The sequence below is a fragment of the Ruegeria sp. SCP10 genome (assembly GCF_040329495.1).
Lineage (GTDB): Bacteria > Pseudomonadota > Alphaproteobacteria > Rhodobacterales > Rhodobacteraceae > Ruegeria.
Map to the genome: position 1 here is coordinate 401,785 of NZ_JBDZYF010000003.1, position 57,671 is coordinate 459,455.

52 protein-coding genes (2 of these 52 only partly in view) are annotated in these 57,671 nt (G+C 58.0%); 41 read left to right on the forward strand and 11 right to left on the reverse strand.

Translation table 11 applies throughout. The annotated features are described in order from the left end of the window. From ABLN87_RS10980 to ABLN87_RS11050, 15 genes are all read left to right on the forward strand, one after another. A protein-coding gene (locus ABLN87_RS10980) for a Gfo/Idh/MocA family protein (RefSeq protein ID WP_353010104.1) crosses the window boundary here: on the forward strand, window positions 1–50 show its 3' end. It extends 952 nt beyond the left edge of the window; 50 of the gene's 1,002 nt are visible here — the last part of the coding sequence; its start codon lies off the left edge, out of view; it ends in the stop codon at window positions 48–50. Further along, window positions 50–1,621 carry an acyl CoA:acetate/3-ketoacid CoA transferase gene (locus ABLN87_RS10985; RefSeq protein WP_353010106.1) on the forward strand — a complete coding sequence of 524 codons (1,572 nt, stop codon included), beginning with the start codon at window positions 50–52 and terminating at the stop codon, window positions 1,619–1,621. Before ABLN87_RS10980 ends, ABLN87_RS10985 begins: the two co-directional genes overlap by 1 nt. Continuing rightward, complete coding sequence (locus ABLN87_RS10990) at window positions 1,618–2,385, forward strand: enoyl-CoA hydratase/isomerase family protein (RefSeq protein ID WP_353010108.1); 768 nt, start codon at window positions 1,618–1,620, stop codon at window positions 2,383–2,385. Before ABLN87_RS10985 ends, ABLN87_RS10990 begins: the two co-directional genes overlap by 4 nt. A gap of 5 nt (window positions 2,386–2,390) precedes the next feature. Next, window positions 2,391–3,914, forward strand: coding sequence for an aldehyde dehydrogenase family protein (locus ABLN87_RS10995; RefSeq protein WP_353010111.1), 1,524 nt, complete (start codon window positions 2,391–2,393; stop codon window positions 3,912–3,914). 65 nt (window positions 3,915–3,979) lie between these two features. Further along, window positions 3,980–5,221: an ABC transporter substrate-binding protein gene (locus ABLN87_RS11000; RefSeq protein WP_353010272.1), complete on the forward strand. Its 1,242-nt coding sequence runs from the start codon at window positions 3,980–3,982 to the stop codon at window positions 5,219–5,221. A 98-nt stretch (window positions 5,222–5,319) separates the two neighbouring features. Continuing rightward, window positions 5,320–6,213 carry a carbohydrate ABC transporter permease gene (locus ABLN87_RS11005; protein WP_353010114.1) on the forward strand — a complete coding sequence of 298 codons (894 nt, stop codon included), beginning with the start codon at window positions 5,320–5,322 and terminating at the stop codon, window positions 6,211–6,213. After that, a complete protein-coding gene (locus tag ABLN87_RS11010) occupies window positions 6,213–7,094 on the forward strand; it encodes a carbohydrate ABC transporter permease (RefSeq protein ID WP_353010117.1) in 882 nt (293 codons plus the stop codon). Before ABLN87_RS11005 ends, ABLN87_RS11010 begins: the two co-directional genes overlap by 1 nt. Window positions 7,095–7,100: 6 nt before the next feature. Next, complete coding sequence (locus ABLN87_RS11015; protein WP_353010120.1) at window positions 7,101–8,213, forward strand: ABC transporter ATP-binding protein; 1,113 nt, start codon at window positions 7,101–7,103, stop codon at window positions 8,211–8,213. Next, window positions 8,210–9,700 carry a GMC family oxidoreductase gene (locus ABLN87_RS11020; RefSeq protein WP_353010123.1) on the forward strand — a complete coding sequence of 497 codons (1,491 nt, stop codon included), beginning with the start codon at window positions 8,210–8,212 and terminating at the stop codon, window positions 9,698–9,700. Before ABLN87_RS11015 ends, ABLN87_RS11020 begins: the two co-directional genes overlap by 4 nt. Further along, window positions 9,697–10,455 (forward strand): 3-ketoacyl-ACP reductase, encoded by a 759-nt coding sequence (locus ABLN87_RS11025; protein ID WP_353010125.1) that lies wholly within the window; start codon window positions 9,697–9,699, stop codon window positions 10,453–10,455. The genes ABLN87_RS11020 and ABLN87_RS11025 overlap by 4 nt, the downstream gene beginning before the upstream one ends. 17 nt (window positions 10,456–10,472) lie before the next feature. Continuing rightward, window positions 10,473–12,065 (forward strand): GMC family oxidoreductase, encoded by a 1,593-nt coding sequence (locus tag ABLN87_RS11030; RefSeq protein WP_353010126.1) that lies wholly within the window; start codon window positions 10,473–10,475, stop codon window positions 12,063–12,065. Continuing rightward, window positions 12,062–12,370: a Dabb family protein gene (locus ABLN87_RS11035; RefSeq protein ID WP_353010129.1), complete on the forward strand. Its 309-nt coding sequence runs from the start codon at window positions 12,062–12,064 to the stop codon at window positions 12,368–12,370. The genes ABLN87_RS11030 and ABLN87_RS11035 overlap by 4 nt, the downstream gene beginning before the upstream one ends. A gap of 4 nt (window positions 12,371–12,374) precedes the next feature. Beyond that, a complete protein-coding gene (locus ABLN87_RS11040; protein ID WP_353010132.1) occupies window positions 12,375–13,544 on the forward strand; it encodes a dihydrodipicolinate synthase family protein in 1,170 nt (389 codons plus the stop codon). A 5-nt stretch (window positions 13,545–13,549) separates the two neighbouring features. Next, window positions 13,550–14,557, forward strand: coding sequence for a LacI family DNA-binding transcriptional regulator (locus ABLN87_RS11045; RefSeq protein ID WP_353010135.1), 1,008 nt, complete (start codon window positions 13,550–13,552; stop codon window positions 14,555–14,557). A gap of 128 nt (window positions 14,558–14,685) precedes the next feature. Further along, window positions 14,686–16,704: a CocE/NonD family hydrolase gene (locus tag ABLN87_RS11050; RefSeq protein ID WP_353010136.1), complete on the forward strand. Its 2,019-nt coding sequence runs from the start codon at window positions 14,686–14,688 to the stop codon at window positions 16,702–16,704. 12 nt (window positions 16,705–16,716) lie between these two features. On the opposite strand, the gene ABLN87_RS11055 is transcribed toward ABLN87_RS11050, so the two are convergent. Both ABLN87_RS11055 and ABLN87_RS11060 read right to left on the reverse strand, forming a co-directional pair. Continuing rightward, complete coding sequence (locus ABLN87_RS11055) at window positions 16,717–17,100, reverse strand: carboxymuconolactone decarboxylase family protein (RefSeq protein ID WP_417750396.1); 384 nt, start codon at window positions 17,098–17,100, stop codon at window positions 16,717–16,719. 79 nt (window positions 17,101–17,179) lie between these two features. After that, window positions 17,180–18,268, reverse strand: a complete 1,089-nt coding sequence (locus ABLN87_RS11060; protein WP_353010140.1) for an aromatic ring-hydroxylating oxygenase subunit alpha — start codon at window positions 18,266–18,268, stop codon at window positions 17,180–17,182. A 154-nt stretch (window positions 18,269–18,422) separates the two neighbouring features. Here ABLN87_RS11060 and ABLN87_RS11065 point away from each other — a divergent pair, with 154 nt between their 5' ends. From ABLN87_RS11065 to ABLN87_RS11075, 3 genes are all read left to right on the forward strand, one after another. Beyond that, window positions 18,423–20,909 carry an FAD-dependent oxidoreductase gene (locus tag ABLN87_RS11065; RefSeq protein ID WP_353010142.1) on the forward strand — a complete coding sequence of 829 codons (2,487 nt, stop codon included), beginning with the start codon at window positions 18,423–18,425 and terminating at the stop codon, window positions 20,907–20,909. Window position 20,910: 1 nt separating this feature from the next. Then, window positions 20,911–22,014, forward strand: coding sequence for a mandelate racemase/muconate lactonizing enzyme family protein (locus ABLN87_RS11070; protein ID WP_353010144.1), 1,104 nt, complete (start codon window positions 20,911–20,913; stop codon window positions 22,012–22,014). Window positions 22,015–22,113: 99 nt separating this feature from the next. After that, the gene (locus ABLN87_RS11075; protein ID WP_353010147.1) at window positions 22,114–22,947 is read left to right on the forward strand and encodes an FAS1-like dehydratase domain-containing protein; all 834 of its coding nucleotides are present in this window, start codon (window positions 22,114–22,116) and stop codon (window positions 22,945–22,947) included. A gap of 20 nt (window positions 22,948–22,967) precedes the next feature. Here ABLN87_RS11075 and ABLN87_RS11080 read toward each other — a convergent pair whose 3' ends face one another. The 4 genes from ABLN87_RS11080 to ABLN87_RS11095 all read right to left on the reverse strand — a co-directional run bounded on the left by ABLN87_RS11080 (window position 22,968) and on the right by ABLN87_RS11095 (window position 26,325). After that, a complete protein-coding gene (locus tag ABLN87_RS11080) occupies window positions 22,968–23,528 on the reverse strand; it encodes a TetR/AcrR family transcriptional regulator (protein ID WP_353010148.1) in 561 nt (186 codons plus the stop codon). After that, a complete protein-coding gene (locus ABLN87_RS11085) occupies window positions 23,528–24,652 on the reverse strand; it encodes a flavin monoamine oxidase family protein (protein ID WP_353010150.1) in 1,125 nt (374 codons plus the stop codon). The genes ABLN87_RS11080 and ABLN87_RS11085 overlap by 1 nt, the downstream gene beginning before the upstream one ends. After that, window positions 24,630–25,298: a cupin domain-containing protein gene (locus ABLN87_RS11090; RefSeq protein WP_353010153.1), complete on the reverse strand. Its 669-nt coding sequence runs from the start codon at window positions 25,296–25,298 to the stop codon at window positions 24,630–24,632. Before ABLN87_RS11090 ends, ABLN87_RS11085 begins: the two co-directional genes overlap by 23 nt. A gap of 139 nt (window positions 25,299–25,437) precedes the next feature. Next, a complete protein-coding gene (locus tag ABLN87_RS11095) occupies window positions 25,438–26,325 on the reverse strand; it encodes a LysR family transcriptional regulator (protein ID WP_353010155.1) in 888 nt (295 codons plus the stop codon). Between the two features lie 104 nt (window positions 26,326–26,429). On the opposite strand from ABLN87_RS11095, the gene ABLN87_RS11100 reads away from it, so the two are divergent. The 8 genes from ABLN87_RS11100 to ABLN87_RS11135 all read left to right on the forward strand — a co-directional run bounded on the left by ABLN87_RS11100 (window position 26,430) and on the right by ABLN87_RS11135 (window position 34,971). After that, entirely contained in the window at window positions 26,430–27,053 is a 624-nt protein-coding gene (locus tag ABLN87_RS11100) for a glutathione S-transferase family protein (RefSeq protein ID WP_353010158.1), read from the forward strand. A 38-nt stretch (window positions 27,054–27,091) separates the two neighbouring features. After that, complete coding sequence (locus ABLN87_RS11105; protein ID WP_353010159.1) at window positions 27,092–28,054, forward strand: pyridoxamine 5'-phosphate oxidase family protein; 963 nt, start codon at window positions 27,092–27,094, stop codon at window positions 28,052–28,054. A 226-nt stretch (window positions 28,055–28,280) separates the two neighbouring features. After that, window positions 28,281–30,374 carry a hydantoinase/oxoprolinase family protein gene (locus ABLN87_RS11110; RefSeq protein ID WP_353010160.1) on the forward strand — a complete coding sequence of 698 codons (2,094 nt, stop codon included), beginning with the start codon at window positions 28,281–28,283 and terminating at the stop codon, window positions 30,372–30,374. Beyond that, the gene (locus ABLN87_RS11115; protein WP_353010161.1) at window positions 30,374–32,026 is read left to right on the forward strand and encodes a hydantoinase B/oxoprolinase family protein; all 1,653 of its coding nucleotides are present in this window, start codon (window positions 30,374–30,376) and stop codon (window positions 32,024–32,026) included. Before ABLN87_RS11110 ends, ABLN87_RS11115 begins: the two co-directional genes overlap by 1 nt. Next, window positions 32,023–33,090: a pyridoxal phosphate-dependent aminotransferase gene (locus tag ABLN87_RS11120; protein ID WP_353010164.1), complete on the forward strand. Its 1,068-nt coding sequence runs from the start codon at window positions 32,023–32,025 to the stop codon at window positions 33,088–33,090. The genes ABLN87_RS11115 and ABLN87_RS11120 overlap by 4 nt, the downstream gene beginning before the upstream one ends. Then, window positions 33,087–33,827 carry a maleate cis-trans isomerase family protein gene (locus tag ABLN87_RS11125; RefSeq protein WP_353010167.1) on the forward strand — a complete coding sequence of 247 codons (741 nt, stop codon included), beginning with the start codon at window positions 33,087–33,089 and terminating at the stop codon, window positions 33,825–33,827. Before ABLN87_RS11120 ends, ABLN87_RS11125 begins: the two co-directional genes overlap by 4 nt. A 134-nt stretch (window positions 33,828–33,961) precedes the next feature. Beyond that, window positions 33,962–34,381, forward strand: a complete 420-nt coding sequence (locus tag ABLN87_RS11130; protein ID WP_353010170.1) for a hypothetical protein — start codon at window positions 33,962–33,964, stop codon at window positions 34,379–34,381. A gap of 119 nt (window positions 34,382–34,500) precedes the next feature. Beyond that, window positions 34,501–34,971, forward strand: a complete 471-nt coding sequence (locus tag ABLN87_RS11135) for a Dps family protein (protein WP_353010172.1) — start codon at window positions 34,501–34,503, stop codon at window positions 34,969–34,971. 1 nt (window position 34,972) lies between these two features. On the opposite strand, the gene ABLN87_RS11140 is transcribed toward ABLN87_RS11135, so the two are convergent. Next, window positions 34,973–35,227, reverse strand: coding sequence for a DUF1289 domain-containing protein (locus ABLN87_RS11140; RefSeq protein ID WP_353010174.1), 255 nt, complete (start codon window positions 35,225–35,227; stop codon window positions 34,973–34,975). A 264-nt stretch (window positions 35,228–35,491) separates the two neighbouring features. Here ABLN87_RS11140 and ABLN87_RS11145 point away from each other — a divergent pair, with 264 nt between their 5' ends. Next, window positions 35,492–36,745 (forward strand): aminotransferase class V-fold PLP-dependent enzyme, encoded by a 1,254-nt coding sequence (locus ABLN87_RS11145; protein WP_353010176.1) that lies wholly within the window; start codon window positions 35,492–35,494, stop codon window positions 36,743–36,745. Between the two features lie 55 nt (window positions 36,746–36,800). Here the strand turns inward: ABLN87_RS11145 and ABLN87_RS11150 are convergent, their stop codons facing one another. The 3 genes from ABLN87_RS11150 to ABLN87_RS11160 all read right to left on the reverse strand — a co-directional run bounded on the left by ABLN87_RS11150 (window position 36,801) and on the right by ABLN87_RS11160 (window position 41,016). Then, a complete protein-coding gene (locus ABLN87_RS11150) occupies window positions 36,801–39,590 on the reverse strand; it encodes a bifunctional aconitate hydratase 2/2-methylisocitrate dehydratase (RefSeq protein ID WP_353010179.1) in 2,790 nt (929 codons plus the stop codon). A gap of 134 nt (window positions 39,591–39,724) precedes the next feature. Continuing rightward, window positions 39,725–40,468, reverse strand: a complete 744-nt coding sequence (locus tag ABLN87_RS11155; protein WP_353010181.1) for an FHA domain-containing protein — start codon at window positions 40,466–40,468, stop codon at window positions 39,725–39,727. Continuing rightward, the gene (locus ABLN87_RS11160; protein WP_353010184.1) at window positions 40,468–41,016 is read right to left on the reverse strand and encodes a hypothetical protein; all 549 of its coding nucleotides are present in this window, start codon (window positions 41,014–41,016) and stop codon (window positions 40,468–40,470) included. The genes ABLN87_RS11155 and ABLN87_RS11160 overlap by 1 nt, the downstream gene beginning before the upstream one ends. 162 nt (window positions 41,017–41,178) lie before the next feature. On the opposite strand from ABLN87_RS11160, the gene ABLN87_RS11165 reads away from it, so the two are divergent. The 13 genes from ABLN87_RS11165 to ABLN87_RS11225 all read left to right on the forward strand — a co-directional run bounded on the left by ABLN87_RS11165 (window position 41,179) and on the right by ABLN87_RS11225 (window position 55,354). Next, entirely contained in the window at window positions 41,179–41,883 is a 705-nt protein-coding gene (locus tag ABLN87_RS11165; protein ID WP_353010186.1) for a hypothetical protein, read from the forward strand. 58 nt (window positions 41,884–41,941) lie between these two features. After that, on the forward strand, window positions 41,942–42,409 hold the full coding sequence (locus tag ABLN87_RS11170; protein WP_353010189.1) for a hypothetical protein: 468 nt from the start codon (window positions 41,942–41,944) through the stop codon (window positions 42,407–42,409). Between the two features lie 76 nt (window positions 42,410–42,485). After that, window positions 42,486–44,003: an FHA domain-containing protein gene (locus ABLN87_RS11175; protein ID WP_353010191.1), complete on the forward strand. Its 1,518-nt coding sequence runs from the start codon at window positions 42,486–42,488 to the stop codon at window positions 44,001–44,003. A 32-nt stretch (window positions 44,004–44,035) separates the two neighbouring features. Then, window positions 44,036–44,656: an FHA domain-containing protein gene (locus tag ABLN87_RS11180; RefSeq protein ID WP_353010193.1), complete on the forward strand. Its 621-nt coding sequence runs from the start codon at window positions 44,036–44,038 to the stop codon at window positions 44,654–44,656. A 5-nt stretch (window positions 44,657–44,661) separates the two neighbouring features. Then, window positions 44,662–45,891: a PP2C family protein-serine/threonine phosphatase gene (locus ABLN87_RS11185; RefSeq protein ID WP_353010196.1), complete on the forward strand. Its 1,230-nt coding sequence runs from the start codon at window positions 44,662–44,664 to the stop codon at window positions 45,889–45,891. A 14-nt stretch (window positions 45,892–45,905) separates the two neighbouring features. Further along, window positions 45,906–46,994, forward strand: coding sequence for a serine/threonine protein kinase (locus tag ABLN87_RS11190; protein ID WP_353010198.1), 1,089 nt, complete (start codon window positions 45,906–45,908; stop codon window positions 46,992–46,994). Between the two features lie 53 nt (window positions 46,995–47,047). Continuing rightward, window positions 47,048–48,250, forward strand: coding sequence for a trypsin-like peptidase domain-containing protein (locus ABLN87_RS11195; protein ID WP_353010201.1), 1,203 nt, complete (start codon window positions 47,048–47,050; stop codon window positions 48,248–48,250). Continuing rightward, the gene (locus ABLN87_RS11200; protein ID WP_353010203.1) at window positions 48,231–48,962 is read left to right on the forward strand and encodes an ATP-binding cassette domain-containing protein; all 732 of its coding nucleotides are present in this window, start codon (window positions 48,231–48,233) and stop codon (window positions 48,960–48,962) included. The genes ABLN87_RS11195 and ABLN87_RS11200 overlap by 20 nt, the downstream gene beginning before the upstream one ends. Then, window positions 48,962–50,152, forward strand: coding sequence for an ABC transporter (locus ABLN87_RS11205; RefSeq protein WP_353010205.1), 1,191 nt, complete (start codon window positions 48,962–48,964; stop codon window positions 50,150–50,152). Before ABLN87_RS11200 ends, ABLN87_RS11205 begins: the two co-directional genes overlap by 1 nt. Further along, entirely contained in the window at window positions 50,145–51,776 is a 1,632-nt protein-coding gene (locus ABLN87_RS11210; protein ID WP_353010207.1) for a formylglycine-generating enzyme family protein, read from the forward strand. The genes ABLN87_RS11205 and ABLN87_RS11210 overlap by 8 nt, the downstream gene beginning before the upstream one ends. A gap of 17 nt (window positions 51,777–51,793) precedes the next feature. Continuing rightward, window positions 51,794–52,054, forward strand: a complete 261-nt coding sequence (locus ABLN87_RS11215; protein ID WP_170535048.1) for a hypothetical protein — start codon at window positions 51,794–51,796, stop codon at window positions 52,052–52,054. A gap of 8 nt (window positions 52,055–52,062) precedes the next feature. Continuing rightward, the gene (locus ABLN87_RS11220) at window positions 52,063–53,400 is read left to right on the forward strand and encodes a serine/threonine-protein kinase (RefSeq protein ID WP_353010209.1); all 1,338 of its coding nucleotides are present in this window, start codon (window positions 52,063–52,065) and stop codon (window positions 53,398–53,400) included. 13 nt (window positions 53,401–53,413) lie between these two features. Continuing rightward, window positions 53,414–55,354, forward strand: coding sequence for a vWA domain-containing protein (locus tag ABLN87_RS11225; protein ID WP_353010211.1), 1,941 nt, complete (start codon window positions 53,414–53,416; stop codon window positions 55,352–55,354). 56 nt (window positions 55,355–55,410) lie between these two features. Here ABLN87_RS11225 and ABLN87_RS11230 read toward each other — a convergent pair whose 3' ends face one another. After that, window positions 55,411–57,195, reverse strand: a complete 1,785-nt coding sequence (locus ABLN87_RS11230) for an ABC transporter ATP-binding protein (RefSeq protein ID WP_353010213.1) — start codon at window positions 57,193–57,195, stop codon at window positions 55,411–55,413. A 387-nt stretch (window positions 57,196–57,582) separates the two neighbouring features. Here ABLN87_RS11230 and ABLN87_RS11235 point away from each other — a divergent pair, with 387 nt between their 5' ends. Beyond that, window positions 57,583–57,671, forward strand: partial view of a glycosyltransferase family 25 protein gene (locus ABLN87_RS11235; RefSeq protein WP_353010215.1) — the start only. It continues 712 nt past the right edge of the window; only the first 89 of its 801 coding nucleotides appear in the window; its start codon is at window positions 57,583–57,585; the stop codon falls past the right edge of the window.

The window sequence follows — 57,671 nt, forward strand, 5'->3', positions numbered from 1 at the left end:
AGGCAGCGGCAACCGGGCAGCGCGTTGACATCGACTATGGTGGCTTCTGATGAGCAAGCTAGTTCCTGCCTCTGATGCCGTCTCCCGCATCCCGGATGAAGCGATTGTCACAGTCTCATCCTCATCGGCACTGGGGTGCCCCGATCTGGTTCTGAAAGCCATGGGCGAACGGTTCCAAGCCGAGGGGCACCCGCGCAATATCACAACGATGCACCCGATTGCTGCGGGGGACATGTATGGCGTCAAGGGTATGGAATATCTGGCGCACGACGGACTGCTGACCCGCGTGCTGGCCGGATCGTACCCCTCGGGACCGTCCAGCCTTGAGATGCCGGAAATCTGGAAGATGATCGTCGAAGATCGTGTGGCCGCCTACAACGTGCCGTCGGGGATCATGTTCGACATGCACCGCGAAGCCGCAGCGCGGCGTCCGGGTGTGCTGACTCAGGTCGGGCTCGATACGTTCGTGGACCCGACCCGTGAGGGTTGCGCGATGAATGAACGCGGTGCTGCCGCACCCATCGTGCAGCGCGCCGAATTTGGCGGCCAGACCTGGCTGCACTTCCCGAACATCATCCCGACTGTCTGCATCCTGCGCGCCACCACGGCGGATGAATTCGGCAACCTGACTTATGAGCATGAAGGGGCCTATCTGGGTGGGCTGGAACAGGCCATCTGCGTGCGCAACCATGGCGGTCTGGTGATCGCGCAGGTTCAGCGGGTGACTGCCGAGGGCAGCCTGCGTCCCCATGACGTGCGCGTGCCGGGCCATCTGGTGGATCTGATCGTCGAGGACCCGGATCAGAAACAGACCACAGAAACGCCCTATGACCCCGCCATCTCGGGCCAAATCATGCGCCCGTGGGACAGTTTCGCATTGGCCGAACACGGGGTCGAAAAGGTGATCGCCCGCCGCGCCGCGATGGAATTGCGCGCGGGGATGAGCGCCAATCTGGGCTTTGGCATCAGCGCCATGGTGCCCCGTATTCTGCTGGAGGAAGGACATCCCAAGGCAGTCACATGGGCCATCGAACAAGGGGCTGTTGGCGGAGTACCGCTGACCGGTTTCGCCTTTGGTTGTGCGTCTAACGCGCATGCCTACGTGCCTTCGCCGCAGCAGTTCATCTACTTTCAGGGAGGCGGGTTCGATATGTCCTTCCTCTCCTTCCTTGAGGTTGATGTCGAGGGCAATGTGAATGTCTCGAAACTGAGCAAGAAACCGTATCTGACCGCCGGGTGCGGCGGCTTTGTCGATATCACCGCAGGCGCGAAAAAGATCGTCTTTTCGGGCTGGTTCGAGGCTGGCGCCAAGATCGAACTGGGCCCGGATGGGATCAGCGTCGCGGCCCCCGGAAAGTTCACCAAGATGGTGGATCAGGTGGAACACGTCACCTTCTCGGGCCGCCGGGCGCGCGAGCTTGGGCAGGATGTGATCTACGTGACTGAGCGCTGTGTCATCCGCCTGACCGATCAGGGGCTGGTCGCGACCGAGATCATGCCGGGCATCAACACGCAGCGGGATATTGTGGCAGCCTCGGACGGGCGCGTGACGGTAGCCGAAAACGCGGCCCTGATGCCGAAGTCCCTGTTCACCGAAGGCCCGATGGGAATGGCAGTATGAGCGGGATTGGCTTTCATATCGACGGGGCCACCGCCATCCTGACGCTGGATAACCCGTCCAAGCTGAACGCGTTGACCATCGACATGCTGGATGCGCTTGAAGCGCATGTGCAGCAGATCGAGCGGGACAATGCGATCCGGTCTCTGGTGCTGACCGGGGCCGGAGAACAGGCGTTTTGCTGTGGCGCGGATATCGGTGCCTGGGGGGGGCTGAGCCCAGCAGAGTTTGCACGGCATTGGGTGCGGGACGGGCACCGGATTTTCGACCGCCTCGCACGGCTTGGCAAGCCAACGATTGCCGCGATCAACGGCCATGCATTCGGAGGCGGGCTGGAGCTGGCCAGTTGCTGTGATCTGCGTCTGATGGCGCCGCGCGCAACTCTGGCGTTGCCCGAGGCGCGGATCGGCATTGTTCCGGGTTGGTCGGGCACACAGCGCGTGGCGCGGCTGATCCCCGAAGGCGCGATCAAGGAAATGGCCTTGTTCGGTCGCCGTATTGGCGCAGACCGCGCGGTTGCTTTGGGCTATGCCGCCGAAGTTGCTGACGATGTCCTGACCCGCGCGCTTGAGATCGCCAGCGAGGCACAGGCTCTGTCCCCGCGCGCCACCGAGATCGCCAAGAACATGATCCACGCGGCGATCGGCGAAGATTCGGCAGCCGCGATCGAGGCGCTTGGCAGCGATGCTGCGGCGGCCTCAGCCGATCGGGACGAAGGTGTCGCAGCCTTCATGGAAAAACGTAACCCTCAGTTTTCAGGGCTTTGACGCATATGAAAGACCTCACGATCAACCCTGCGATCCCGATTACCCTGCCCGAGATGTTCGAAGGCCGTCATCTGATCAACGGCGCATGGCAAAGCAGCGCGTCTGGTGAAACGTTCGAACGCCGCTCGCCCTCGCACGGACATGTTGTCAGCCGGTCGGCGCTTGGTGGCGAGGCCGAGGCCGAAGCGGCCATCGCCGCAGCCCGAACCGCATTTGACAGCGGCATCTGGAGCCGCGCGTCGGGCAAAGACCGCGCGACAGTACTACTGAAAGTGGCTGATCTGATCGAACAAAACGTCGACCGCATCGCTGTGATCGAAACACTGGAAAGCGGCAAGCCGATCAGCCAGTCCAAAGGTGAGGTTGGGGGTGCCGCCGATCTGTGGCGCTATGCAGCGTCTTTGGCCCGCAGCACGCATGGCGACAGCCACAACACGCTGGGTGCTGACATGATGGGCTTGGTACTGAAAGAACCCATCGGTGTCGTGTCGATCATCACGCCCTGGAATTTCCCTTTCTGGATTCTCAGCCAGAAACTGCCATTTGCATTGGCGGCTGGTTGCACGGCAGTGGTGAAACCCTCCGAAATGACGCCTTCGACTACTCTGATGCTGGGCGAACTGTTGATTGAGGCTGGATTGCCCGCAGGTGTCTGCAACATTGTGCTGGGCTATGGCCAACCGGTCGGCGGTACACTGTCCAGCCACGAGGCCGTAGACATGGTCAGCTTCACTGGCTCAACCACCGTGGGCAAAACCATCAGCAAGACGGCATCGGACACGCTCAAGAAGGTTGCGCTTGAGCTGGGTGGCAAGAACCCACAGGTGATCTTTCCCGATGCCAACCTGGATTCAGCCGCAGATGCGGTGGTGTTTGGCGTCTATTTCAATGTCGGTCAGTGCTGCAACTCCAGCAGTCGTATCATCGTGCACGAGGATATCGCGCAAGCCTTTGCCGACAAGGTGATTGCGCTGTCGCGGAAGGTGAAATTTGGCGATCCGTTGGACCCGAGCACGCAGGTCGGGGCGATTGTCACGCCCGAACACAACGCCAAGATCGATTCTTATGTCAAAGAGGCTCGATCCGCAGGCGCAACAATTGCCTTGGGCGGCGATCCTTTGAACGTTGAGGGGTTGGGCAACCAATTCTATCAACCGACCATTATAACCAATGTTCAACCTGATATGCCCATCGCACGCGACGAAGTCTTTGGCCCCGTGCTGTCGGTACTGACGTTCAAAACGCTGGACGAAGCCATTGAGATCATGAATGATAGCGCTCTCGGTCTTTCGGCAGGGGTCTGGAGCGAGAATGTCCATACTTGCCTCGACTTTGCCCGTCGCGCCCAGGCGGGGACGGTCTGGACCAATACCTGGATGGATGGGTTCCCCGAGGTCGCCTTCGGTGGCTACAAACAATCCGGTCAGGGCAGGGAGATTGGGCAATATGGGTTCGAGGAGTTTTTCGAGGTTAAATCTGTGGTGATGCGCATTGGCGATAGCCGGGCACCCTGGGTGCCGCAGGATTGAAACACGCGCCACGCGGCGCAGGAATAACAAAGATCGCATTAAGGGAGGAAACGAAAATGCGTAACATGCTGAAAACAAAGTCGGTCATCGTGGCCGGGCTTCTGTGCACATCCAGTCTTGCACAGGCGGAAGAGGTTGAGGTTTTGCACTGGTGGACCTCGGGTGGTGAGGCCGCAGCGCTGAACGTCCTTAAGGATGACCTGTCCGGTCAGGGCGTCGGCTGGACCGACATGCCGGTTGCCGGTGGTGGCGGTGAGCAGGCGATGACCGTTCTGCGTGCCCGTGTCACAGCTGGTAACGCACCGACCGCCGTTCAGGGTCTGGGTTTTGACATTCAGGACTGGGCCGCACAGGGGGCCTTGGCCGATCTGAACGAAGTGGCCGCGCAGGAAGGTTGGGACGCGGTTGTGCCAGATGCGCTGAAGGCCTTCGCTAAGCATGACGGCAAATGGGTTTCGGCCCCTGTGAACGTGCATTCGACCAACTGGGTCTGGGCCAACAAGGCGGTTCTGGACGCAAACGGTATTGCTCAACCTACCAATTGGGAAGAGTTCGTAGCTGCTGTTGAAGCGCTGAAAGCGGCTGGTGTAACACCAATTGCCCATGGTGGTCAGGCCTGGCAAGACGCAACTGTGTTTGATGCCGTTGCCATGTCGACCTTGGGCCCGGACGGCTACAAGGCGGCTTTCATCGATCTGGATGAAGAAACGCTGGGCGGCGATGCCATGAAAGAGGCGTTCGACCGCATGGCCTTTATCCGCGACAACGTAGACGAGAACTTCTCGGGCCGTGACTGGAACTTGGCGACTGCAATGGTCATCAATGGTGAGGCCGGTTTCCAGATGATGGGCGACTGGGCCAAGGGTGAGTTTCTGAATGCGGGTAAGGTGCCCGGTCAGGACTTCCTGTGCTTCCGCTTCCCCGGAACGGCAGATCAGGTCACCTTCAATGCGGACCAATTCATGATGTTCGATCAGGGCGGTTCCGTTTCGGCAGAACAGGCGGCGCTGGCCAGCGCGATCCTGTCTCCGTCGTTCCAGTCGGCCTTCAACGTGGTGAAGGGCTCGGTTCCCGCGCGGACCGATGTCAGCGACGCTGACTTTGACGACTGCGGCAAGCAGGGCATGAAGGATCTGGCGGCGGCTGCATCATCGGGCAACCTGTTTGGATCGATGGCCCATGGCCACGCGGCTCCGGCTTCGGTCAAGAACGCAGTCTATGACGTGGTAACGGCGCATTTCAACGGCGAATATGACAGCGAAACCGCTGTTGTCGAACTGGTCGACGCCGTGTCCATCGCCAAGTGATCACCTGATCCTCCCGACGGGGCGGCAAACATGCCGCCCTGTCACCAGCGGGCATACCCCGCTCCTCAGACACTTCCCCACTTGCAGGAGGGCGCGCCATGGCTGGCTCAGCCGACGCGGATTTCAAAACACGCCTTCAGAACTGGATCCCCAAGCTGGTCCTGTCCCCATCGCTGGCGATGATGATGGTCTTTGTGTACGGGTTCATCCTGTTTTCGGTGTACCTGTCCTTTACCGATAGCCGCATTCTACCGAGCTTTGGCTGGGTCGGCTGGGAAAATTACGACAAGCTCTGGCGGCTCAGTCATTGGGAAACCTCACTGATCAATATGGGGATTTTCGCAGGTCTCTACATCGTGATCTGCACCTGTATCGGGCTGGGTCTGGCGATCTTCCTTGACCAGAAAATTAGGGGCGAAGGGCTTTTGCGCCCAATTTACCTCTACCCAATGGCGCTGAGTTTCATTGTCACCGGCACTGCGTGGAAATGGTTCCTCGACCCGGGTATCGGCCTTGAAAACGTCATGCATACTTGGGGTTGGACCAGTTTCGAGTTCGACTGGATCAAGAACCGCGACTACGCGATCTATACGGTTGTTCTGGCGGCCGTCTGGCAGACCAGTGGATTTGTCATGGCCATGTTCCTGGCGGGTCTGCGCGGGATCGATAACGAAATTCTACGGGCGGCGCAGATGGATGGAGCCTCGAACTGGAACCTCTATCGCCGGATCATCATCCCGCAGTTGCGCCCCGCCTTCCTGTCGGCCTTTGTGATCCTCAGCCACCTTGCGATCAAGACGTTTGACCTTGTGATTGCATTGACTGGCGGCGGACCGGGACGCGCGACCGAGTTGCCCGCGACCTTCATGTATTCCTACACGTTCACCCGGAACCAGATGGGGATCGGCGCGGCCTCGGCCACGATCATGTTGATGACCATCGCGGCGATCATGATCCCCTATCTATACGCTGAATTGCGGGAGAAACGCTGATGTCCCAGGCAACTCAGGATACTGCAATTCGTACTGGTCGGGTCACGCGTGCCTTGATCTATGTGGTGCTGATCCTCTTCTCGCTGTTCTACCTTCTGCCGCTTTACGTCATGCTGTCGAACTCGGTGAAACCGCTAGAGGAGATCACTGGCGGCGGCATGATGAACTTGCCGCAGGTCTTTACCTTGGAGCCGTGGATCAAGGCATGGTCTTCGGCCCAGATCGGGGTCGAGCCAACGGGGCTGCGGCCATATTTCTGGAATTCGATCAAGATGGTTGTCCCAGCCGTCATTGTTTCGACCATTCTGGGTGCGCTGAACGGCTATGTGCTGACCAAATGGCGTTTCAAGTACGATACCATCCTGTTTGGCCTGATGCTGTTTGCCTGTTTCATTCCGTTCCAGATCGTTCTGATCCCGATGGCGCGGATGCTGGGCCTGATGGGTTTGGCAGGCACCACCTGGGGCTTGGCCCTGGTGCATGTGGTCTATGGGATTGGGTTTACCACGCTCTATTTCCGCAACTACTATGCCGTCTTCCCGACCGAGCTGATCCGGGCGGCGCAGATCGACGGAGCCGGGTTCTTCCAGATCTTCTGGCGCATCCTGTTGCCCAGTTCCGGGCCGATCGCAGTGGTATCGATCATCTGGCAGTTCACCAATATCTGGAACGACTTTCTGTTTGGTGCCTCCTTCGCCGACGCCAATAGCCAGCCGATGACGGTAGCGCTGAACAATCTGGTGCAGTCATCAACCGGTGTGAAGGAATACAATGTTCATTTCGCAGGCGCCATTCTGGCCGCCATGCCAACTCTGCTCGTCTACATCGTGGCCGGTCGATACTTCGTCCGCGGCCTGATGGCGGGTTCCGTGAAAGGATAAGGCCTCATGGGTTTTCTGGACATAGACAACGCAACCAAATCCTATGGGGCGGTTGAGGTTCTGCACAAGGTCGACATCTCTGTGCAGGAGGGAGAGTTCCTGGTGCTTGTCGGCCCTTCGGGCTGTGGCAAGTCGACCCTGCTGAACATGATCGCGGGGCTGGAAGAGATCACCAGCGGCGAGATCCGTATCAAAGATCAGGTGATGAATGGGGTGCACCCGTCGAACCGTAACATCGCCATGGTATTCCAAAGCTATGCTTTGTATCCGAACATGACGGTCGGGCAGAACATCACCTTCGGGCTTGAGATGCACGGCGTTCCAAAGCCCGAACGCGACAAGGCAATGCACGAAGTCGCCACTCTACTGCAGATCGAGCAGTTGCTGGACCGCAAGCCCGGCCAATTGTCAGGCGGTCAGCGTCAGCGCGTTGCCATGGGGCGCGCGTTGGTGCGGGAACCGGATGTGTTCCTGTTTGACGAGCCTCTGTCCAACCTCGACGCCAAGCTGCGTGTCGATATGCGGACCGAGATCAAGAAGCTGCATCAGAATCTTGGCACGACCATCGTTTACGTGACCCATGACCAGATCGAGGCGATGACCCTGTCCAGCCGCATCGCCGTGATGAATGGCGGCTATGTGCAGCAACTCGGAACCCCGCAGGAAATCTACGACACCCCGGCCAATATCTTTGTGGCAACCTTCATGGGCTCACCCGCAATGAACGTGATGCCCGCGAAAGTGGCCATGCTGAACGGTCGTCCCCATGCCGAGGTTGCCACCCATGATGGATCAATGGCGCAACTGCCGTTCAGCCAAGACAATCTGGCCGCTTGGGATGGGCGCGATATCCTGTTGGGCATCCGACCGGAAACCATCACCGATATGGATGGTGCAGACCGGAAATCCTCGAACATTGCGCAGATGACCAACCGGATTGTTGTTACCGAACCCGCAGGCTCGGACACCTTTGTCTCGATGCAGTTGGGGGGCCGCGATGTTATCGCCCGGATGCGCTCGGACGCTGAGGTTGCGGCGGGACAGGATTTCGACTTTGCCGTCAATATGGAAAAGGCCGTGGCCTTTGACCCGGAAAGCGAGATGCGGATTGTTCCGTGACAAACCCGGATGTCATAATCATCGGATCTGGGATCGGTGGGGCAACGCTGGCCGCAGCACTTGCCCCCTCGGGCCGCCGTATTCTGATCCTTGAGCGGGGAGAGCATCTGCGCCCGTCGCCCGTGGATCGGGACCCCAAGGCAATCTTTGGGCATGGGCATTTCCGCCCCGATGAAACTTGGCTGGATGGCGAAGGGCAGCCTTTCAGCCCGGGCAACTATTACTGCGTTGGCGGCAACTCGAAATTCTACGGCGCCGCCCTGATCCGCTACCGAGCCGAGGATTTTGAACCGCGCCAGCATATGGGCGGTCGCTCTCCTGGCTGGCCTCTTCGCTACGGAGATCTGGAACCGGACTACACGGCGGCTGAACAGCTTTATGCAGTGCGCGGAACCGCCGATGAGGACCCGACCGAGCCGCCGCCTAGCGGCGCTTACCCGCATCCTCCCGTGGCCGATGAGCCTGACATCGCGGATCTGCGCGCGCGTTTGCGCGGGGCGGGGCTGTCGCCCGCATCTGTCCCTTTGGGGGTGGATATCGACCGCTGGCTTTCGGCCGGGCAAACCACGTGGGATGCGTTTCCGAACACCTGCGGTGGCAAAATGGACGCCGAAACCTGCGCTCTGGCGGACGCCCTGAAGCATGAGAATGTCGAACTATTGACCAACGCACCCGCCGAAAAACTGCTGAGCGACAAGGACGGGCACATCGCAGGTGTTGAGGTCAAGGGGCACGGTACCCTGCACGCGCCGATGATCGTGTTATCTGCCGGGGCGGTTCAGTCCGCCGCGCTGTTGTTGAAATCCGCCAATGACAATTGCCCCGCCGGATTGGCGAACCGATCCGATCAGGTTGGGCGCAACTTCATGAACCACAATTGCTCGGCGGTTCTGGCTTTGCATCCGCTGCGCCGCAACCGCGCGGTCTATCAGAAGACGTTGATGTTCAACGACTACTACAATGATGACGGGCAGGGCGGCGCGCCGTTGGGCAATATTCAGATGCTGGGCAAGATCACTGGTCCGATCCTGGCGTCTCAGACCAGGCTTCCCGGCCCAGTAGCTGCGCTGATCGCAAACCGCAGCTTCGATTTCTACGCCATGTCCGAAGACCTGCCCAACCCCGACAGCCGGGTGACGATCACGGGTGACCAGATCCGGTTGGACTGGAAACGCTCGAACTGGCAGGCGCATGAGGCACTGGTGGCCAAGCTGAAACAGCACCTGCGCCGGGCTGGGTTTCCGATTGTCCTGTCGCGGCCCTTCGACCGGCGCACGCCCTCGCACCAATGCGGGACAGCCCGGATGGGGCGCGATCCAACCAGCAGCGTGGTGGACCCGTACTGCCGCAGCCATGACCACCGGAACCTGTTCATCGTTGACGCCTCGGTCCTGCCGACCTCGGCTGCCGTCAATCCGGCCCTGACCATCGCGGCGCTGGCCTTGCGCGCCGGTCGCCACATCTTAGAGACGGAGTTTGCAGCATGACCGGAGTTGCTTTGGTCACAGGGGGCCAGCAAGGCATCGGCCTTGGCATCTCGCGCGCATTAATCGCGGCTGGGTACAAGGTGGCGCTGGCGTCACGGTCTGCCCCGGACAAACCAGTGGTCCGGAACGCTTTGTCCGAATTGGGGCCGGGCGCGATCTATGTGCAGCATGATGTGTCCCAGATCGATCACGTGCCCGTTTTGTTGGATCAGGTCGAGGCCCAGCTAGGCCCAATCACCGCGCTGATCAACAACGCGGGCGTCGGTGCGCCGGCACGTGGCGACATGCTGAACCTGAAACCCCAGAACTGGGATTTCGTGCAGAACATCAACCTTCGCGGTGCCTTCTTTCTGGCGCAAGAGGTCGCGCGACGGATGTTGGCGCAACCTCAGGACCGCTACCGCTCCATCACCTTTGTCACCTCGGTCAGCGCCACGATGGTGTCTATCGAGCGCGCAGAATACTGCGTGTCCAAAGCCGCCGCCGCGATGATGGCGCAGCTGTTTGCGGTGCGGATGGCCCCGCACGGGATCGGCGTGTTCGAACTCCGCCCCGGCATCATCGCCACGGAAATGACGGCTGGTGTGCGCGACAAATACACCGACCGGATCGAAGGCGGGCTGGTGCCCGCCGCGCGGTGGGGTGAGCCGCAGGATATCGGCTCGGTCATCCTCCCCATCGTGGAAGGCCAGATACAATTCGCCACCGGGGCCGCGATCCCCGTCGATGGCGGGCTTTCGATCTCGCGCCTGTAAGGAACTCAGAGGACAAGATGTCTGAAGGATATGATTTCATCGTGATCGGCGGCGGCTCGGCAGGTTCGCTCATTGCCGCGCGATTGTCCGAGGAACCCTCGGCCAAGGTCCTGCTGTTAGAGGCAGGATCCTCTGACCGCCATCCGTTTTTCCACCTGCCTGCGGGCTTTGCGAAGATGACCAAAGGCATTGGCAGCTGGGGCTGGTCGACGGTGCCGCAGAAGCACATGCAGGGGAAGGTATTCAACTACACCCAGGCCAAGGTGATCGGCGGCGGATCGGCCATCAATGCCCAGATCTACACACGCGGCGCTGCTCAGGATTATGACGACTGGAAGCAGATGGGGTGCGAGGGCTGGGGCTATGACGACGTTCTGCCCTATTTCAAGAAATCTGAGGATAACGACAGCTACGACAATGAGTTCCACGGCAAGGGCGGTCCGCTGGGCGTGTCGATGCCCGCCGCCCCTTTGCCGATTTGCGATGCCTATATCAGGGCCGCCGGGCAGATTGGCATCCCCGAAACGCGGGATGTGAACGGCGCGAAACAGGACGGGGCCGGGTATTACCAGCTGACCCAACGCAATGCGCGACGGTCCTCGGCAGCGATGGCGTTTCTGGCACCCAATCGGAACCGTCCGAACCTGACCGTGCGTATGGACGCTCAGGTCCGTCAGATCATGGTCGAGAAAGGACGGGCAACCGGCGTTGAGATGATGAGCGGCGAAAAGATCACAGCCGCGCGCGAGGTAATTTTGTCTTCCGGCGCCATCGGCTCACCCCGCCTGCTGCAACTGTCCGGGATCGGACCAGCGGATCATCTGGAAAGCCTCAGGATCAAGGCAGTCTATGACCAGCCACAGGTTGGGGAGAATCTGCAGGACCACCTCGACCTCTATTCAATTTGCGAGGTCACCGGCCCGCACACTTACGACCGCTTCGCCAAGCTGCACCTGTCGGCCTGGGCCGGGCTGCAATATCTGTTCACCCGCAAAGGGCCAGTGGCGTCCAGCCTGTTTGAAACCGGCGGCTTCTGGTACGCCGACCCCGACGCCCGTTCGCCCGACATTCAAATGCATCTGGGACTGGGAACCGGGATCGAAGCGGGGGTCGAAGCGATGCCCAATGGCGGCGTTACCCTGAACGCCTGTTTCCTGCGACCCCGGTCTCGGGGGACGGTGCGGTTACAAAGCGCCGATCCAGCGGCAATGCCGTTAATCGATCCGAACTATCTGGCCGATCCATATGACCGAGAGATGTCGATCCGGGGTTTGAAACTGGTGCAGAACATCCTCGCGCAGGATGCGTTGAAGCCATATGTTCTGGCTGAACGTCTGCCCGGTCCGACTGTAAAGACCGAGCAGGAGTATTTCGACTTCATCTGCGTGCATTCCAAAACCTCGCACCACTGCGCGGGTACCTGTCGCATGGGCAAGGATGACAAGGCTGTTCTGGACCCCCGCCTGCGCTTTAACGGGATCGAGGGTCTGCGCGTGGCCGACGCCTCAATCATGCCAACAGTTAATTCTTCGAACACCAACGCGCCCACGATCATGATCGGCGAGAAAGCCGCCGATATGATCAAGCAAGATCAAGGATTTACGCAATGATCCGTCATATCGTTCTGACGAAATTCCGCCCGGATGTGACCGAAGAGACGGTCGCCCAAATCTACAGCGGGCTGGCCAAGGTGGCTGAAACTCTGCCCGGTGCCAAAGGTTTCACCGGGGGTCGCAGTCAAAGCCCGGAACAGATCGAGCGCGGCTATATGCATGGGTTTGTGATCGATTTCGACGATTGGGACGCTTTGGCGACCTATCAGGCGAACGAGGATCACAAGGCTTGCGGTGCGCAATTGGTGGCAAATGCAGTGGGGGGCATCGACGGCATTCTGGTATTGGATCTGGAGGTCTGAGGCGATGACAATAATCTTGCCAAACCGCCACGGACAGTTGGAAGGTTACACACTGACCGGAACGCCTTTGGTCGCTCGCGCGCCACGGGTGGCTTTGACACGTACCGCTTTCGCGGCCGCCCATGTGGTTTCTGACCCGCTGGCCGAGCGGAACCCGTGGGATGGTCGACCAGCCGTGGACTGGGATGCGACCCTGAACTTCCGGCAGGGTCTGTGGGATCAGGGCCTTGGGCTGGCCGAGGCGATGGACACCGCCCAACGCGGCATGGGTGTCGATTGGGAAACAGCGCTGGAACTGATCCAGCGCACGATGGTGGCCGCCAAAGCGCACCCCCTGTCGCCACGCGTTGCCTGCGGGGCCGGGACGGATCATGTACCTCTTAGTGCCTTGAACACAGCCAGGGAAATCCTGTCGGCTTACGAGCATCAGGCCGAGGCCATAGAGGCCGCAGGTGGTCAACTGATCCTGATGGCCTCACGCGCCTTTCCGGCCATCAATGCCGAACCGGACACGTATCACGACGTTTATCGCGCGCTGATCGATGGGGCAGCGGAACCTGTGATCCTGCATTGGCTGGGCGACATGTTCGATCCGGCTTTGACTGGATATTGGGGGAGTACGGATGTGGATCAGGCCAGCGATTTTGTGCTGTCTTTGATCGCTGAAAACCCCGGCAAGGTCGATGGTATCAAAATTTCACTACTCGATCAGGCGCATGAAGAGGCGTTTCGGAAGCGCCTGCCGGACGGTGTGCGCCTCTATACCGGGGATGATTTCAACTATGCCGATCTGATTGCTGGGGATGGGAGCCGCTATTCTCATGCCCTGCTAGGTATTTTTGCAGCCATCGCCCCGGCGGCCGCTCAGGCGCTTGAGGCCCTGGCGCAGAATGATATGGATCGCTACCACGCGCTGTTTGTGCCGACTGTGCCGCTCAGCCGTGAAATCTTCCGCGCACCGACGCAGTTCTATAAGGCCGGGATTGCCTATCTGGCTTGGCTGAACGGCGCGCAGTCCCATTTCATTATGCCCGGCGGGTTCCAATCCAGCCGCGACATCTGCCATTACGCCGAAGTGTTCCGGCTTGCAGATCAGGCGGGTTTGCTCTCGGACCCGGATCGGGCTACAGCGCGGATGACAACATTGCTGAAGCTGCATGGGGTAGATCAATAGACTGAATGCGCAGACCGACGATCATAGATGTCGCCAACAAGGCGGGCGTGTCGAAATCCACGGTCAGCCTTGTGTTGCAGGGCAGCGCGCAGGTCAAAGCGGAAACCCGAACGCTAGTTCATGCAGCGATGAAAGAGATCGGTTATGTTTATAACCGATCCGCGGCCAATCTGAGGTCAACCGGGAACGCGCTGATCGGGCTGGTGATCAACGATCTGACCAACCCGTTCTTCACCGAATTCGCCACATCGCTGCAAATGGCTTTGGGGTCGCGGGGCTATGCGGTGGTGGTCGCCAACACCAATGAAGACCCCAATATTCAGGACCAGGTGGTCACCGCGATGTTGGAGCACGGTGTTTCAGCCCTGATCCTGTCCCCTGCTTACGGGGATGTCTCAAAAACACTTGAGGCTGTCGAGCGTGCTGGTATCCCGATGATGCAGGTCCTGCGTCAGGTCGAAAACGAGACGGGCAAACACCCCTTCATCGCCCCTGACTATCGCGCGGGGGGGCAGGCCGCTGCCCAGCACCTATTGAACGCCGGCGCACGCCGGGTTGCCTTTGTGGGCGGGCTCGAGGGGCGGCAGGTCACCCAGGAACGCTTCTCAGGCTATCTCGAGGTTATACAGGAAAGTGGTTTGGACCCGATTGTCATGACGGGCAAAACCAGTCGCGCGTTTGGGCACTCAGCAGCGATTGATCTGTTCAGGAACCACCCCGATTGCGATGCTGCACTGTGTTTCAACGATTTGGTGGCCTTCGGAATGATCAACGCCTGCCACGAGGCCCGCGTTGAGATCGGAAATTCCTTTCAGATCATCGGGTTCGACGACATTCGCGAGGCGTCAGAATGTTGGCCCGCGCTATCCTCGGTTCACTGCGGCGTTGAGGCCTTTGGGCGACAAGTGGCAGATACGATCTTGTGTTGGCTGCAAAAGGACGAGATGCCCGAGGTCGAAACCCGAACAGATGTCCGCCTGATACACCGACAAACGACAAAGGCGCTCGGCTGACAGCACAACGAAGGCGTTTGGCCAGAATCCGGCACAGGTTTTAGGATGACATGCCAACGTATATCGGATTGTAATGAATCAACTGCGGCTATGCTGCCTCTGTCATCCACGGATAGGCTGGTTCACACATGAAGATTGTCTCGCAATTCCCCAATTCTGTTGAAGAAATCTATCACGTCGAGATTCCAATGTCGGATGGCTGCCGACTGGGTGCGCGCATCTGGATGCCCAAAAGTGCCCCGTCACAGCCGGTGCCTGCGATCTTCGAGTTTCAGCCCTATCGCAAGAATGACATCATGGCCGAGCGGGATGTGACGCTTTATCCCTATCTCGCAGGGCACGGCTATGCAGTTGTCCGTGTCGATTTGCGCGGCAGCGGCGATTCCGAAGGCGTACTGACCGATGAATACACCCCTCAGGAGCTGCAAGACGGGTGCGAAGTGATCGCTTGGATCGCTGAACAAGACTGGTGCGATGGCAAGGTCGGGATCACCGGGAAATCGTGGTCCGGGTTCAATGGGTTGCAGATCGCAGCTCTGCAACCGCCTGCGTTGAAGGCCGTCATGACCCTGTGTTCAACCGATGATCGCTATGCCGATGATATCCACTACTCCGGGGGCTGCGTGCTGGGCGAGCAATTGACGTGGTCCTCGATAATGTTTGGCAAGAACACCATGCCGCCAGACCCGGCAAATGTGGGTGAACGCTGGCGCGAAATGTGGTTGGACCGCCTGCGTGGCTCGGGGCTTTGGCTAAAAACCTGGATGCAGCACCAAACCCGCGATGCGTTCTGGAAACACGGATCGGTGTGCGAGGATTTCTCACGCATCAAAATCCCAGTCTTTGCAGTCTCAGGCTGGGCGGACGGGTATTATCCTGCGGTGTTTCGCATGATGGAACATCTGCAAGGGCCGCGCAAAGGGCTGATCGGGCCCTGGGCACATCTGATGCCAAATGCCGGCTTGCCCGGTCCTCAGATGGGGTTCCTGCAAGAGGTTCTGCGTTGGTGGGATCATTGGCTGAAAGGGCATGACACCGGCATCATGGATGAGCCAATGCTGCGCCTTTACATGCAGCACAGCACCGAGCCGAAGGAAGCGATGACCCACCGCGACGGGCACTGGGTGGCAGAAAGCAACTGGCCATCGCCAGCCATAGGGTCATCTGACTGGTACCCAAGCGCCGAAGGTACCTTGGCGACCGATGCCCCCGGATCGGGAACAGTATCAGTGAACTCACCTGTCATGTCGGGTGGCTATGCTGGGTTCTGGTGCGCCTTTGCCAGCGATGGGGACTTGCCCGGCGATCAGCGGCGTGACGATGCGCTGTCGGCCTGCTTTGACAGCGCACCCCTCTCGGACTCATTCGACATTGTGGGCCAACCGGTGCTGCGACTGGCCTTTTCATCCGACAAGCCGGTTGCGCAAATCGCCGTGCGCCTGAACGAAGTTTTGCCCAGCGGGTCATCATCACGCGTGACCTATGCCGTATTGAACCTGACCCACCGCAATAGCCACGAAACTCCCGAGGCTTTGGTGCCAGGACAGAACTATGAAATCGAGGTTCCATTACGCGCCATCGCCCACCGGTTCGGCGTCGGCAATCGCATCCGTGTTGCGCTTTCCACCAGCTATTTCCCATTGATCTGGCCAACACCCGAAGCCGCGACCCTGACGCTCAATCTGGATCAGTGTTGTCTGACGCTGCCGGACCGGCAACCAAGTCCGCTAGATGAAACGCTTCACGCCTATCCAGGGCCCGAGCAAGCCGCACCGCTTGAAACAGTGACGTTGGCGGAAGGTGCAGGCGGCCGAAGCATCACTCATGATGTGGTCCGCGATATTGTGATCGTCGACACAAGACATGAGACGGGCCGTTACAGGATCGTGCAAAATGGCCTTGAGATCGAGGTGCAAGGCCGCGAAGTCTTTAGCGCTTCCGCTCAGAACCCGGCGGGCGCAGAAGGCAAGACGCGTTGGGTCTACCAGATGTCACGCGGCGATTGGTCGATCCGAACCGAAACCGAAGTTTGCATGACTGCTTCGCCGAAGAACTGGCAGATCACCGCAACCTTGCGCGCTTTTGAAGGCACCGAATCTGTCCATGAACAGCATTGGTTTGAAGAGCTGCCGCGCAATCTGAACTGAACTGGCAGCAGGTCAGAGAAGGCCGCGCTCGTCCAGAACCTTTCGAGCAACGCGGAAACACTCCAGCGATTGCGGCACGCCGCAATAAATGCCAATCACGTGGATGATGGCCTGGATCTCTTCTTTGGTGACACCATTGTTCAAAGCGCCTTTGCAGTGAATTTCCCACTCATGCATCTTTCCCAGCGCGCCGATCATCGACAGGTTCATCATCGAGCGGGTCTTGGCATCAATCGTGTCGTCACCCCAACCAAAACCCCAGCACCAGGCGGTCATTGCCTCTTGAAAAGGGCGGCTAAAATCATCGGCGGCGGCCAGGTTCTTTTCGACATAGTCGGCCCCCAGCGTCGCCTTGCGCTGCTGTAGCCCCTTTTCGAACAGATCGTTGTCCATCATTTCTCTCCTGTTTCAATACTTTGAAGGCCACGCGACCCTTTGCCTGCAACCAGATCACAATTCCAGATTTTCACATAGATCAATCGACCGCGTCGCGCATCCATTGCTGTAGCCGAGCGATCGAATGCTCGCTCATCACTCCGCCATCGGGGTCTAGAACCAGAGGCCCGGGAACATATCCCTTGGATTTCAGACCGCGATATACGGATTCGACCAGGCGGATATCTTCGGCCACGGTTGTCTCACGATCCTGAACCGCCAGCCCGCGGATCACATCGCTTTCATGTCTGCCCTCCGTGTACCAGCCTCGCCAGACCGTACAGGTATCAACGGATTCAGCGCGCCAGTGATAGGTGTTCAATACATTACCTGGATAACACTGGAACGAGAACATCGGCCACAGGAACCATGACTGGTAGTCGCCCGCATGTGGCACTGACATGTCGATGGGATAAGTCATCTTTTCTAGGCTCTGACACTCGGTTGTGTGGCGCAAAACATAGCCACCACCCATATCGGGCTGAATATTGTAGGTTTCGGGTTTCACTACGCCTTCTGCAAATGTCGGGTGGTTGGTCGGGCAGTGGTAGCATTCCGAGTAGTTCTCGACCGAGACTTTCCAATTGCAGTTCTCTGGGATTTCAACCCATTCCAACGGTGCCAACTCGTCAATCTGGGGAACAAATGCGGCAATCTCTTCCCGCACACCGGGATACCAGTCGTCCATTGGCGCGGCGTCTTTGTCCAAATTGACAAAGATAAAGCCTAGGAAAATTTCGGTCCGAACCTCGGTCAGGCAGATTTTCTCACGATCAAATCCGGGAACCTTCTTGATATTCGGTCCGGCGCGCAGCCCGCCGGTTAGCTCATAGGTCCATTGGTGGTAGGGGCAAACGACCACGCGAGTGTTGCCCGTGCCCGTCACCATCTCATGCGCGCGGTGCTGGCAGACATTGTAGAAAGTGCGGATCACCTCATCCCGGCCACGAATGGCAAACAGGTTCTGCCCGGCGATCTGAAAGGCAAAATAGTCACCCACATTCGGGATGTCTGCCGCATGCCCTGCAAATTGCCAGGTACGAGACAATAGCCCGTTCATCTCATTCTGGAAGACGGCTGGATCGGTGTAATAGTTGGCCTCCAGCGAATGGGTGAGCGGTGTATTCATTCTCTGACCTCGTAACAAAGCCTTAGCGATAAGCAGCCAATTCGGTCTCAAAAACCTGTGCCGCAATCATTTGTATCATTTTTCATTGACCGTGGTACATTTGTTTGAATATCAAATCCACAGAAATCTGCGACTCTCGAACAGGAATTTTGTAATGTCCAAAAAAGAACTGCCGCAGCGTGCGAAGGTCGTCATTGTTGGCGGCGGCGTTATGGGCTGTGGCCTGGCCTATCATCTGGGGCATGAAGGCTGGGGCGAAGACACGATCCTGCTGGAAAAGGCTGAACTGACCAGCGGGTCGACATGGCACGCAGCCGGGCAGATCACCCATTCCACCAGTTCCTACGGACTGGGGCGGATGGTCGACTACAACATTGGCCTCTATTCCAAGACGCTTGAGGAAGAGACCGGGCAGGCCGTCACCTGGCACGGCTGCGGCTCGTTCCGTTTGGCCTATACCGAGGATGAGATGGACTGGCTACGCCATACCCTGTCCGTGGGCCGCTCGCTGGGGTTCAATATCGAGCTGGTCGGGCCCGAGTTCATCGCAGAAAAGCACCCGTTCTATAATCTGGATGGCGTTCTGGGCGCGCTTTACACCCCGGACGATGGCCATGTGGATCCGTCGAATGTGACCATGGCCATGGCCACCGGCGCGCGTCAGAAAGGGGTACGCATCTTCCGCCATTGCCACGCCACCAACATCTCTCAGAACGATGTGGGCGAGTGGGTGGTTGAGACCGAAAAAGGCACTATCACCTGTGAGCATGTGGTCAATGCCGGCGGCACCTACGCGCGCCAGATGGGCGAATGGTCGGGCTTGCAACTGCCGATGACCTCGATGACGCACCACTATTTTGTCACCGAGAATGTGCCCGAATTTCAGGATCTGGACACCGAACTGCCCGTGATCCGCGACGACAAGATGGTCTCGGGCTATATCAGGATGGAGCAGAAAAAAGGCCTGATCGGGATTTACGAGAAAGAGAACTCGAACTCCGTCTGGCACGACGAATGCCCCTGGGACTACGAGAACTGGCTGTTCGAGGCCGATTATGACCGCGTGATGCCATGGTTGGAGAATTCTCTGGAACGCATGCCGATCTTTGCTGAGCTGGGTATCACCCGTGAAGTGCATGGCGCGATCAGCCATCCGCCCGACGGCAACCCGATGGTTGGCCCCGCGCCGGGCGTCAAGAACTACTGGTGTTGCTGCGGCACTCAGATCGGGATCGGCTGGGGCCCCGGCCTGACCCGCGAACTCGCCAAGTGGATGGTCTACGGAGCGGCTGACATTTCGATGCGCGACTACGACCCACGCCGCTTTGGCAGCTATGCCAAAAAAGACTGGCAGGTCATCAAAGCGCATGAGGATTACAAACTCCGCCACGAGATTCCCTTCCCCCATTTCAACCGACTGGAAGGTCGCCCGATCAAGCCGTCACCGCTCTATGAAATCCTCAAAGAAAAGGGCGCGGTGTATGAAGAGGTTTATGGGTTCGAGCGCCCCCGCTGGTTTGCGCCGGACGGCATCGAGCAGCGCGATCACTACAGTTTCCGCCGCAACGTGGTGCATGATGTGGTCGGGGCCGAGGTGAAAGCCGTGCGCCAAGGCGTCGGCATCATGGATGTCACCGCCTTTACCAAGGTCGAGGTTTCGGGTCCGGACGCATACGCATTGTTGGACCGTCTGACCGCCAACAAGATGCCGCAGAAAACCGGCTCGATCACGCTGACCCATATGCTGAACCGCCGGGGTCGGGTCGAGTTGGAAACCACGCTGGTGCGCATGGCGGATGATCGGTTCTACCTAGTCTGCGCCGCCTTCTTCGAACAGCGTCTGCTGGACCACTTGAACCACAACCGCGCCGATGAGGACGTAACCATCACGGCCCTGTCCGCCGGATGGTCGGCCCTGTCGTTGAACGGCCCGAAATCACGCGACGTTCTGGCGCAATGCACCGATGCAGATCTGTCGAATGCCGGTTTCCGCTGGCTGTCGGCGCGGGAAATCACCGTTGCAGGCCACAAGGTATGGGCGTTCCGGATGTCCTATGCGGGCGAATTGGGTTGGGAGTTACACATGCCCGACGCGGCTTGTGTCGACGTCTATACCGCGCTCTGGGCCGCAGGTGCGCCCTTTGGCATCGTCAATTACGGGTCCTTCGCGATGAACGCGATGCGGATGGAGAAAGCTTTCCCCGGTGCGGGTGAATTGACCAACGAGGTCACGCTGCCCGAGGCCAATGTGGGCCGGTTCATGAAGCTGGACAAAGACTATCTGGGTGTCGAGGCCACGCGGGTCAGTGCACAACAGGCCGAGACAGGTGAGATGCCCTGGATCTGCGCCTATCTGGAGATCGAACCGGACGGGGTCGAGGACGGCCATGGCGGCGAAGCCGTTGTTGCGAATGGTGAAATCGTGGGCGCCACAGCCTCGGTCGCTTATGGCCATACGGTCGGTAAAATCCTGGCCTTCGCCTATATCAAACCGCACGCGCATGTACCCGGCACCGAGATCGAAGTCATCATAGCGGGCAAGCCGCGCAAAGGGCGCATTCTGGGTGAGCCAGCCTATGACCCGGCCAGCCTGCTGCCGCGCACCGACGCCCCACAGCTTGAACAAGTAGAGGAAGCCTGAAGTGAAGATCACGCGCATCGCGCTGTGGGAAGTCCCCCTGACCAGCCATGAGACCTACTACATGGCAGACGGAAAAACCTGCGACACCACCACCTCGGTGGTGGTGCGGATCGATACCGATACCGGACTGCAAGGATGGGGTGAGGTCTGCCCCATTCCGCATTATCTGCCTGCTTATGCCAAGGGCGTAGTGCCTGCCGTCATGGAACTGGCCCCGGTTTTGATCGGGGCCGATCCGATTGGCCCCGAGGCGTTGATGGAGCGCGCGAACACCTACCTGTATGGCCATGGCTATGCCAAATCGGCCATCGATATGGCCCTGTGGGATTTGACAGCACAGGCGGCGAACCTACCACTGTACTGCCTGTTGGGCGGGCGACAGGTCAAGGACATGCCGCTCTATCACTCGATCACCTGCGTCGCGCCGGATGAAATGGCCCGAATGGCACGCGACGCTTACGACAACGGCATGCGCCAGTTTCAAGTGAAGCTAGGCGCGGACGACGACTGGCAAGCGGATGTGGAACGTCTGGCCAAGGTGCGCGAAGCCGTTGGGTCAGGTCCCCTGGTTTACGGCGATTGGAATTGCGGCTGCGATGCGCTGACGGCTATCCGGGTTGGGCGGGCGGCATCCCATCTGGACGTAATGCTGGAACAGCCCTGCGCCACTTTGCATGAATGCGCCCATGTCCAGCGCGCAACAGGCCTGCCGATGAAAATCGACGAAAACGCCCATGACATCACCTCGGTGCTTGAGGCGCACCAACTGGGCTGCATGCAGGCGGCGGCGTTGAAACTGTCCAAGATGGGTGGCCTGTCTGCGATGCGGCAAATCCGCGACCTGTGTCTGACGCTGGGCACCCAGATGTGCATCGAAGACACTTGGGGCAGCGATATCACAACGGCGGCCGTGCTGCATCTTGCAGCATCGACACCCACGCGCGGCATTATGAATACTTGCGACCTAAGCCACTATGTCGGACCTCGCTTGGCTCCGGATTGCCCCGTGCGTCAGAATGGCCGCATCACTCCGCCCGAGGGCCCCGGTTTGGGTATCACGCCCGATGCTGACACGCTGGGCCAGCCGATTGCAATCATCGACTGATCCAAGTCATCGCGTGCTCAGTCTTGTCGTTGGCACCGTGCGATCCTAGTGTGACCCGATCAGCCACGGATCGTAAGTGGCGCAAGCTTTAGGCTTACTATGCCAAATACTTTCGACAGTTGGATCGGGCGCAGCGAAAGCCACAGCGACATCCTGCGTCCCGAACCAGCGCGGTTCATGCAGGCCACGCTGGGGCAGAAGCCCAGCTTGGGGATTGGCGATCCGCTCCCCCCGCTGTGGCATTGGCTCTACTTTCTCGATGCCAAACCTCTGGATCAGCTAGGGCGGGACGGGCACCCGAAGAAGGGCGGTTTTTTGCCACCTGTTGCATTGCCTCGGCGCATGTGGGCAGGGGGTCGATTTACGTTTCACACACCCTTGCTGCTGGGGGCGCGTGTCAAGAAACGCTCGACCATCAAAGCCATCACTGAAAAAAGCGGGCGCAGCGGGGAACTGTGCTTTGTCACGGTGATGCATGAGGTTCTGGCCGAAGATGGCACGCTTGCCCTGACCGAGGAGCATGACATCGTTTATCGCGAAGATCCAAAACCCAACGCACCAAAACCCGCGCAACCTGTCGCGCCTGCCGACACAGAGGTTTCGGAAATTGTTACGCCGTCCGAGGTCATGCTGTTCCGCTATTCGGCCCTGACTTTCAATGGCCACCGCATCCACTACGACGTGGACTATGCCCGCACCGTCGAAGGGTACAGTGGGCTGGTTTTTCACGGCCCGTTGACAGCGACACTATTGGCCGATCTAGCCAGTCGGAGCGTCGGTAGACCGCTGAAAACATTCGCATTCAGAGGCCTATCTCCCATCACCGGGATGGCACCATTTCAACTGCAAAGCAGGGCGAGTGAAGATGGTTTGGACCTTTGGGCCCGCCGCCATGACGGGGCCAACGCGATGCGGGCCCGCGCGACGTTCTGATCCTCAGCTGTCGACCGCGCTCAACACCGCGCCTCAAGCAATTCAACGGCCTGATTGAAGCTCGAGGTACTTTCCTCAGCCCGTGCGGTCAAATGTGCCCCTTCCAAGAGGGCAAGAGCCGCGCGGGCCTCGGCTGGGGCGGCGCCCAAAGATGAAATAGACCCATCCTGCGCCGCCAGTTCGAACACTCGGATCAGCCAGTTCACCATCATTGCTCGGAACTCAGATATCTTTTGGATCACCTCATCCGACAAGCTTTCGCGGCTACCGATCAAGGCCACGCACAGGCACAACGTTTTGCCACCGCTTAGCGCGTCCCGGTAGATATCGATCAGCGCCAGCAGACGCTGGCCCGCAGTTGGCCAGGCGGCATCGATCCGATCACAATCGGCCTTCAGTGCGTCATGGTATCGATCCATCAACGCGGCAGATAGTGCTGCCTTGGTCGGAAAATGATAGTGGATCGATGCTTTGCGAATGCCGACCGCATCGGCCAGATCTGCATAGCTGAACCCATCAAACCCACGGGTACGCGCGGCCTGCTCGGCGACGTTCAGAAGGGCTGTTTTCGTATCGGTCATCATGACAACTCAACCTTTTGGTAAATGATAAGCCTTGCGGCCTGTTCCGCGGCTTCCAATGCACCTTCAACGTATCCACCGAACTGGGGGGCAACCTCGGTCCCGGCGAAAATCAGCGCCTGGTCCCAAAGATCCATCAGGGGTGAGGGCAGGCCATAGGTTGGGTGACTGAATAGCGGTTGCTGATCTTCCAGTGTTGCCGTGAACGGGTCATCGGCCCAGTCTTTGACAATCAGGTCCAGCGGCTGTGCAGCCTCTGGCCCGAACAGCCGCACGAGTTGATCCAAGACCAGTTGGCGCAGACGCATCTGATCTTTGCGCGACTGCGGCGGCAATCCGACAAAACCGAATAGCGCATAAGGCCCGTCTTGGGCGGGCGAGGCATCATGGATTTCAACCATCGGACCCCGACGGCTCATCGCGTCGCCGGACAGTCCGGCGTTGCGCCAGAAGGGCGATGCGTAGATTGCAACGGCCTTGGCCTGACCCGCCATCCAAGTAGGAATCGCTAGCATCGAACTCAGCGCTTTGTCAGGCAACGCGGGCACAAAAGACAACTGCGCAGCAACCCGCGGGGGCAGGGCAAGCACAACCCGGTCAGCGTGAACGGTCCGGCCGTCGGCAGCTGTTACAATCACACCATCTTCGCCACGCGCGATCTGTTGTATTGGCATCGACAGCTGAATCCGGTCCGGGTGGACGCTTGCCGCCAAAGTGTCGATCAGCGCACCAAAGCCGCCGTCCAATCGCAGTGATCCCCGCATGGATGAAAATCCAAGGCCCCGCGACACGCTACCATGTTCGTCCTTATAGGTCAGCTCGCCTGCATAATGCTGATCGAACCAGGATAGACCAAGCTGGCCGATCAAGTCTGCAATCCTTGGCTGACCGGGCCAGAACCAGGCAGGACCCAGATCATAGCCGGCATCGCCAATATGCCAGGTCAGAATACGACCGCCCAGGCGATCCCGAGCCTCAACCAAAACAAAGTCATGCCCTTGTCGCGTCAGCTCTGCCGCGAGGCTCAGGCCCGAAAGACCGCCCCCGATGATCAGGGTCTGCGTCCGTAGTCTGGGTCGCGAGCTCATGTGCATGGCGCGATCACGCTGCAGGCGCTTTGGCATAGGGCAGATGGCCGGTCTTCATCCAGACCTTTGCACCATCAGGACCTGCCACAGCCGTCAGGTTTTCGCCGTCGGGCAACCGAAGCCATGCGTTTTTAGCCAAAGTATCCCCGCCCGAAGTGATCTGGCCACCTATGACCAACAGCTCATGACCACCAGCTGCATCTGAGGTCAGTTCCGCACCTGGATCAAGATGGCTGTAGGTGACGCGTTCGCGGGGATCTTCGTGCAGTAGTGCTGTCGCAACGCCATTGACTGGCGCGCTAAGTTCCTCCGCCATGGTTTTGCGGAACTGCGTTCGATCCTCCATGTCAAACTGCCAGAGTTTGACAAAGATCGTACATCCGGGCTCTGAACCGGGTGTGTGAGACGAGGTTGGTGGATTGCGCACATAGGTACCTTCAGGGAAATCGCCGTGTTCGTCTTGAAACACCCCGTCCAGTACGATGAATTCTTCGCCTCCGGTATGGGTGTGGGCCGAGAACGAACTGCCTGGTGCATAACGCACAATGGTGGTCGCTCGGGCCACTTCGCCTCCGATCCGATCCAGCATCCGACGGTCAACGCCCTTCATGGGCGAGGGCAACCAATCAATCTGGTCCGAGTGGACAACGACGCGGGCGGAAAAATCGGAGTTCAGTTCCATAGGAGATTCCTTCTCGGGAAAGGTAGAGTATTATATCAGTATCTTGTTATATATCTACTATTAGGTAGATATTTTTCAATGCCAAGCTTTGAACAATTGTTTTGACAGATGTGCCGCCAGTATATGCCGCTAAAAACCGCTATGAATGCGCCAGAGCAGTCACCAAGTAGTCGATCAGTGCGCGAATTCTGGCGGTCAGATGCCGGTTTGGCGGGTAGGTGGCGTATAGGCCTAGTACTCGGGCTTCATAAGATTCCAAGATCAATTTCAGCCGTCCTTCCGCCAAGAACGGTTTTGCGGTGTACAAAGGCACCCTCCCGATTCCCAACCCATCAGCGGCCATGTTCGCTACCGCGCGGGGCGAATTGGCGCGGAAATTGCCCGAGACTGGAACAGAGAGCTTTCCATCCGAGGTTTTGAAATCCCAGCTGTCAATCACATTGCCCGTCGTTTGCAGCAGGCAATTGTGCTGTGACAGATCTTCTGGTGTTTCCAGAGGGCCCATGCGATCCAGGTAGTCCGGCGCAACACAGCAAACGATACGCATATCGGTCAACTTACGCGCCACCAGCGAGGAATCTTTCAGAACCCCAAAGCGAATGGCCAGATCAAACCCTTCATCCACCAGGGACACATGGTGATCAGACAAATGCAGTTCGATCAGAACGCCGGGATGTTCATCCTGGAAGGGTTTGAGCAGGTGAACCAGCTCGGCCGATCCATAACCGGTTGGGGCCGTTATGCGGATGCGACCGGCCAATTCGGTCTGACGTTTTTGGACTAGCCCTTCCAACTCATCGAATTGCTCCAATAGCGGTAGGCAACGTTCGAAATAGGCCTTGCCGGTCTCGGTCAGGGTAACACTGCGGGTGGTGCGATGAAGAAGCTGAGCATTCAGACGCTGCTCCAGTTGCCCTATGTATTTACTGGCCAGTTTCGTGCTGATGCCGACCTGTCGGGCACCGTCTGTAAACGATGCATGGCTTGCGACAGCCATAAAAACGCGCATTCCTGCGATGGTGTCCATTATCTACACTATGTTCATAGTAATTCAATAAATGAGTATATTATCGCCCAACTCTCAGCAAGTTATCTTTGACTCCAATGCAATCGAAAAGAAGGAGCCATCTGATGACACATCCTCTCCGCATTCACAGCTTTCCACTGTCTGGCCACGCCCACCGGGCAGTTTTGTTCGCCAGTCTGGCCCATATTCCTCATGACGTTGTAAATGTGGATTTGGCGGGCGGGGCGCACAAACAGGATGCATTTCTGGCCTTGAACCCTGCAGGGCAAGTTCCGGTTTTAGAGGACGGCGATGTTGTCGTGTGCGACAGCAACGCGATCCTTGTTTACCTTGCCCGCAAATACGCCCCAGACTATCTGCCCAATGATCCGGTGCTTGAGGCTGAGGTTCAGAAATTCCTGACCCTTGCCGCTGGCGAGATCGCCTTTGGCCCCGCAGCCGCCCGGTTGATCAATGTGTTCAACGCACCATTAGACAAGGCGTTTACCCATGCAACAGCAGCCAAAGTGCTGGGCAAACTGGACGCACATCTGGACGGGCGCAATTGGCTGGTCGGTGATCGGCCCACAATCGCTGATGTGGCCATCTACAGTTACACCGCCCACGCCCCCGAAGGCGATGTTTCGTTGGAACCCTACCCGAATGTGCGGCGCCTGCTAGCCAATATCGAGGCGCTGGAAGGTTTTGTACCAATGCCCAAAACCGCAGCCGGGCTAAACGCCGCCTAAAGCAGCATCTGAACCCAAAAGACACCGCGAGGTCCGCCATGAACGCGCCCCTTCAAACCGAGTATTCTCCGTTTCACCGCGGTGAGCGCGAGATGCAGCGCCGTATCGGGAAACAGGACAGAATGGAGAAGATAGGTCGGACGGTGATCCGCCCGTTCATGCCGGACCAGCATCGTGAATTCTTTGCACAGCTGCCCTTTGTATTTCTGGGCAGTGTTGATCAAGATGGCTGGCCCTGGGCATCGACCCTGTCGGGCCAGCCAGGATTTTTGTCCTCACCAAATGACAGACAGTTGAGGGTACAGGCCAGGCCTCATCCCAACGATCCATTGGCTGACGCTCTGGTTTGCGACGCGCCACTGGGTTTGCTGGGGCTCGAGCTTTCGACGCGGCGGCGGAATCGTCTGAATGCAACGATTGGTAAAGTATCAGAGACCGGCATACTGTTGGATGTGACGCAGTCTTTCGGGAATTGTCCGAAATACATTCAAACGCATGACATTGACTTCATCCGAGAGCCGGGCAGCAACTCGAAGCACTCAAAAAGCGAGCGGTTCAATGAACTGGACACCGCCGCGCGTGACATGGTCGCCTCAGCCAACGCATTCTATGTCGCAAGCTATGCCGACACCGATAAGGATCGCAGCGTTGACGTTTCGCATCGCGGTGGGCGGTCGGGGTTTGTGAACGTGCAAGGCAACAGCCTTCTGGTGCCGGACTTTCAAGGAAACAACTTCTTCAACACGCTGGGAAATTTTCTGGTCACGCCGCGAGCGGGGCTTTTGTTCCCAGACTATCAAACCGGCGATGTGCTGATGCTGACAGGAACGGTAGACATTCTGCAGGAACAGCATCCAGACATCGCGGTGTTTCAAGGTGCACAACGTGGCTGGCGGTTTGAATTGGTCAGCGGCATTCGGATACATGACGCGTTGCCGTTTCGCGCAGAATTGACCGAACATTCACCGGACAGCCTCAGCACGGGGAGTTGGTCGACATAAGCAAGGTAAGGGCAGATACCCCGTTTGGGTATGTCGCTCCGGATCAGATGTGTCGCAAATACGCTAGTTCTCGCGGTTATCCAGCGCAACAAATAGATATGCGCTGTGTTTCAACAACCAACCCATTGGACCGCCGAGCAACCGGCTGTGATCTCGTTGTGATGCGCCAATAGAAGCCCGAGGGGCGTTCTGATTGGTCGAAGTCACATGCAAAACGAGATGAAACATGACAAATGCGCTGCGCCTGGCCATAGATATCGGCGGCACCTTTACCGACACGGTTCTGGTCGAAGGCGATGAGACGATACTGGCCTCGACCAAAACCCTGACGACCCATCAGAACCCGGCGGACGGGGCGATGGAGGGCGCGCGGCGTGTGATGGCCGCAAGCAGGCGATCTCTGCCACAGGTGACGGGGTTCATCCATGGCACCACGCTGGCAACAAATGCGCTGATCGAACGGCGCGGGGCCGTAGTGGCGACGATCTGCACCGAAGGGTTCCGAGATATCCTCGATATCGGGTATGAGAGGCGCTATTCCCAATACGATATCAATCTGGAAAAGCCTGATCTTCTTGTCCCGCGTGAGCGGTCCTTTGTGATCCGCGAACGTATGTCCGCCGAAGGCAAAGTGCTGATCCCGCTGGACGAGGCGCGGTTGGATAACCTGTTGGCTGAATTGGACACCTGCGGGGCCGAGGTTGTCGCGATCTGCCTGATGCACGCCTATTCCAACCCTGCGCATGAACAGCGTCTGCGTGATGCTTTGGCTGAGCGCCGCCCAGACCTAACCGTTTCAATCTCATCCGATGTCAGTCCCGAAGCGCGTGAGTTCGACCGGCTCTGCACCACGGTCGCAAACGCCTACATCCAACCCCTGATGCAAAGCTATCTGGCCGGCTTCGCCAAGAAATTCGCAGCCGAAGGTGTGACATGCCCGATCCTTATGATGACGGCAGGCGGAGGCATGTGCACGGTCGAAACCGCAGCCCGCTTTCCAATCCGTCTGGTCGAATCCGGCCCAGCGGGCGGGGCCATTCTGGCCGCACGCATCGCCGCGCAAGCAGGACTCGATCAAGTTCTATCCTTTGACATGGGTGGCACGACCGCCAAGCTGTGCCTGATAAACGATGCAAGGCCGCAGACTTCACGTTCTTTCGAAATCGCGCGCGCCGCGCGGTTCATCAAAGGCTCGGGTATGCCGGTGCGTATTCCGGTGATCGAGATGATCGAGATTGGTGCCGGCGGCGGCTCTATTGCCGGGGTGGATCGTCTGGGCCGCCTGACCGTCGGGCCGCAATCTGCAGGGTCAGAGCCCGGGCCGGTGGCCTTTATGCGCGGTGGAACGGAACCGACGGTGACCGACAGTGATATTACATTAGGCTACATTGTGCCGGATACCTTTGCCGAAGGGCATATCCAGTTGGACGCGATTAGCGCCAAGGCAGCGTTGGCCCGTACAATTGGGGAGCGGTTGGACTTGGATGCGTTCGGTGCCGCCGATGGGATCAGCCGCATTGTCGATGAAAGCATGGCCAGCGCCGGGCGAATGCATGCGGTCGAGTCGGGGAAAGACCTCGGCCCACGCACAATGATCGCCTTTGGTGGGAACGGCCCGTTGCACGCCAGTCGCGTCGCCCGCTCTGCCGGTGTGTCCCGCATCGTGATCCCACCCAATCCGGGCGTCGGATCGGCGGTGGGCTTCCTGTTCGCGCCGGTCTCGTTCGAGATTGTGCGCTCACACTATTCGCTGCTGAACAGCATGGACCTGGATGGGGTGAATGCCTTGTTTGATGCGATGATTTCCGAGGCGGAAGAGGTCGTGGCCAAAGGGGCGGGCGATGCGCAGACTCAAACCCGGCGCACAGCATTCATGCGCTATCACGGGCAAGGGCATGAGATCGAAATCCCTCTGCCGGACCGTGCGGGGACGCTCGAAGACATTGCCCCGCTGACCACCGCGTTTGAGGAGGAGTACCGCAAGCAATTCTCGCGCCCCGTGCCTGGGATGCAGATCGAGATCTTGAACTGGGCCGTTAGGGTAGCGACGTTGGACAATACAGTTGCACCGGTGCTCGATGCGCCCGAACGCAATGTGTTCACCGCAACCGAGACGCGCCCGATCACCTGCGATGTGGATGGAACTGCGAAAAACGCCGTTTTCATTGCGCGTGCCGATCTGAAACCCGGTGACCACGTGCCGGGGCCAGCGCTGATCCATGAACCTCAGACCACCACGCTCGTATCCGCCGATTTCTCGGCCCATATGGATGCAATTGGTAATTTGGTTCTGATCCAACATCAGAAAGGAGGAGCATGATGAAACCCGATCTTTCTCCCGCTCGACTGCAAGTCATGTGGAACCGCCTGCTGGCCGTGGTTGAGGAACAGGGCCAGACCCTGATCCGCGCCGCCTTTTCCCCTATCGTGAGGGAATGTGGCGACATCTCTGCCGGAATTTTTGATGTCGATGGCAGGATGCTGGCGCAGGCTGTGACCGGAACCCCCGGACATATCAACACCATGGCCGAGGCGGTTTTGCATCTGTGTCAGCGCTTTGCCATTCAGGATATGAAGCCCGGTGACATCTACATGACCAACGACCCCTGGCTGGCTTCAGGGCATCTGAACGACTTCCTGCTAATGATGCCCGCTTTCAAGGATGGCAGGGTGGTAGGCTTTACCTCCTGCACCTCTCATCTGGTGGATCTGGGGGGGTTGGGCATGGGGCCAGAAGGATCGGATATCTACGACGAGGGCCTGCTGATCCCTCCTTGCAAACTGGTCGAAGAAGGCACGCCGAATGCGCTGCTGATGGACATCATCCGCGCCAACTCGCGCGAGCCGATCGCCAATGAGGGCGACATCTACGCCCTGATCGCCTGTTGTGAGGCAGGGGTGAACCGGCTGGTGGCGATGATGGAAGAATTCGGGATCGACGATCTGGATCGCTTGGGCAGCTATATCATTGACACGTCGCGCAAAGGCGCGCTGGAGGCCATAGCCGAGGTGCCTGAAGGCGTCTACAAGAACGTGCTGCGCATGGATGGCTACGAGCATGAGCTGGAACTGCAGGCTACGCTTACCGTTGCCAGCGACGGCATGCATGTGGATTTCACCGGCACATCGGGTTGTTCCAAGAAAGGCATCAACGTGCCGCTAAACTACGCTACGGCCTATACAGTCTTTGCCCTGCGCTGCATCGTCGGGCCCGATATTCCCAACAATGCGGGCTCGCTGGAGCCGTTCACAGTGGATGGCCCAAAAGGTTGCATCCTGAACGCACAGCGCCCGGTTCCGGTGGCGATGCGTCACACACTAGGGCAGGTGACGCCTGATCTGGTATTGGGGTGCCTGCATCAGGCGCTGCCCGATAAGGTTCCGGCCGAGGGGGCAAGCTGTATGTTTGACCTACCCATGCGCCACGCGCCTGAGATCGCAGCCAATGGCGGGCGCGAGTTTGCCATTGAACCCGTGCACAATGGCGGCACCGGTGCGCGGCCTCATGCGGATGGGCTGTCGGCCACGGCCTATCCTTCGGGCGTCTTTGGCTCTCAGGTCGAAATTACCGAAAGCGTTGCGCCGGTGATCATATGGCGGCGCGAATTGCTGCCGGATTCGGGCGGTGCGGGCAAATATCGCGGCGGGCTGGGGCAAAGGATCGAGATGACTTCGTCCAACGGTGCGCCCTTCATCGTGTTCCTGTCGGTTGAGCGGCTGAAATTCCCCGCCTTGGGTCGGATGGGCGGCCAACCCGGCGCGCCGGGACGTATCCGGTTTCGGGACGGGGTCAGCGACATTCCCGGCAAGGGCGAGCTAAGGGTTGAAGGCGGAGACTGTCTGATCTTCGACACGCCCGGCGGTGGCGGGTTCGGCGATCCGGCAGATCGGGACCCGGACGCCGTAGCGCTGGATCTGAGGCGCGGATTGGTAACACCCGAAGGGGCCAAGACCTATGGGGGCAAGCCATGATCAAGCCGGTCGATCATATCCACGCCATGGCTCCTTACGCTCTGGCCGATCTTGGAGATGCAGACACCGTTTCTCTGGCACAGAATGAAAGCGCCTTTCCGCCCAGCCCAATGGCTGTTGCAGCGGGGCAGGCGGTATTGGATCAGATGCCGCTGTATCCTGATCCGGACTGGTCTGATTTGCGTGCAGCGATTGCCGAGGTGCATAACCTCGACCCTGAAATGGTCCTGTGCGGAGCGGGCTCGATGGAACTGATCAGTTGCTTGATCAGTGCCTATGTTGGCTCAGGCGATCAGGTGTTGGGTACGGATTATGGCTATGCCTATGTGGCGTCGGCCACGGCGCAGGTGCAGGCGGATTATGTGCAGGCGCGTGAGGTCGATCTGACCGTTTCGGTCGATGATATTCTGGCCGCCGTCACGCCCCAAACGCGGATTGTTTTTGTTTGCAACCCGGGTAATCCGACAGGAACTCTGATCCCGAATGCTGAAATCATCCGTCTTCGCGACGCTCTGCGAAACGATGTGCTGCTGGTGATCGATCAAGCCTACGCAGAGTTTTCAGATACAGACCAGAACCCGGCTGAGATTTTCGCCTTGGCGAAACGTGGTGATACGGTGGTTTTGCGCACGTTCTCAAAAGCATATGGGTTGGCGGGCGCGCGTGCGGGCTGGGGTGTCTTTCCGCCAGAGATTGCATCTGAGGTGCGAAAAGTCCTGAACCCGAACAACGTATCGATTCCCTCTCAGATCATGGCAGCGGCAGCGATGCGGGATCAGGCGCATATGCAGGAAACGGTGAACCGAACGGCTGCGATCCGGGATCGCTTTGCCAATGAGTGCAGGGCGCTCGGCCTGACTGTGCCGAACAGCCATACGAATTTTGTGCTGATCAGGTTTGCAGATGTCGAAACCGCTCAGAAGGCAGATCATGCCCTGCGCGCCGAAGGTTTGCTGATGCGGGGCATGGGCGGCTATGGGCTGGGCGATTGTCTGCGGGCAACGATCTGCCCGCAGGAGATCATAGATCGCGGTTTGGCCGTGCTCAGAAAGGTGATGTCATGACCCACGAGACCCGAACACGGGCAAAGATCGGTGTGTTGGTACCCTTCACCAACACCAATCTGGAAGCCGACATGATGCTGATGCGCTGCCCGGATACGACGGTGCATTTCCAGCGCATCGGCGGGTATGACGTGGACGAAATCCCCGGCTCAGATCAAATGGCCGGGCTGGGGGCCTCGGATATCAGCCATGATCTGCGGATGATCGGGGGCGTGCGGCCCGATGTGGTTCTGTACGGCTGCACCTCTGCCACGCTAACCCATGGCTCCGGCTTCGACGCGCAATTGGCGCAGGACATCAAGGCCGCATCCGGGGCGATCACCTTCACTGCTGCTGGGGCGCTGGTCGAGGCGAGCAAAGCATTGGGTGTGGGTAAGGTCGGGTTCGCCTCACCCTATTTGGGTGAGATCAACGTGCAGGCAGCAGATTTTCTGGCGCGGAATGACATCACCACGGTGCATTCTGCCGATATCGGGCAGACGTTGGGAAACTATGGTCAGGGTGAGCTGACACCAGATGAGGTGTTTGATCTTGCCTGTCGCGCAGATCACCCCGAAGCAGAAGCCATCGTGCTCAGCTGCACCGATATGCGGGCGGTCGAGGCCGTTGAGCGGATCGAACACCAACTGGGCAAACCAGTGGTCACATCGAACCAGGCGATGATGTTTGCGCTTGTCCGGGCATTGGATTTGCCACGGCATCCCGGCCTTCCCGGTCGTTTGTTCGATCTCATTTGATGGGGAACGCGCCAACTCTGGCGCAGATGTGGCAAAAAGTCAGTTTCGGCCCTCTTGTGATCGGCAATCCTTATTACTATTGTCAGGTTTAAATTTGCAACCCAATCACGCAGACGAACAGGTTTCAGCCAACTATGCACGCAGTCGTTTATAAGGCGGTTGAAGAACAGCGCCTTGCGCCAGCCCCGCAAATCGCGGATCGGCCCTTGGCGATCATCAACCACTTGCGAATGGTTGCGCTGCGCTGCCGTTCTGCTGCGCGGGTCGATCTGGATCAGGCCTGTGCCTTGCTGTTGGCTGATCCTGCAGACGCGCAGATGCGGCATGCGGAAATTTTGATGCGCGGCTTCGGTCAGGCGGTTGAAAAACGTCCGGTCTTTCATCGCCCGGGTTCGTCCGAACTGTCCTTTGATGAGGCCTGGCTAGCGCGGTTGTTCGATGCCATCGAACGCGAGGATGATGATAGTTTCCGGTTTCTGATCCAGTCCCGCGTTTCCCGTTGGCGGCAACGAAATTTGGCTTTTCTGGTTCGGGCTGTCTCGGACCAGTTTTAGCTTTTTTAGAATAATTCTAAATAAGTCTTGGAATCTCTGCCTGATCCTTTAGATAGAGGTAAGATCCCTGTTCTTGATCGACAAAAACATTTCGAACCCCAGGAAAAAAGGTGACTTCCATGACACAAACAGCCGTTGATCTGACCACCGACGCCCGCACCGCCATCGCAGATGCGTTGAACCAGTCAGTTGCTGAAACAGCCGTAACAACCATGTTGGCGCAGAATTTTCATTGGAATGTAACCGGCATGGCCTTTAGCCCGCTGCATGAACTGTTCCAGAAAATCTACGAAGATCACTTTGTTGCACAAGATGATCTGGCAGAACGTGTAAAGGCGTTGGATGCCCATGCCGAAGGCACGCTGGCGGGGATGCTCAAGCGCTCGAAAGTTGAAGAACATGACGGCCACGCCACCGATAGAGAGATGATCAAGCTCATGCTGGACGCTCAGGAAACACTGGCGGCGACTTTGGCTGGCGCTGGCGAACTGGCCGCCGAGCACGGTGATACCCTGACCGAAGACCTTTGCATAGGCCGCGGTCAGACCCATGAGAAATTTGCGTGGTTCCTGCGCGTTATGCTGCGCTAAGCTAGCCGGCCAGAGAGATCTTCACTTTGGCCTTCCTTTTCTTCAGCTTTTTCAGATAGGCCGGTCCCCAATGGGTGTACCGGCCCATTTTTTTCTGCTGGCAGATCAGCATCTGCACAAATGCCTCTTGCTGATCTGGACGCTTGATTGACTTGAACAGCTTCTTCTGAGGTTTCGTCATCGAGCAGCCGATGCAATGACCCTCGCGCCGGAATTTGCAGACGTCGATACAGGGCGAAGGGACTTTCTTGCTCATCAAGACTACTCATTGAATAGGGGCCAAGGAATCGCCCCTAGCTGGGTTTGCGACTGCTAGGGTTCACATAAGGCGATCTTCTGTTGATTTCGAGAGATGCAGGTTCAGAATTGCGCTCTATGGTCGATCAGCACCATTGCTAAGTTGATCCAAGACTGTTTGCGGCCCTTTCCCCGCGCAAAATGTCGTGGAATAAACCACTGAAACAGGTCTGGTGTGCTAGTTCCTTATGGGCCCACCGATGAGCGGCGACAGGAACCCCAAATGATCAAAGACAATCCCGATCTGATCGCGGCCATCCGCGACCGTTTCGCCCATGTCGAGAGCTGCCCGTTTCAGGGAGAGCGTATCTTCTTTGAAAACGCAGGTGGTGCGCTGACATTGAAAAAAGTGGCCGAGACCTCGGCTTTCTATGCAGCGATCCCGGACAATCCGGGGCGGATCAATCCGGCAGGGCAGGGCACCCAGAACGTGATCAACAAGGCCAAGGCCGATCTGGGCGTTTTCATGAATACCAGCTCAGGTCAGTTCTTTGCCGGTGAAAGCGGGACCGAGTTGCTGTTCCGGCTGATCCGCACAGCTTGTCTGGTTGCGCCTGAAGGGGCCAAAGTGATCGGGTCCTCGATTGAACACCCCGCTACCCGCAGCGCCGCGCGCCGCTGGGCCGGGATCGCTGGGCTAGATTACGTGAACGTCCAGCATGACGATGCAAGCGGGCTAGTCACCGCTGAAGACTATGCCGCTCTGATGACCCCGGATGTGGCGGTGGCGACAATCCTGCATGCCTCGCCCGTGACGGGTATGGGCATGGACGTGGCCGCAATCTCCGCCGCGATCCGGACCGTTTCACCCGACTGCCTGATCATCGTTGACGGTATCCAGCACGCGGCGCACGGCCAGTTGGATCTGGATGCGTATAATGTCGATGGCTATGCCATTTCACCTTACAAAGTGTTCTCGCGCCACGGCTATGGCATCGCGTGGATCTCCGATAAGCTAAGCGCGCTGCCCCATGACATGCTGATCGACGCGCCCGCGACGGGGTGGGAGTTCGGCACCCGTGATTCCGGTTCTTACGCCACAATGTCTGATGTGATCGACTATTTCATCTGGCTGGGTGGCGAGGTGTCCGACGAAGCCGAGCCGCGTAAACGGATCGAGGCGGCAGGCCGCGCCATCCACGCCTATGAGACCCAACTGACCAATGCGATGATCAACGGGGTCGGCAACCTGCCGGGGCTGCGGGATATGGACCACATCCGCATTCTGGCAGGAGCAGACAACACCGCGCGGGAAGGGCTTGTGTCGGTTGTGGTGGATGGCGTCCCGTCCGAGCAAGCCGTCGAAACCCTCAACCAGCAGGGCATCCGCACCCATGTGCGCAAAGCGGACCATTATTCGGGCAATGTACTGAAGCCTCTGGGCCTGTCTGACTGCATCCGTATCTCACTGTGCCACTACAACACCGAACAGGAGGTGGCGCAATTGCTAGCCGTCTTGAAAGACATGGCAGCTTGAGCCCATGAAAAAGCCCGACCAATGGGCCGGGCTTATCTGCACTTAGATCACATCTTTAGAAATGAGCGGAATTGGTCGTCGCGGGGGCCTTTACCGGTGGTGCAAATTTGGTCAGATTTATGCCCTCGACAGCAGTCTTGTACTCGTCGATGGTTGGGGTGCGGCCCAGAATGGCCGACAGCACCACGACCGGGGTCGAGGCCAGCAGGCTTTCGCCTTTCTTATCCGGCGCATCCGCCACGACGCGGCCCTGGAACAGGCGGGTCGAGGTGGCCAGAACCGTGTCGCCTTTGGCCGCTTTCTCCTGATTGCCCATGCAGAGGTTACAGCCCGGGCGTTCGAGGTACAGGATGTTCTCGTATTCTGTACGGGCTTGCGTTTTGGGGAACAGATCGTCGAACTCGAACCCAGAATAGCGTTGAAGGATTTCCCAATCCCCCTCGGCCTTCAATTCATCAATGATGTTGTAGGTCGGTGCGGCCACAACCAGTGGCGCGTTAAACTCAACCTTGCCCGCGCCCTTTTCGAGGTTGCGCAGCATTTGAGCGACGATCTTCATGTCGCCCTTATGCACCATGCACGACCCGACAAAGCCCAGATCCACATGCTTTTCAGCATTGTAATACGAGATCGGGCGGATCGTGTCGTGGGTGTAGCGCTTGGAGACATCGGCGTTGTTGACATCCGGGTCGGCGATCATCGGCTCGACGATTTGATCCAGATCGACAACAACTTCAGCAAAGTACTTCGCGTTGTCATCAGGGCGCAGCGCCGGTTTTTCACCCGACTTGATTTCGGCAATGCGCGCATCCGCGATATCGATCAGCTTTTGCAGCATGCCATTTTCATGTTCCATGCCTTTATCGATCATGATCTGGATACGCGACTTGGCCAGTTCGAGTGATCCAATCAGGGTCTCGTCATTTGAGATGCAGACCGAAGCTTTGGCCTTCATCTCAGCCGTCCAGTCGGTGAAGGTGAACGCCTGATCCGCCAGCAGCGTGCCGATATGCACCTCGATCACGCGGCCCTGGAAAACGTTGTCGCCATGTTGGTCCAGCATCTGAGCCTGCGTCGCATGCACCACGTCGCGGAAATCCATGTGATTGGCCATGTGGCCCTTAAAGGTCACCTTGACCGATTCAGGGATCGGCATCGAGGCTTCACCGGTTGCAAGCGCCAGCGCCACAGTGCCCGAGTCCGCCCCGAAGGCCACGCCTTTGGACATACGGGTGTGGCTGTCGCCGCCGATGATGACCGACCAGTCATCCACGGTGATGTCGTTCAGCACCTTGTGAATCACGTCGGTCATCGAATGATAGACGCCTTTCGGGTCACGACCGGTGACAAGGCCGAAATCATTCATGAACTTCATCAGGCGCGGGGTGTTGGCCTGTGCCTTGGCATCCCACACCGAAGCCGTGTGACAGCCCGATTGGTATGCCCCATCCACGCTGGGAGAGACCACTGTCGCAGCCATCGCTTCGAGTTCCTGCATGGTCATCAAACCGGTGGTGTCTTGTGAGCCAACAATGTTTACCCGGACGCGCACATCAGACCCGGCATGCAGGGTCTTGCCAGGCGTGGTGCCCAGAGCGTTTTTGTTGAAAATCTTTTCAACTGCAGTCAGGCCCTGACCTTCGTGGCTGATCTCTTTAGACGGCGCAAAAACCAGGGGGGCTTCGACGCCCAGTGTCTCAGCCGCGATGGTCTGCAGCTTTTTGCCAAAGACAATGGCATAAGAGCCACCGGCCTTCATGAATTCGACCTTCTGTGGCGTGAAGGATGCTGGGACATCGACCAGTTCTTCGCCATCTTCGTTTAGCAGCTTGTGGGTCTTGGTGTTGATCTTCAGCACCGTACCTGTGGCAACCGAGTATTTCTCTTCAAGGATCGGATTGCCGTCATTGTTCAGGATCGCGTTGCCGTCTTCGTCGACCTTTTTGACCCAGTTCTTCAGGTCAAGGCCAATGCCGCCAGTCACGCCCACGGTGGTCAGGAAGATCGGCGAGATGCCATTGGTACCCGCCACAACCGGCGCTATGTTAACAAATGGCACATAAGGACTGGCCTGCTTGCCGGTCCACAGCGCCACGTTGTTCACACCCGACATACGGGACGAACCCACACCCATCGTGCCTTTTTCCGCAATCAACATCACCCGTTTGCCAGGGTGTTGAAGCTTCAGCGCTTCAATTTCCTTCTGCGCTGCCTCGGAAATCAGGCATTTGCCGTGCAACTCCCGGTCAGCGCGCGAATGCGCCTGATTACCGGGCGAGAGCAGGTCGGTCGAAATATCGCCTTCGGCGGCGACATAGGTGACAACCTCAATCTCCTCATCAATTTCGGGAAGCTTGGTAAAAAATTCAGCTTTGGCGTAGCTTTCAAGAATGTCTTTCGCGATCGGATTGCCGGCCTCGAAAGCGACCTTTAGACGATCAGTATCAGCGTCATAAAGGAACACTTGCGTCTTAAGAACTTCAGCCGCTTCGCCAGCAGTCTTTGTATCTTCGCCTAAGGCCAGATCCAGCAGCACCTCGACCGAGGGGCCGCCTTTCATATGCGAAAGCAACTCAAACGCAAATTCCTGCGTTATCTCTTCGACATCCGCGTCGCCAAGAATGATCTCTTTCAGAAAGCGGGCCTTTTCACCGGCGGCGCTCGTTGTACCAGGCAGCGTGTTGTAGATGAAATAGTTCAGTGAATCGGCGCGATATTCGTTCTGAGGGTCGCGGATCTGATCGATAATCTCTTTCACCAATGCACCATCATCAATAGGCTTGGGGCTCAGTCCCTGCTCTTTGCGGGTTTCGATTTCACTCAGGTAATCTGTATAGAGGCTCATGGCGTTTTCCGACGATTGGGGCGAGAGCGCGAGGTGTGAATTCTACCTCGCCATTCAATTGGTATGCGGCGGTATACGAAAAGCGCGCGAGTTGCAAGAGTAGCAGGTGTGGCGCCATGTCTCGGCTTTGTCGTTCAACGAATGACCGCGATCCAGACATCCCCAACACGGAACTGACTGACAGGGCCAAGCCGCACTGGTTTATCCGGTGCAATTTGCCGCCCACGCACCCAGGTTCCGTTCGAAGACCCCATGTCCCGAATCTGAAGCTGGTTGCCTTTGGCAATCTGCAAGATGCAGTGTTTGCCCGACGCGCCCTTGCTGCGTGTCAATGCCAGATCGGCCCAGCCGGGATCGCGCCCGATCTTAATCTGCCGCAAGGATTTGAGGCCCTTGACCTGATTGAACACCAGGCTCTTTCCACGATCCGGTCCGGATTGCACAACTAACCGCCACAGAGGCACCGGCCGCGGCGCCATCGGGCTGAACCAGCGAATTTCGGCAGCCCTGTCATATCGTGCGGCAGTGTTTGGGTTCAGACCCGTCATTCCCAGCGTCATGATCTTTTTCATGGCGCGTGTGGATCGCCGCACGGGTGAAACCGGCTTGCCGCTTTTGTCACGCATCGTCAGGCGCAGGACAAAGCGACCAAGGGTTGCGCCGCTCAGCACGCCTTCGCAGATCAGCCAGTAGATAAGGACCATCGCCAGATACAGCCCTGCCGAAAGAGCGGGGCCCGCACGCAGCAGGCCAAGCTCTTGCCGCAACACGGGTTCGATAGTGGCGCAAACAAATGCCAGAAACATGAAATCGAACAGCGCAGCTGCGCTGAGCAGGCGGGCGGCGTTTTTGTCGTCCAAAGGGCCCCCGATCGCCATCACCGTGCCCCCAGCATTGTCAGAATCATGAACAGCGCTGCTCCGATTGAGCACAGCATGAGCGCATCACAATGAAGCCGCAGCGCATGTTTCCCGGCTGCGTTGGAGTTGCGAAAATGAAACCCGGCCACCCACAAGGCAAGGCCCATCCCGACAATGGTGAATAGCAAGGTCTCGGACAGGATTTGCCGGTTCATGGCAACCGCCAACCAGTCGGCAGCACCCACAATCAATCCACCCCACAGGATGGCAACAACATAGACAGCAAAGCTCAACGCCTCATTCCGGGAATGGCTGAGCCAAGTCACCAATGCCCCCAAACCCCAGCCCAATGCGGCGGCGATGAGAATCACCAAAATCATCCGAACGGGCAGCGAAAGTGTTGCCACCTCAACATTAAAGACCAGCCTGGAGGTATTGTTCGCGAAATTGGAACTAATACCCAGAATAGCCAATAACGCGCCAATACCGGCGCCAATATTTCCGGCAAATGCAAAAACCTCATTCGCCAGAACCATCTTGTCCCGTAAACCAAAGGGTAATCTCATCTTAAAACTCATCCTATGATCGAATGTTCAAAAGTATTTGGTCGAATGCCAATCGAATCAGTATTCTATCTTTGCAGGTCATTTGCGAATCGTTGATTGAAAATAAAAAATATGTGAGTTCTTAATCAACTAAGAAGAAAAATTGTTTTACGGAGTAACGAGATGCGTACAGTTGCGGTGTCATTTTTTGCTGCTATTTCCCTTCTACTGACAGCATGTACCGATGAGGCGTTCCAATCTGCGTCATCATCTTCAGTGGCTGGAAAAACCCAACAGGAAAAACAGCTGGAAAAGCAGGTTAAAAGCCTGGATCAGGTGTCTAAGGACATCATTGTTAACAATACGGTTCAGGGTGCGCTGGCTGGCGCAGTTGTCGGTTGTGGCCTTGGCCTATTGCTGGGAGGAGACGCCGGGGATTGTGCGGCAGGTGCCGCCGCGGGTGGCCTAATTGGCGGTGTCGGCGGCAACCAGGTCGGCCGTCAGGCCGCTGCTAAGAATGTTGAAATCGTCAACAGCAAGCAGGTTCTGGCAAATCTGTCGAATGTAAGCAAACAGCTGAGCTCGGTCGAAGCGAACCTGCGTTCGGTGCTGGCCTCGCAAAATGCAGAACTGAAATCGCTGCGCCGTCAACTGGACGGCGGTCAACTGTCTCAGTCGGCTTACAATCAGCGCGTCAACGCGATCAAATCCAACCGTCAGGTTGTGTCGAACGAGTTGAAGCGCAGCGAAAAGAACATGGACAGCACCATCTCGGAGCTGAAGACGGCGTCAAGCAAAGGCCAACCCGGCTTGGGCGGAGCAACAAATGCTGCGGTCAGCAACAAAAACCGGCTGGCACGGACGCGGGCATCCATCAACCTGCTATAAGTTTCAATAACCCGCGTCTGACCTTGGGCGCGGGTTTTCAATTGGTAAGAGTGAGAAAATGACTTCAGATCTTCTTCGTTTTTCAAGACCTTTCGCCCTTGTCGCCGTTACCGCTGTTGCGGGATGTACTGGTTCAACAGATCCAACAACGGCAACTTTGTTTGACAATATTGCTAACCTGAATTCCGGTGAATACGACCGCCAGATCGCCAATAATAAAGCGCAAGCGGACGCTATTATTGCACAGAACAAAGCGGCAGAGCAGCGCAATGCGCAATTGGCAGCGCAAAGCAATGCCAACAAGGCCGAAATCGACTCGCTGCGCAGGCAGATCGCTGATGTAAAGGCTCAGGGTGCGAAGGCGCGCGCTGCCTCGGCCTCGGACCCTGTAAAACTGCAGCAGGTTCAGGCGCTGGACAATCAGCTGAACGCGGTCGAGCGTGACGTTAACAGCGGTGCAAGTTCCGCCGCCATCTCGTCGGAACTGAGCCGGATCAAGTCGGCGTATCGCGCGCTGTCCATATAATTCTAATCACGTCAGGTCGGCGCTTGTCGGCACATGCGACGACCGGGACGTCTTGCCTGAGGGGGGTCTTGGGATCGTGACCTACGGATTTTCACGCAGATTGGTGGCGCTTGCCGCTGCTTTGGTCATTTCGGGCGCAGCCCACGCGCAAGAGGGGAAAACCCGCGCGCCAGCCACCGGGCTAGCAATCTTGGATTGTGCGCCCGCTGATCCCGCACCCGAGGACAGCTGCCTCGTTCGCGTTCCGTCCGGCAATCAGCGTGGCGATATGAGCTTTCGCTCGCTTGGTGACGCGCAGGCCGATTTCGAGTTCGTCAAATCTCTGGATGACGTCCCAGGCAACCTGACCCTTTCGGCGACAATGGTTCTGATTGACCTGTCCGTCGGTGAGCGCAGCGCGCGTGTGCGCAGCTGGAACCGCGAGCGTGAGCTGATTTCGCGCGTGGTGACCAATCTGCCGACGGATGAGAAGGTGGCGATTTATGGGTTCGGCAATGACATTGTTGAATTGTCGCCCTTCTCCACCAGTCGGGCCCAGGCCGAAGACGTGGTTGAGGGGCTTGAGATCAAGGAACAGAACACCCGTCTGGTCGCCAACGCCACCCGCGCCATCGAATTGCTAAGCCAGCAAGATGACGTGCTGCTGAAAAACCTGATCCTGATCACCGACGGAGATGAGGAAGGTCTGGCCACGGTCGAAGAAATCACCGAGGCCGCCGAGCGCGAAGGCGTATCGGTCTCAGCCCTTGGCATGTTCTGGCGGGCACAGGGCAATGCGCGCACCACACGCGGCATTGATGTGCTGAAACGCCTGACCGATCCGCAAAATGGCCTTATGGAAGAGGTCTTTTTGCAAAATCAGTCTGATGCCAATGCCGTGGTGTCAGATTTCATCCGATCCTATGGCAATTCTGTCAAAGGCTCGGGCCTGATTGTGCCGGTTGGAGATCCAGCACCCGCTCGCATTACCATCGAAATGATCGAACCGGTTGTCGGCCAACCGGGACAAACCCAAACCAAGAGCTATTCCGCCGAGTTCCAGCCCGTGGTTGACCCGACGCCGGAACCGGAACCAGAGCCTGCGCCAGAACCGGAGGACGAGATTTTCGGTTTCCCGGCGCTTTATGTCTACATCGCGGTTGGCGTTCTGTTGCTGCTGCTTCTACTGCTGGCGGTGCTGCTGGCGCGGCGCGGTTCGGGGGGTGAGCCCGAGGATGATCTGGAGGCTGGCGATTTCGACGATGGCGACGCAACAGGTATGCCACCACCGCAAGATGAGACACATACGGTGGCAACCGCCCCGCCGCCGATTGCCTTTCTGGTTCGGGTGGACAACGGGCATCGTTTCCCGGTGCCCGCGGGACGCTCGACCATCGGGCGTAGCAGCACAAACGGGGTGGTTATCCCAGATGGTGGTGTTTCGCGCGTGCACGCGGAACTCAGCGGTTCGCCAGACGGACGATTTACCATCAGCGATCTGGATAGTTTGAATGGTACGTTGATCAATGAGCGCAAGATCAAAGGCGCGCAGAGAATAAATGTGGGTGACACAGTGGGCCTTGGGTCCGTTCGCCTGAAACTGGTTCGGGCATAATCCGGGACCATACACACAGGAAAGGTGAAGACATGGGCAACGACAACAAGACAAGCTGGCTGTTCGACAAGGACGACGAAGAGCTGAACGACGATCTGGATTTTGGCGCAGATGACGGGTTCACCGAAAGCATCTCGCCCTCGGATGACGAGGCGACGCATGCCATGCCAAGCGGGTCGTCCTTCAGCGAAGCGCCGACCGAATATGTCGAGGATGACAAGACGCAGATCTATCACGGTGGCATGTCCAAGAATTTCTCGGACAAGGCCGAATTCGACCCAATGGTAGATCCGATCACCGGCTGGCTGGTGGTGGTCAAGGGGCCGGGGCTGGGGCAGTCGGTCAATCTGGGCTCGGGCATGAACACGCTGGGCCGCGACGGTGCTGAGCGTGTATCTTTGGATTTCGGCGACAAGATGATTTCCGGCAATGATCACCTTCGGATCATTTTTGACGATGCCAACCGCGTGTTTTTTGCCGCCCCCGGCACTGGCCGCAATATCAGCCGGATCAATGGTCAGATTGTGGCGACTACCATGCCGCTGGAGAACTACGCACTGATCGAGCTGTCGAAACAGACGCATGTGCGCTTTGTGGCCTTCTGTAACGAGGATTTTGACTGGTCGGAGCTGGCCGAAAGCTCTGACGACTGATCCCGATGACAATCATCAGCGGCAAACAAAGCCTAGGCCAACGCGAAAATCAGGAAGACGCGTTCGATCTCGTCTATCAGAACGAACGAGACCCGAAATCCGACATTCTGATGCTGGTGGCCGATGGGATGGGCGGTCATGCAGGGGGCGAGGTTGCATCCAACTTGGCCCTGTCGGCGTTCAAGAAGCATTTCATCGGGGGCTCGGAGGCGCCTCGCCCGCGGGACCGGTTGCAGGAGTCGTTGACGGCGGCAAATGATGCTCTACGCCAGCGCATTGCCAGCCAGCCCGACCTGAAAGGCATGGGATGCACGCTGATCGCGGCGCTCAAGCTGGGGGATCGGCTGGTTTGGGTTTCGGTTGGTGACAGCAGCCTATTTCTGTTGCGCGACGGACGCTTGAAAAAGCTGAACGCAGATCACTCGCTTTACGGTGAATTGTTGCAGATGGTTGCTGCGGGCAAGATCACGCAGGAAGAAGCGGATAGCCACCCGCGTCGCAATGCCTTGCGCTCGGCGTTGATGGGGGACCGGATTTCCCTGACCGACGTCAACGCCATCAGCCTGAAACCCGGCGATGTGGTTCTGTCCTGCTCGGATGGGCTAGATACACTGTCGCAACCTGAAATCCGGGATATCCTACAAGATGGCAAAAGCCGCGATATGCGCGGTGTTGCCTCGGATCTGTTGAACGCGGTCGAGGCAAAAGGAAAGCCGAAACAGGATAACACAACCGTCGTCGTTTACGCTCATGTCCAAGACGGCATGAGCAGCATGCTGCGGGGAAGCCAATGGGCGTTTCACAACACCGGCGGCAATGGGAATACGCTTAAATATGCAGCGATTGGTCTTGGAGCTTTGGCCCTTGTTGCGGCAGCTGGCGCATGGCTGCTGCGGCCTGATCCAGTCGAAGTCACGCCAGAGCCTGAGCCCGTCCAAAATCCGCCATCACAAGAAGAACGCAGTATTGGTGACAGCACTGTCGATGATGACCCAATTGCGTCCGACTCCAATAGCGACGAGGAGCCGTTAACAGAGCCTGAAGGCCAGGTGCCAGAAGCTGAAGAATCGCAGCCAGAAGAACCCCCCGCACCCGAGGAAACGACCCCAGAACCCACCGAACCGTCTGCGCCCGAAGAACCAGAAAGCACAGAGCCGGTGGAGCCGGCAACGCCTGCGCAAACTCCGGAAGAAGATGATGTTTCTGTAGAAAATCCTAGTGGTGAAGGAAGGTAGTTCTGACGGTGTCGGTGCATTTGCCAAAAGGAGAAACCTTTGCCGGGTACGTTCTGGGGGACGTATTGGGGCAGGGGGGCTTTGGCATCACCTATCGTTCGCGCAATCGCGAGACCGGCGAGCGTTTTGCGATCAAGGAGTATTTTCCCGCTGACTATGCGGACCGAGGCCCCAACAACGCTGTTTCGCCCACGTCCGAGGGGCGGCAATTGTTCCACATGGGGTTAGAGGCGTTTCTGCAAGAAGCCAATCTGTTGCGTGATCTGCCACAGCAGCAGGGCCTGATGCGCGTGCGGGCTGCATTCCGAAAACACGGCACAGCCTATTGCGTGATGGAGTATATTCACGGCGATCCACTGGATCGGATGATGGCGCGCATGATTGATGCCCGCGGATCGGTGCCGCCCGATCTTGTCACCACTTTCCTGCACTCGATGCTGAATGCCCTGGATGCCGTGCATGATGTCGGTGTGGTTCACCGCGATATGAAACCGGCAAATGTCATGATCCGCAAAGACGGGCAGCCCATTCTGATCGATTTTGGCGCTGCTCGCCTAATGGGAAAATCCAGCGGTCTCGCGTCAATGTTCACGCGCAAATACGCAGCGATTGAACAGTTTCCGGCGGATAAAACCGGATTGACCGGCAGTATTCAGGAGGGCCCGTGGAGCGATTTGTTTGCCCTTTCGGTCATCCTGTATGAAATGGTCTCGCAGAGCCTTCCGCCCAACGCCGAAGAACGTTGGAAGGAAAAGCGGGCGACAGGTCGTGACCCCTACGTCCCCGTACGCCACAACCTGAAACGCAATCGCGTTCAGGAAAAATATGATGATGCCTTGCTGAATGCCATCGATCTTGGCTGCAAGTTGCTGCCGCGTGATCGCATCCGCACGGCGCGTGACTATGCGCGGCTCGTGGGCATTGATCTACACGGTGCTGTGCCCGGTCCTGACCGGCCAGAACGAGAGCCCCGTGCGAAACCTGTTAGCCGCCCGAGGCCGCGCCCAAAGAAAAAAACCGGGGGTCGCAAGGCTTCGATATTAGTGTTGCTGTTGATCCTGATCGTGGCAGCGGCCGTCATTGCATATGGAATACTGATGTGAAGATTGTAGCTTTAACTCGTTCCCTTTGTTTTACGGCCGCTTGGCTGTTCGGTATGGCCTGCGCTGTCGCTGCGCAAATTGCGCCGGATATCGTTGCGGAAACGGACAAGGCCGTTGGACGAGCGGTCGTCGACGTCAGCGGCGGTCAAGCAACTGGATCGGGATTCGTCCTGTCAGAACTACCCGAAGGTGGCGGTTACTACTACATCACCAACCATCATGTGATTAACGGTGGCCTGAACATACAGGTCGGGTTCAAACAGGATGACCGAGTTTTTCTGTATGATGCGAAGGTTCTACATGCCTCACGCGAACTGGATTTGGCCGTACTGCGCATTGTCCCGCAGGAATCCAGCGGACATAGGCCCGGATTTTTGTCTTTGCGCGAAGGCAAGGCACTGAAAGGTGAACAGGTGGCTGCCATCGGCTATCCCGGTTCCTCGGACCAGATCAATGCCGGGCGGGATATGTTGCCTTTTTTTGAAACGACACTAACCCAGGGAGCGATCAGTAAGGTTGCTCCGGGATCATTCAATGAAACAGGGCGGACCCTCGAAATTGTGCAGCACACCGCATCGGTCAATCCCGGTAATTCGGGCGGACCATTGATCGACTATTGCGGATCGGTACTGGGTATCAACACCGTCATCTCGGTCTGGAACTCGGATGGTCGCACGCCAACGAACAACACATTCTGGGCCTCGTCAGCGAACCCAATATCCGGTTTTTTGCGGGATGCGGGCATTCCCTTTAACGCGCACCAGCAGGAATGTGATCCAGACAACCCGGACTTTGTTGGCGGTGGTGCAACAGACAACAGCCTGCTGATCATCCTGGCCGTACTGGCTGGCGCCAGTGCAGCCGTGATCGGCGGCATCTATTTCGTAGTTTCGCAAAGCAAAGCCGATCGCGGATCAAAATCCGCGCGCGGGGATGGGTCGGCCAAATCTTCGGGCCGGGCCATTCTGGCCGTCAGCATGGATGGAAAATCCGAACGGTTCAGCGCCACCCAACTCCAATCGGGTGTCACGATCGGGCGCGCCAGCGAGAACACGCTGACCATCACCGATCGCAATCTCAGCCGCCGCCATGCCAGCCTGTCCTTGCAGGGGCGTAAGATGATGTTGACCGATCTGGGCTCGTCCAACGGCACCAAGGTCGATGGCCGCCGTCTGAAACCGAATGAACCGGTGCAGATCAACACCAAATCGAAGGTCGAACTTGGGGGGGTTGCGCTTGTCCTCAGACGCCCGTGATACGGTCCTGTCGATCCGCAACCTTGGGATCGAACGCGCGCCCGGTTTCTTCGTGGTGATCGAAGAGCTGGAACTAAGCGCAGGTGAGACCATCGTTCTGGACGCGGTCAGTGGGGCGGGCAAAAGCACAGCGCTGGGGCTGATTGCGGGGGCGCTGCCGCTGACGGACCTGCCGGATATGCTGCATGTGATCGACGGAGTGACAGTCACTCCTGAAACCCCACGGGCCGAATTCGCTGGGCCGGACAAGTTGGGCTTTGTGCTGCAAACTAATACGCTGGTGCCGTATCTGAGTTTGCAGGAGAATATTGAACTGCCTATGCGCATCGCCGGGCAGGTGCCGAATGCCGAATGGCAGGATCACCTGATCCGCGCTATGGGGCTACGGGACCTGACCGCCCGCAAACCGGGTCAGTTGTCGGTGGGCCAACGCCAACGCGCCTCGGTCGCGCGAGCCTTGCTGGGACAGCCCGCATTGCTGTTGCTGGACGAGCCGGTCTCGGCCCTCGACCCCGCAAACGTGGCCGAAGTTGAGGGGTTGATCGTGCACCTGGCAGCCGAAGCCGGGTCAGCCGTTGTGTTGGCCAGCCATCAGGCACAAACCGGTGAGTTTGCGGACACCCCCCGTGCCGATCACCGCATTCTGGATCATCAGGGGCAATCCTATTCGATCTTCTCAACAGCGGGCCGCGCGGCGGCGAGGGTGGCGTGATGGTGCGGATACCAGCCATGTTGGCCCTGCGCGAATTGCGCCATGACTGGCAGTCAGCATTGTGTTTTGTTGCCGCGCTGGCGGGTGTTCTCGGCCCTCTACTGATCATTCTGGCGCTGAAGAACGGGATCATCGGAACCATGGTAGGCCGGTTGATCGAGGACCCGTCGAACCGCGAAATCCTGGCCATCGGGGCCGAACAGCATGATGCGGCCTTTTTCGCCGCCCTGGGCGCGCGGCAGGATGTGGGGTTCATTGTGCCCGCCACCCGCTCGATCAACACATCCGCCAACGCGGTCCGGCATGAGGTGCAGCGCAAACTGGAGCGCGCGGTGCCCCTGATCCCCTCAGCCGCGGGCGATCCGCTGATCGACGGCGAACCCGTTGCGCCGGGTCGCGTATGGGTCTCAGACAAGCTGGCACAGGACCTGTCAGTTTCATCCGGGGATACCGTCGATATGATCATCGGGCGCGAAGTGGATGGGCAACGCGAAAACGCCCGTCGCGATCTGCAGGTGATTGGCGTATTGCCCCCCGAAATCTGGCCGCGTCCTGCCATCTTCCTGTCGCTGCCCGATCTTCTGGCGGTCGAGCGGTTCCGCGATGATCTGACCTCAACGCCTGCAAACTGGACCGATCCGGTTGCCGAGCCCGAAACCTATGCCAGTTTCCGCCTCTATGCGCGTTCGCTTGAAGATATCGGAACCTTGTCTGCCCATCTGGCCGAACAGGGGCTGCAATCGCGTCCTCGGGCTGAAAACGCAGCCCTGTTGTTGTCCTTCCGGCGCAATCTGAACATACTGTTCACCGCCATCGCAGCACTGGCCATGTTTGGCTTCTGGGCGGCAATGTCTGCCAATCTGCGCGGAATGGTCGAACGTCAGCGGGTCATTTTCAGCCTGTTTTCCATGCTGACTATGCCCGACCGGCAGCGTTGTGTAATCCCGGTGGTCCAAAGTCTTGCGTTGGTACTGGGTGGCGTGATCGCGACGCTGATCATCATCCTGCCCTTCCTGTTGGCCATCAACGCCACGTTCGAAACCGCCCCCGGCGAATCCGTTGCGCGCCTTTATGCGGGCGATGTTTTTGCGACGCTGGTTCTGGGCGCCGTGACGGCGGTGACCGCTGCGGTCTGGGCCGTTTTTGCCGTACGCAATGTCGAACCTCAGGAGGTCTTGACCCATGCCTAAACTGACCCGCCTTGCCCTGGCCCCGCTGATCGGTCTGTTGACCTTCTCTGCAACCGCGCAGGCACAAGACATCAGTTGGCGCGAGAAGTACTATAACCCGCAGCCTGCAGACGGGGACCTGTCCCTGCCCATGCCCTGCGGCGGAGCGATGACCTTCCGCAAGGTGGCGACGCCCAACACAGATGGCGTGATCGGAGATGTCTCGGTCGTGCTGGGGCAGGAAGGCAGCGATCAACCCTATCTGAATGGATTGCGCCGGGCTTTTGTCTCGGGTGCCTTTGCCGATCCCGATGGCGCCGCCAAGGGCTATTTCTACATGGCCAAGTATGAGCTGGCGCAGGCGCAGTGGGATGTGGTCATGGTTGGCTGCCCCGACAAGGAGCCGCGTCGCCGGGGCTTTGTTCCGGCGGTCGGGAATACCAAGCTGGACTATCAGCGCTTTGCCGAGGCCTACACCCTATGGCTGATGGAGAATGCGCCCGACAGCCTGCCCCGCGTCGGCGATACGCGGGCCTATCTGCGCCTGCCCACCGAGGAGGAATGGGAGTATTCCGCCCGTGGTGGTTTGGCGGTGGATCAATCCCTGTTCCGTGCCCCACTACCACCGGTGCCAGAGGGTACGCCACAGGACGAATACATCGCCCATGGCGGCACGTCCTCGGCAGGTGGAAAACTGCAAGTGGTCGGTTCTCTGAAGCCCAACCCGTTGGGTCTGCATGACATGCTGGGCAACGCGGCCGAGATCGTGGGGGATCCGTTTGCTCTGGTCCGTCACGGGCGACTGCACGGTCAGGCCGGGGGGTTCGTGAAACGCGGTGGCGACGCGCGGACGCCCTTGGCAGACATCACATCCTCGACCCGGTTTGAGGTTCCACCCTTTGACATCCTGTCAAACACTGCCTCGGCGGATCGCTTCACCGGCACAAGGCTGGTGTTGCAGGGTTTGGCCATAACTTCGGCGGATCAGGATCAGGCGCTGAAGGACGGGTTGGACCAACTGGCGCGCCCGGATGAAGCGCTAGCTTCGGCAGCAAGCGAACTAGAGGCGATGGAACTGCTGGATGAGATTTCAGCAGAATCCCTGTCGGATCGAACCAAGACGCAACTGGCGGTGATCAAGGACACCCTGAATCGGGGACGAGTTGAGCGCAACGCGCAACGGGATCAATCGGTCAGACTGATCCTCACCTCGGGCGTTCTCGTCTGCGGTCAAGCTCTGCGCCGCTATCTGAACGCTCTGATCTCAATGCTGACAATCCAGCCCGAGCTTGATGCCATCGAACGCGAGGCGCGCGCCGCCGGGGATCAGGAACTGCTGAAAGAAATCGAGATCGCCCGACAAGAGGCTGCGGCGAAGCTCAGGGAAATCGAAGAGAAAGCCAAGGCAGATGTGGTTGAATATGCCAATCTGATCGAAGGGCTGGTCGATCAATACTCGCCCGTGCTGCTGCGCAAACAGATCGATTTCATCTACCCCACCGAAGAAAGCCGGGGGCGCGAACGGGCAAACTGCCTGGCACTGGTGCAAGATCACATCGGCGCGCGCAGCGTCGCGGGATATTCGGATTTGGATCAAATCGCGGACGATATTCAGGGGCTGGCCCTGTCGTTCATGGAAGACTGACTTGGAAAGGTTAAAGAATGCGGGATGTATTGAACAAGTCGCTGGAGGTTCTGGTTTGGATCACCACCGCGCTGTCGATTATCTTTTTCTGTTTCACCGCTGTGACCATGCTGCGCCTGTCGCCGCTGGGCCCGGATACAACCACGATCATCGCCGCCTTCCTGACGGTGGTGTTCGGGATCACTTCCTCGCTGGTATTCGCGGGCATCTGCTTTCAGATCATGGATATCCGCACCTTTAGCAAGCACAGCGCCATCAGCCTGAAAAACCGGAGGTAAGGACAACCATGGAACACTCGGTACTTGGCCTGAAACCCGGCAGCGTTCTGCAGGACACGTATGAGATCAAATCCCTGCTGGGTGAGGGCGGCATGGGGGCCACCTTTCGTGGCCTGAACCGGGCCAGCGGGCATGAGGTGGCGATCAAGGTCATGACGCCCAGCTTTGCCAAGAACCAAAAGGCCGTTGATCTGTTTAGGCGTGAGGCGAACCTGCTGCGTACCGTGCGCAGTGATGCCGTAGTGCGGTTCGAAACCTCGATGCTGGACAAGGATGGCCGTCTGTTCCTGGTGATGGAATTTGTGCCCGGTCATCCATTGGCGCACTACCTGAAAAAGGGGGCAAGGCTGTCCTCTGATGATGTGTTGAAACTGGGTCTGCGCCTGTCGCAAGGGCTTGAAGCCATTCACAAGCTGGGCATCGTCCACCGCGATGTGGCACCGGATAATGTGATGATCTCGCATGATGATATTAATCAAGCCAAGTTCATTGATTTCGGCTTGGCGTCAGACAGTGTTGGGACGGACAAGTCCATCATCGGTGATAGTTTTGCAGGTAAGCTGCGCTATTGCGCGCCGGAACAGTTGGGCCTGTTCGGCAATGAGGTGTCCACCGCCACAGATGCCTATGCTCTGGGGCTGGTCTTGATGCGGACCTCGGGGCTGGAGCTACCCGGTGAAGGCAAAGGGTTCGCAGCCGTCGAAGACCGGAAGGCGGATGTCAAAATCACCGATCCCAAGGTCGCGCCTGGTTTGAAATGGGCGCTTGAGCAGTTGCTGAAAGCCAACCCAAAAGACCGCCCCTCCGACCTGCCAGGATTGTTCCGTCAAGCGCTGAACGGCGAGGTAAAAAAGAAACCCTCAGCAGGCGCGGCCCCGCCCAAAGGCGCTGCGCCGTCCGAGGAAAGCTCTGGCGGCAACAATATGCCCATGATCGCGGCTGGAATCGTCGCTCTGGCCGTCATGGCAGGCGCCGCGTGGTATTTTCTTGCCGGCCCCGGAGGTCAGTCGGCCAAGGTCAACGAATCCGTTGTCGTCGCACAAGAGGCGGTCGCAGCAGACAATCCCTTGACCGCGGCGCGCGATTTGCTGGCGGCGGGTGGGGCTCAGAATCTGGATGCGGCCCTGGGCGCATTGATTGCGATCAGCAATGACCAAGAGTTGTCGGAACAGGACCGGGCCGACGCCAATATCCTGATTGCCGAAATGTATGACCCCGAAACCCATAGCACAGTGACTTCCCCTTTTCCGCGCCCCAACCCCTCGGCGGCGCGGCGATATTATCAGCGCGCAGCTGATCTGGGATCAGACCCGGCGCGCGAAGCCCTGAACAGATTGGGCGAGTGAGGAGACGGATAACATGTTGAAACGGATACTCCTTCTTGTAACGGCGCTGTTGCTGGCCGGGCCGCTGCTGGCGCAATCGAAATCACCATTGCCTATCGAGGGCAAAACCAGCCTGTTCCAGCGCGTACTGATCCGGGAACGGATCGAAGCGCGCGCAGAACCGGAAAGCGAAAGCCCCGGCAAGGCCCTGTCGCCGCTGCAGGTGTTCTTTGTGTATGACCGCAATGGTGACTGGATGCAGATCGGGGCCACTGATCAGGGAGACGACCTGATGTGGGTGCCTCAGGCCGCGACGGTCGACTGGAACCAAAACATCGTTGCGACGCTGGAAGGCAGCGACAATGTGGGCCGGGTTTTGTTCTTCAACGATATCGACCCGATCTACGACATCATCGAAAGCGAAAACCCCGCCGATCTGGCCGCGGATGCTCGGGATGAAGCTCTGTCGGCCGAGCAGGGGGGAGACCCGTCGGAAACCGTAATCGCCCTTGGTCCGCGTGAGACGATTGATCAACGGCAGAACCTGTACGTGATGCCGATCCTATCGACCGAAGAAGCGGTGTTTGACATCGGACCCTTCGTAAATCTGCTGCAAGTTGCCGTTGCCAGTGCCAATGCACCGAACCCACCGGCCGCCCCAAATGGTCAAGCTGCGGGTGATCTAAAAACCGGGGTGGTGTTTGTCGTCGACACGACCATTTCCATGGAGCCCTATATCCGCGCCACCCGCGATGCGTTGCAGGAAGTGTACCGCGAGGCAGCCTCCTCGGACGCCGCCGACGCAGTCAGCTTTGCCCTTGTGGGCTATCGTGACAGCCTGCAAGCGGCGCCTGATTTGGGATATGAGGTCAAGACCTTTGTGGATTTGCAACAGGGGCTGGATGTCGAGAATTTTCTGGCCGGGATCGACCAGATGCAGGAAGCGAAGGCCAGCAGTAAGAACTTCCGCGAAGACAGCTATCGCGGGATCGAACATGCCCTGCAGGATATGGATTGGAGCGATTTCGGAAGCCGGTTCATCGTTCTGGTGACCGATGCAGGCCCGCGCGAATTTGATGATGAATATTCCTCGACCGGTCTAAGCGCTGAAAGCCTGAACCGCCTTATTCGAGAGCGGATCGGGGGCGCTATGGCCGTCATGCATCTGCGCACCGCGCGCGGCGCCAAGGATCACCCCTCGGCCGAGGCGGCCTATAAGCAACTGACCGCTTTTCCCAACTCTGCCCCGCTGTACTTCCCCATCGAGAATGGCGACCCCGCCATCTACAAGGACACGGCTCGCCAATTGGGACAGTTCGTTGCGCAACAGGCCTCGTCCTATCGCGGCAGCGACGGGGACGCGCTGCTGGATGAAGATGCCATCGTCAATGAAGCCGAAGGCGGGTTGTTTAGTGGCCTCAATACCGCCAGCCGTACCATGCAGCTGGCCTATCTGGGCCGGACCGAGGGCGCGCAGGCCCCCGATCTGTTCGAGGCTTATGTGGCCGACCGGGATTTTGATCGCACCGGTTTGAAACCACTGTCTATCCGTCTACTGATCTCCAAGGCTGATCTGAGCAATCTGGAAGAGGCTCTGCGGATCATCGTGGATCAGGCTGAACGCAACGTGGTGAACCCTGATCAGTTCTTTACTCAGGTTCTTGGTGTGGCTGCTGATATGAGCCGTCGGCCCGACCAGGTCTCACGCCAGTCCGATCCAAGCCTGGCCGAGGCTGTGGCTTTGGACGAGTATCTGGCGGATTTGCCTTATAAATCACAGATCATGGCCATTACCGAAGATGATTGGGTGCGCCTGCCCATTTCGGAACAGCAGACCATCGTCAATGGCCTGTATGACAAGATTGAACGCTATCGCCGTTACAATGAATCGACGGATCAATGGGTCGATTATCTGGGTGCCGGGCCACAAGCGGGCAACCTGTTGTATCCCATGTTGCTGGACGATCTGCCTTAGAACAGGGGAACAATCCAAAAAACCGGGGCATCGGGATCATTCCGATGCCCCGGTTTTTATTCTGCGACCTCAGTTTTTTCAGCACCCTTTTTAAACTGTTGGTCATAGAGCCTGCGGAAGCTGCCGTTGCGGGCGATCAGCTGATCCAGATTGCCTTGTTCGACAACGGCCCCGTCCTGGATCACCATGATATTGTCCGCCTCAAGGATCGTGGATAGACGGTGCGCGATGACGACCACTGTCATGTCCTTTGTCAGCGCATCCAGCGCTTCGCGCACCAGGTTTTCGGATTCTGCATCCAGGGCGCTGGTGGCTTCGTCCAGCAACAGGATCTCAGCCTTACGCAAAATCGCGCGGGCAATGGCCAAACGCTGTTTCTGACCCCCGGAGAGGAAGGCACCGTTCTCACCGACAAGTGTGTCATACCCATTCGGCAGTTCGGAGATGAAATCATGCGCATGAGCGGCGCGGGCCGCGTCATAAATTTCCTCATCTGTTGCATCAGGTGCAGCAAAGCGCAGGTTCTGCATCACTGTAGTTGAGAACAGGAAGGTATCCTGGCCCACGTAAGAGATTTTCTTGCGCAACGACGCGAAACTCGCATGGCGTACATCCTGGCCGTCGATTTCGACCGACCCTTCGTTGGGATCATAAAACCGCATGATCAACCCAAATATCGTTGACTTGCCACCCCCAGACTGACCGACCAAAGCAGTGGTTTGCCGCGCTGCAAAGGTCAGGTTCATATCTTCAATCACAGAGATTGAACCCTGATAGCCAAAGGTCACATTGCGCAACGTGATCTCACCCTGACCATCTGGAATATCCTCGGCATCTGGGCTCTCGGTCATTGTGTCTTCCTGGTCCAGCAGACCGAACACAAGGCTTACGCCGACCATCGCTGCTTCGATCTGGACGCGCATTTTCGAGAGTCTTTTTGCGGGTTCATATGCCATCAAAAGCGCAGTAATAAATGACATCAACTGGCCTGCCGTTGGTTGCTCCGAGCCGGCAATCCCCAACGTGCTGACCACCAAAACACCCGCGATCGCCAGACCGGCCAGAAACTCCATCAGCGGGCTGGCAATGGCTTGCAAGCGTGCGATATCGTTGGATCGCGCCTCAACTTTCCTGATTGCCACATCCATCCTATTGGTCATCAATTCTTCGAGCGAGAGGACCTTGATAACCTTGATACCGGCAGAGGTTTCCTGAAGTACCCGGATAATCTCGGCAAGCGATGTAAACTCCGCCTGCATGATTTTTCGAACGCTCTTCAACAGGTAGCGAACCCCCAGTAGCGCCACGGGGCCGACAACTAAAAACATAACAGACAGAAGCGGTTGCTGGTAAACCATTACCGCGATCAAACCGACAAGTGTTAGCAAATCCCTTACAAAGCCTGTCACCAACACATCAATCAAGGTGCGGGCAGCTTGAGCGCCATGTGTCGTCCGCATCAACAGTTCGGATGACTCGTTCTGCCCAAAAAAATCAACCCCATGCCGAAGAAGCTTGCGGTAAACCTTGTCCTGTTGCGCGGCGACAATCCGGTTTCCAGCCCGTGCCAAATAGATGGCCTGTATGTAAGTTGCCGCCGCTTTTGCAAGAAACAGGCCTACAACAGATAGCGCGATCAACGGCGCCCAGCCACGCATCTCGGGGCTGGTCATGGCATCGACGATGTACTCCATCATATAGGCCGCGCCGGCAGTGGTGGCGGCGACCAGTATCATCGCAACGATTGCGATCCCGTACATCCAGCCTTGTGCATAAAAGCTTTCGCCAATCAGGCGGCCCATATAACCAGACCGCCAGTTATCCCAGGCGCGCTTAATCATTGCATTCTCCAGATCATGAAACCATGCGCTCGCTCAGATAACCTAAAATCATTTTGGCCAAAAGGGCAGATACCCAAGCGTGACAGAGTGACCTTTCAATTGATCGCGCATGGGCGACGGCAACGCACCGTCGCTCAGGCGTGCACAGGTAGGTACGATCCAGGCACGATGCAACAGCAAGCGCAACAAATGGAGGCAATCCGGTGCTTCAATACCCCTGATCCCAACGGTTATATCATTGAGGGAATTCAGAGTTTCCCCAACTGAGCGGATACTTGCCACCAGAGCGCCGCTGACAGCTGGCACAGGGCTAGGCAGCGTTTGCTGCTTGTGATTGTCATACTTGACCCTTAGATACCTGCCAGAATTCGTTTAGGTAAGCCGCCAGTGTCGATCAAAGCCGTAATTCTAAGCCTTCCAAGGGACATTGATCGGCGCAACGCATGTGAGGCGGAATGTACACAGCTGGGGTTGTT

Excerpts from the sequence above, each read along its gene's own strand:
- ABLN87_RS11215 (WP_170535048.1), top strand. The coding sequence starts at position 51,794 with ATGCGGGATGTATTGAACAAGTCGCTGGAGGTTCTGGTTTGGATCACC.
- ABLN87_RS11080 (WP_353010148.1), bottom strand. The coding sequence starts at position 23,528 with ATGACCGATACGAAAACAGCCCTTCTGAACGTCGCCGAGCAGGCCGCG.
- ABLN87_RS11195 (WP_353010201.1), top strand. The coding sequence starts at position 47,048 with ATGGCCTGCGCTGTCGCTGCGCAAATTGCGCCGGATATCGTTGCGGAA.
- ABLN87_RS11115 (WP_353010161.1), top strand. The coding sequence starts at position 30,374 with ATGAAACCCGATCTTTCTCCCGCTCGACTGCAAGTCATGTGGAACCGC.
- ABLN87_RS11005 (WP_353010114.1), top strand. The coding sequence starts at position 5,320 with ATGGCTGGCTCAGCCGACGCGGATTTCAAAACACGCCTTCAGAACTGG.
- ABLN87_RS11105 (WP_353010159.1), top strand. The coding sequence starts at position 27,092 with ATGAACGCGCCCCTTCAAACCGAGTATTCTCCGTTTCACCGCGGTGAG.
- ABLN87_RS11030 (WP_353010126.1), top strand. The coding sequence starts at position 10,473 with ATGTCTGAAGGATATGATTTCATCGTGATCGGCGGCGGCTCGGCAGGT.
- ABLN87_RS11095 (WP_353010155.1), bottom strand. The coding sequence starts at position 26,325 with ATGGACACCATCGCAGGAATGCGCGTTTTTATGGCTGTCGCAAGCCAT.
- ABLN87_RS11135 (WP_353010172.1), top strand. The coding sequence starts at position 34,501 with ATGACACAAACAGCCGTTGATCTGACCACCGACGCCCGCACCGCCATC.
- ABLN87_RS11120 (WP_353010164.1), top strand. The coding sequence starts at position 32,023 with ATGATCAAGCCGGTCGATCATATCCACGCCATGGCTCCTTACGCTCTG.
- ABLN87_RS11090 (WP_353010153.1), bottom strand. The coding sequence starts at position 25,298 with ATGGAACTGAACTCCGATTTTTCCGCCCGCGTCGTTGTCCACTCGGAC.
- ABLN87_RS11155 (WP_353010181.1), bottom strand. The coding sequence starts at position 40,468 with ATGGCGATCGGGGGCCCTTTGGACGACAAAAACGCCGCCCGCCTGCTC.
- ABLN87_RS11050 (WP_353010136.1), top strand. The coding sequence starts at position 14,686 with ATGAAGATTGTCTCGCAATTCCCCAATTCTGTTGAAGAAATCTATCAC.
- ABLN87_RS11125 (WP_353010167.1), top strand. The coding sequence starts at position 33,087 with ATGACCCACGAGACCCGAACACGGGCAAAGATCGGTGTGTTGGTACCC.
- ABLN87_RS11180 (WP_353010193.1), top strand. The coding sequence starts at position 44,036 with ATGGGCAACGACAACAAGACAAGCTGGCTGTTCGACAAGGACGACGAA.
- ABLN87_RS11150 (WP_353010179.1), bottom strand. The coding sequence starts at position 39,590 with ATGAGCCTCTATACAGATTACCTGAGTGAAATCGAAACCCGCAAAGAG.
- ABLN87_RS11205 (WP_353010205.1), top strand. The coding sequence starts at position 48,962 with ATGGTGCGGATACCAGCCATGTTGGCCCTGCGCGAATTGCGCCATGAC.
- ABLN87_RS11185 (WP_353010196.1), top strand. The coding sequence starts at position 44,662 with ATGACAATCATCAGCGGCAAACAAAGCCTAGGCCAACGCGAAAATCAG.
- ABLN87_RS10990 (WP_353010108.1), top strand. The coding sequence starts at position 1,618 with ATGAGCGGGATTGGCTTTCATATCGACGGGGCCACCGCCATCCTGACG.
- ABLN87_RS11075 (WP_353010147.1), top strand. The coding sequence starts at position 22,114 with ATGCCAAATACTTTCGACAGTTGGATCGGGCGCAGCGAAAGCCACAGC.
- ABLN87_RS11000 (WP_353010272.1), top strand. The coding sequence starts at position 3,980 with ATGCTGAAAACAAAGTCGGTCATCGTGGCCGGGCTTCTGTGCACATCC.
- ABLN87_RS11220 (WP_353010209.1), top strand. The coding sequence starts at position 52,063 with ATGGAACACTCGGTACTTGGCCTGAAACCCGGCAGCGTTCTGCAGGAC.
- ABLN87_RS11010 (WP_353010117.1), top strand. The coding sequence starts at position 6,213 with ATGTCCCAGGCAACTCAGGATACTGCAATTCGTACTGGTCGGGTCACG.
- ABLN87_RS11110 (WP_353010160.1), top strand. The coding sequence starts at position 28,281 with ATGACAAATGCGCTGCGCCTGGCCATAGATATCGGCGGCACCTTTACC.
- ABLN87_RS11165 (WP_353010186.1), top strand. The coding sequence starts at position 41,179 with ATGCGTACAGTTGCGGTGTCATTTTTTGCTGCTATTTCCCTTCTACTG.
- ABLN87_RS11210 (WP_353010207.1), top strand. The coding sequence starts at position 50,145 with ATGCCTAAACTGACCCGCCTTGCCCTGGCCCCGCTGATCGGTCTGTTG.
- ABLN87_RS11160 (WP_353010184.1), bottom strand. The coding sequence starts at position 41,016 with ATGAGATTACCCTTTGGTTTACGGGACAAGATGGTTCTGGCGAATGAG.
- ABLN87_RS10995 (WP_353010111.1), top strand. The coding sequence starts at position 2,391 with ATGAAAGACCTCACGATCAACCCTGCGATCCCGATTACCCTGCCCGAG.
- ABLN87_RS11100 (WP_353010158.1), top strand. The coding sequence starts at position 26,430 with ATGACACATCCTCTCCGCATTCACAGCTTTCCACTGTCTGGCCACGCC.
- ABLN87_RS11015 (WP_353010120.1), top strand. The coding sequence starts at position 7,101 with ATGGGTTTTCTGGACATAGACAACGCAACCAAATCCTATGGGGCGGTT.
- ABLN87_RS11055 (WP_417750396.1), bottom strand. The coding sequence starts at position 17,100 with ATGATGGACAACGATCTGTTCGAAAAGGGGCTACAGCAGCGCAAGGCG.
- ABLN87_RS11225 (WP_353010211.1), top strand. The coding sequence starts at position 53,414 with ATGTTGAAACGGATACTCCTTCTTGTAACGGCGCTGTTGCTGGCCGGG.
- ABLN87_RS11145 (WP_353010176.1), top strand. The coding sequence starts at position 35,492 with ATGATCAAAGACAATCCCGATCTGATCGCGGCCATCCGCGACCGTTTC.
- ABLN87_RS11085 (WP_353010150.1), bottom strand. The coding sequence starts at position 24,652 with ATGCCAAAGCGCCTGCAGCGTGATCGCGCCATGCACATGAGCTCGCGA.
- ABLN87_RS11035 (WP_353010129.1), top strand. The coding sequence starts at position 12,062 with ATGATCCGTCATATCGTTCTGACGAAATTCCGCCCGGATGTGACCGAA.
- ABLN87_RS11025 (WP_353010125.1), top strand. The coding sequence starts at position 9,697 with ATGACCGGAGTTGCTTTGGTCACAGGGGGCCAGCAAGGCATCGGCCTT.
- ABLN87_RS11065 (WP_353010142.1), top strand. The coding sequence starts at position 18,423 with ATGTCCAAAAAAGAACTGCCGCAGCGTGCGAAGGTCGTCATTGTTGGC.
- ABLN87_RS11045 (WP_353010135.1), top strand. The coding sequence starts at position 13,550 with ATGCGCAGACCGACGATCATAGATGTCGCCAACAAGGCGGGCGTGTCG.
- ABLN87_RS11230 (WP_353010213.1), bottom strand. The coding sequence starts at position 57,195 with ATGATTAAGCGCGCCTGGGATAACTGGCGGTCTGGTTATATGGGCCGC.
- ABLN87_RS11140 (WP_353010174.1), bottom strand. The coding sequence starts at position 35,227 with ATGAGCAAGAAAGTCCCTTCGCCCTGTATCGACGTCTGCAAATTCCGG.
- ABLN87_RS11130 (WP_353010170.1), top strand. The coding sequence starts at position 33,962 with ATGCACGCAGTCGTTTATAAGGCGGTTGAAGAACAGCGCCTTGCGCCA.
- ABLN87_RS11060 (WP_353010140.1), bottom strand. The coding sequence starts at position 18,268 with ATGAATACACCGCTCACCCATTCGCTGGAGGCCAACTATTACACCGAT.
- ABLN87_RS10985 (WP_353010106.1), top strand. The coding sequence starts at position 50 with ATGAGCAAGCTAGTTCCTGCCTCTGATGCCGTCTCCCGCATCCCGGAT.
- ABLN87_RS11040 (WP_353010132.1), top strand. The coding sequence starts at position 12,375 with ATGACAATAATCTTGCCAAACCGCCACGGACAGTTGGAAGGTTACACA.
- ABLN87_RS11170 (WP_353010189.1), top strand. The coding sequence starts at position 41,942 with ATGACTTCAGATCTTCTTCGTTTTTCAAGACCTTTCGCCCTTGTCGCC.